The sequence below is a fragment of the Xenorhabdus sp. PB61.4 genome, from assembly GCF_963894935.1.
In the GTDB taxonomy this organism is placed as follows: Bacteria; Pseudomonadota; Gammaproteobacteria; order Enterobacterales; family Enterobacteriaceae; genus Xenorhabdus; species Xenorhabdus stockiae.
Map to the genome: position 1 here is coordinate 1 of NZ_CAWQJR010000184.1, position 57,671 is coordinate 57,671.

A 57,671-nucleotide genomic window follows, 5' to 3' on the forward strand; every position below is an offset into this window, starting at 1 on the left:
CTATAAAATCATAGTGTTGCAAAATAATAAAACAGGTATAAATTACCTCTTAATTATTCTATTTCTGGCTCTCTTTTTTTATTTTAAACGGCTAATATAGAAAGTGGTGTTGACCAAAAAATAAATTTATGTTGGAATAAAAAACCACATATATTATATATGCCAGATAAATAATCCGTGCGTTAATTGGTTAGTAGAATTTTTGCTAACTCATTTGTGATGCCTTAAATAAGGTAATATCGCTTTGCCATTCTTTTATACCGTCATCACCTGACGCTTTTACTGTTACAGGTCTAATATTTATGTATAAAAAATTTGATGAGCCGTGGGTAAAAAATCAGCAAACCATGCTGAAACGAGTAGCCTGGGTAAACATTATCGCCCAGTTTTCGTTTCCACTGGCTGGCGCATTCGCTCCCACTATCGCCATGGCTGAAACACTGACGACTTCTCAATATGCTCCTTTGATAGCAATACCGACAGAATCTTATATTCTGAAGCCAGGAGAAACTATTTACACAATTGCTAAACGCTATAGTTTCACGATTGATCAACTCAAAGAAATAAATCAGTTATACGCCTCCAATAAGCCATTTTCAGAACTTAGTGCAGGTGATGAAATTAACGTACCCAAACCTCGCCCTAATAAGTATTTACCATTCAATTATTTTTCATCAGCACAATTCGTATCAAGGCCGATTGAATCAGGACAGATGGAATCAGGGCAAGTTGAATCAGAGCGATCCCCCCAAACCGATGATACTAGCAACGCTCTGGCAAATTCCGCCACTCGCATCGGAGAAATACTGAGCAGCGATAACGTAGGTAACAGTGCAATAAATCAGTTAAGTAATCTGGCTGTAGGCAAAGCCAATCAACAACTCCAGAATTGGCTGGGGCATTATGGTACAGCGCGGGTACAGGCTAATATTGATCGACGTGGTCATCTGGATGGCAGTCAGCTCGATATGTTGCTGCCTCTGTATGATAGCGAGAGTAAAATAAATTTTACTCAGTTTGGCCTGCGCCGTATTGATAAACGCAACACCATTAATTTCGGTGTCGGGCAACGACAGTTTTTTGATAGCTGGATGTTGGGCTACAACGCTTTTCTGGATCACGATTTTACCGGAAATAATACCCGGTTTGGCCTCGGTGCAGAATATACTCGCAATTATCTGAAACTGGGTATGAACGGCTATTTACGTTTAAGTAACTGGAGAGAATCACGCTTCCTGAAAGATTATGATGAGCGTCCTGCTAATGGGTTCGATCTGAGAGCACAGGGTTATATCCCCGCTCTGCCGCAGCTTGGTGGTAAGCTGGTATATGAACAATATTTTGGTAATGAAGTCGGATTAATTAATAAAGATCACCGCGGAAAAAACCCGGCTGCGTTTACCGCAGGCATTAACTATACCCCTATCCCACTACTGACTTTTGGTATCGACCGCAAACAGGATATGTCCGGCAATGGAGATACGCAGTTCAATTTAGAAATGAATTATGAAATCGGTACTCCGTGGTCAAAACAGATTAATCCTGATGCCGTTGGTTTCAGTCATACTCTACAGGGTAGTCGCTATGATCTCGTTGATCGTAATAACCAAATCGTTCTGGAATACCGTAAACGTGAAGTTATCCGCCTGACATTAGATAGCCTGATTTCCGGTCATGCCGGTGAAATAAAACCGATTCATATTAGCGTAAACAGCAAATATGGATTGAAAACAATTCAGTGGGAAGCAGCAAACCTGCTCGCCAATGGGGGTAAAATTGAACGCCAGAGCGACAAACTCTACCTGCTGACACTACCTAAATATCACCATAGTGGTAACAATGCTTATACCATAAGCGCGATTGCTTATGATGAACACGATAATGCTTCCAAACGGGCAGAGACTCAGATTCAGGTGCTACAAGCAGAGGCAAGTGTTAATAAATCGACATTCACAGCAAGAGATCACGAGCTTTCCGCTGATGGTCATTCCAGCACCATTCTTAAATTGGTGCTAAAAGATGGTAATGGCAACCCGATTCCTGATTCTGCCGAAGATCTCAAATTCGTCAGCAGCGAATTAAGTGGAGCAGGTGAAGCACCGACGATTGGAAAAATCAAAGAAACTCAACCGGGCACCTATGAAGCATTACTCACTGCTGGCGAAAAAATAGGTGTACTGACAGTAACCGCTAAATTCAAAAAGCTGAATTTCACACCAATAGAGATCACGTTCTTCCATCCTGATAAACCCATCATTAAAGATGTCAGAATGTCAGGCCGACTGGAAATGGGCCATACTCTTAAAGCGACCTATACCTTCAATGCCAACAATGGAGAAAGTACAGACAAATCACGCTATGTGTGGGGAGATAAAGGAAATGTTGATATTACTAAAGGCTCAACAATTACTGAATCAGGTAAAATCCCCGCTTATACACTGACACTGGAAGATGCAGGCAGAGTCAAAGCTCTCGTTGTTCAGGCACAAAATGGGCTTAATATTACCGGAAACACAAAAACGATTGATACCAGTATGGGCCAGGAGCAGGGTAATTATACCTATGGCGGTACAGAAGGTGGCAAAATCAAGGGCATTGCAGATAATCTGAAAGTCACCGTCAATACTGGCAAAGCTAAAAAAGGCGAAACAATCACTCTGAGTGTGCAGACATTCAATCACGGTCAACCCGTAAGAAATGTGCCGGTAGAGATAAAATCCACTGAGGCACTGAATCGTCAGAACATTCATCAGGCAGTGACACTACAGGTCAATGATAATGCCGGTCACTATCAGGGAGTCACTGGTGATAATGGCACATTATCCCTTCCCCTCACTGATCCACATGGTCTGGGTGTCAAAACAACGTTACAAGTAGCAGGATATGGCGTTTCAGCACCGCAAACTGAGCATGTCATCTTTACCGTTGCAACCAGCCCTGATTCTCAATATGCAAATTTCTGGGGACATATGGCCGATACAGCAACAGGGGCGAATGGACGTGTCTTTAGCCGACCTCTTCTACAAGCAGAACTGAATGCTATGGGGATGAAAGGAATGACTACATACACCGAAAATGGTGAACACTGGCCGCGCCGTATTTATCAGGGATCCGTGTGGTATTGCCATAAAATACATAAAGAATTACCGACAAAAGAAGATCTGCTTAACCTGTACCAAATCCACCAGAAGAATGAAATGCATGATCTGTACGGATGGCCACAATTCCGTTCTTATCGTTCTTCAACACCAGGAATAGATGGAGACGGTAAAAATGCCCATTTTGCCGTCAATATTGATGACGGAACAGCGCATGTTATCAACGAAACAGTGACCGATTACGTTATCTGTATATAATCCTTCTGCTCATTTCCTGATTAAAAATCCGCCCTGCTCAGGGCGGATTACTTTCTTCCCGTCCAAAACTACGTTAATTCCCGCTATTCTATTGACGATGTTAAATTCAAACTTTGATAATTATAAATAAATTTATAATTATCAAATCCACTGTGAAAAAACATGTATGAATTTAACCTCGTGTTATTACTTCTCCAGCAGATGTGTATTTATCTGGTGATTGCCTGGCTGTTGAGTAAAACACCGCTGTTCATCCCTTTACTGCAAGTGAGTGTTCGCTTACCTCATAAGCTGATGTGTTATGTCATCTTTTCCATCTTCTGCGTGATGGGAACCTATTTTGGCCTGAATGTGAATGATTCTATCGCCAATACCCGCGCTATCGGTGCTGTACTCGGCGGTTTACTTGGTGGGCCGACTGTTGGGGCAATGGTCGGATTCACCGGGGGATTACATCGCTATTCTCTGGGTGGCATGACCGCATTCAGCTGTATGGTATCAACAATCATAGAAGGTGTACTTGGCGGCCTTGTCCATATTTATTTAATGAAGCGCGGCAGGATCAATAAGTTACTGAATTTATGGACTGCGGCTATTGTGACTTTTTTTGCAGAATGTGCCCAAATGGGAATTATTTTGCTGTTTACTAACCCTTTCAGTGAAGCACTCCAGTTAGTAAAAAATATTGCCGCTCCGATGATCATCGCTAACAGTATCGGCGCTGCCATGTTTATCCGTATCCTGCTGGACAGGCGGGCTATCTTTGAAAAATATACCAGCGCCTTTTCTGCTCAGGCTTTGAAAATTGCGGTGTGTACCGAAGGGATATTACTGAAGGGATTTAATGAAATTAACAGTATGCGTGTGGCAAAAGTCATCTATCAGGAACTAGAAATCGGTGCTGTAGCAATTACAGATCGGGATAAGTTACTGGCGTTTATTGGGATTGGTTCAGACCATCATCTGCCGGGCACTCCCATTGCTTCCGAGCAATCACATCGCGCAATAGCCAATAATGAGGTCGTCTATGCCGATGGCAATGAAATCCCTTATTGTTGCTCTCTAAATCCCACTTGTAAGCTGGGTTCAGCATTGGTTATTCCTCTGCGGGGTGAGAATCAGCAAGTCATCGGCACAATCAAATTGTACGAAGCCAAAAATCGCTTATTCAGTTCAATCAACCGGACGTTAGGAGAAGGGATTGCCAGCCTGCTTTCAGCCCAAATCCTTGCAGGACAGTATGAACGGAATAAACAATCTTTGCTGCAATCAGAAGTGAAGCTGCTTCACGCGCAAGTAAATCCTCACTTTTTATTTAATGCCCTGAATACATTGCAGGCCGTAATACGGCGTGATAGCCAACAGGCAGGCCAGCTCGTACAGTACCTTTCAACATTTTTCCGCAAAAATCTGAAACGTCCGGAAGACATTGCCACGCTGCAAAATGAGATAGAGCATGTGAATGCTTACTTACAGATTGAGAAAGCGCGCTTCTGTGAGCGTCTCCAGATAACTATAGATATTCCGGAATCACTGCGCTACGCCAGATTACCCGCATTTTCCCTGCAACCGATGGTCGAAAATGCAATTAAACATGGCACATCACAGTTACTGGATACAGGAAGAATTACGATTAGAGCCTACCAGCAAACTAATTTGTTATTGGTTGAAATTGAAGATAATGCAGGGCTGTATTGCCCACAAAAATTAGGGGATGGGCTTGGGATGAGTCTGGTAGATAAACGGCTGCGACTTCGCTACGGTGAGCACTATGGTGTCCGTGTTGATTGCCAGCCGGAAGAGTTTACCCGTGTCATTTTGTGTTTACCACTGGAAGAAGAAGCTGATAAGAAAGCGTAAATATGAATGTATTGATTGTTGATGATGAGCCACTGGCTCGCGAAAATCTACGCTGCCTGCTGGCAGAAGAAACGGATATTCAAATCATTGGTGAATGTGCCAATGCAGTAGAAGCAATTGGTACTATTCATCGCCTGAAACCGGATGTGGTTTTCCTTGATATTCAGATGCCCCGCATTACCGGGCTGGAAATGGTAGGTATGCTCGACCCGGAGCATCGCCCCTATATCGTTTTTCTCACTGCTTTTGATGAATATGCGATACAAGCATTTGAGGAACACGCCTTTGATTATCTGCTAAAGCCGCTGGAAAAAGAGCGGTTGAGCAAAACATTACAGCGACTGCGTTCAGGCTATCAAAAGCAGCATCTGGCAGACTTACAGCCAGAAAATGAGCAGCTGAAATATATCCCCTGCACAGGACACAGCCGGATATGGCTGATGCAACTGGATGAAGTGTTATACATCACCTCACGCATGAGTGGTGTCTATGTAATGAACACCAACGGGCAAGAAGGCTTTACGGAATTAACTCTGCGTACACTGGAAACCCGCACTCCCCTGACCCGCTGCCATCGTCAGTATCTGGTCAATATGACCCATCTGCGGGAAATTGTTTTCGGGGAAAACGGTCACGCGGAACTAGTTTTACGTAACGATGCACGCATTCCCGTCAGCCGCCGTTATTTAAAGCCGCTCAAAGAAGAACTGGGATTGAATTAATCACTTTGTCTGTACCCTATCTATACACAATGGATTTCAAAATGCAGTGCGGCGGCAAGGGAAATCCTCCTCGGGAGCATAGATAACCGTATGTTTATAAAAACGGTGACTGGGGTGGTGAGCGCAGCCAACAAAGAGGCAACTTGAAAGACGAAGTGTATAAGCCAAAATAAAATAAGGATATGTATGGTCGATCTCTACCTGAAAATTAAAACCAATCAAATGACCCTGAAAAATCTCAATAATCAAAAAGAACTGAGTATTACAGGAAACTTCAGCACTTCCCGCTTATTGGTTGGGGATTTCTATGATGCAAAGCTGCAATTGGATTCGTTGTTTAAACAACATGGTCTGATGGGATTTATTGAGAGATTTATTGGGCGCAGACATCGGCTACTTATTCATCCATTGGAACAATCCGAAGGTGGCCTTTGCTCCGTAGAAGAACGTGTATTACTGGAAATCACTTACGTTGTCTCCAGAGCAATTATCCAAAAAATGATTATCCATCAAGGTGAGTGCTTACTTTCAGATGCGGAAGTTAAAGATATTCTGGGCCGGAAATAGCCTGAAAAAAGAAAAGCCCTTTCTCCAGTAAGAAGAAAGGGCCTCTTTCTATCAATATTTCAGTGTGTTACCACTAACACAAAGCAACACTCAATGGCGTATTACACGTTACCATTGCTTGGTTGCTGGCGGCGACGCTGACCACCGTTGAAATCGTCATTGCCACGGCCACGGAAAGAACCGCGCTCACCGCCACCACGACGTTCATTGTTATTAAAGCGACGACCACCACCGTTGCCGTTGCTAAAACCGTCACGATCACGACGTGCACCGTTACCGCCGTTACCACCATTACCGCCGTTACGACCACCACCACGACGCTCACGACGTTCAAATGGCTGTGCATCACCTAGCAGCTGCATATTCAGTGGCTTGTTCAGGATACGGGTACGAGTGAAGTGTGACAGCAGGTCTCCCGGCATTCCTTTTGGCAGCTCAATGGTAGAGTGAGTTGCGAACAGTTTGATGTTACCGATGTAACGGCTGCTGATATCACCTTCGTTAGCAATCGCACCAACAATGTGGCGAACTTCAACACCATCATCACGGCCCACTTCAATACGGTACAGTTCCATATCGCCAACATCACGACGCTCACGACGAGGACGATCACCACGGTCGCCTCTGTCACCTCTGTCGCCACGATCACGCTCACCGAAGCTATTACCATTACGACGACGGTCATCACGATCATTGAATTCACGACGAGGACGACGGACAGGATCTGGTGGCAGGATCAGTGGGCGTTCACCCTGTGCCATTTTCAGCAGTGCTGCTGCCAGTGTTTCCATATCCAGTTCTTCACCGGTACCCAGCTTAGACAGCAGAGCACGGTATTGATCCAGATCGCTGCTTTCCAGTTGTTGCTGAACGTTACCAGCAAACTTCTCCAGACGGCGCTGGCTCAGCAGTTCTGCATTCGGCAGTTCTACTTCTGGAATTGTCAGCTTCATTGTGCGTTCAATGTTACGCAGCAGACGACGTTCGCGGTTTTCAACAAACAGCAGCGCGCGACCTGCACGGCCAGCACGGCCTGTACGACCGATACGGTGTACATAAGACTCCGCATCCATTGGGATGTCGTAGTTAACAACCAGGCTAATACGGTCAACGTCCAGACCACGAGCAGCAACGTCAGTCGCGATCAGAATATCCAGACGACCATTCTTCAGACGCTCCAGAGTCTGTTCACGCAGAGCCTGATTCATGTCACCGTTCAGTGCCGCAGAGTTATAGCCGTTACGCTCAAGAGTTTCTGCCACTTCCAGAGTTGCATTCTTGGTACGTACGAAAATAATCGCTGCATCAAAATCTTCTGCTTCAAGGAAACGTACCAGTGCTTCGTTTTTACGTACACCACCGTAAACAGACCAGTAGCTCTGGCTGATATCCGGACGGTTGGTTACGCTGGACTGGATACGAACTTCCTGTGGCTCCTTCATGAAACGACGAGTAATACGACGAATCGCTTCAGGCATAGTTGCTGAGAACAGAGCAGTCTGATGTTCTGCCGGGATCTGGCTCATGATGTTTTCAACATCTTCGATAAAGCCCATACGCAGCATTTCGTCAGCTTCGTCCAGTACCAGACCTTTCAGGTTGGACAGATCCAGCGTACCACGCTTCAGGTGATCCAGCAGACGACCCGGTGTACCTACAACAACTTGTGGCCCCTGACGCAAAGCACGCAGCTGAACGTCATAACGCTGTCCACCATAAAGTGCGACAACATTCACACTGCGCATGTGTTTAGAAAAATCTGAACATGCTTCAGCAACCTGTACCGCCAGTTCACGGGTCGGTGCTAACACAAGGATCTGTGGAGCTCTAAGCTCAGCATCAATATTATGCAGTAGAGGTAAGCTAAATGCCGCAGTTTTACCACTACCAGTCTGTGCCATACCCAGCACGTCACGACCATTTAACAGGTGAGGAATGCATTGCTGTTGAATTGGAGAAGGCTTCTCATAGCCCATGTCTTGCAACGCAGAAAGAATAGGTGCTGATAACCCTAAATCAGCAAAAGAGATTTCAGTCTCAGTGGTCATGTAATGGTGCCTCATTAATCGTGGCGGCCAGTCTACATAACACAGTGAAAAGAATTTCTGTCATTTTCATTTAAAATGTGAACTGGCTCAAATTATGTTATTAAACGAACAAACAAGCCCCCACCCCTTAAGATGTGGACTTAAAAATCTGTCGTGAAAATGTTCGTCAGCTATTGTTGGTTCGATTCCGATAAGTCATCTTGTCTTTGGCCTAGCAGCGCCAATTCCAACAATGCATAGCGGTGCTCAACAAAGTTATGGACATTGTTAGCTACCGTCAGCTTGAATAACGCAACCGCGCTATCCTCATCCCCCAGACTTAGGTAATGTTTACCTAAATAGAAGTCAGTTTCACTGAGATGCTCAGCGAGCGAAGTGTTATCTGTCGAATCCTGCTTCAGGCGTTCCATCAGTGTTTTTTCACTGATTTTACCTAAATAGAATTCAACGATATTCCAGCCCCATAGCCCCCGGTTCGCTTTGTCAAAACGATTTGACAAACTAGTTATTGCAACCTTGGGATCGAGTTTCTCTTCCACAAGGTACAACCACAACGAACGGAAGGGATCATTTGGATCGTCTTGATAAAACGCCTGCAGATCATCCTGCGCTAAACGATAACGGCCGCCGTAGTACAATGCGATGCCGCGATTCATTCGCGCGTAGTTGTAAGTTGGATCAAGCTCTAAAACAGAATCAAACGCTTCATAGGCAGCATCAAAATTGCCTGCCTGCGTAAAATAAATCCCTAAATAGTTAAAAACTTCAGGAATATCAGGACGGATAGACAAAGCCACTGAAAAATCATTCTGTGCCAATGCCCTCAGCCCAAGGCTATCATACAGCACACCTCTTTCATATAAAAGCTGTGCGTACTCATCTTCCTTGAGAGAACGGCTCGCAAGTATTTGTTCCATGCGTGCCAGAATAACCTCTTGTTGCAATGTCGGTTGAAGTGGAATAGCAAAAACTTCATTTTTACGCCACCCTGTGCTGCCACCACATCCCACAAGGAGAAAAATAGCTGCAACGTAACACCAGCGCAGAAAAGAATTCATTTCCTACTCCCGAAGTCAGACATTAATCAGAATGCCCTGTTGCTCCACCCACATTGTTTATTTCTGGCATCCTGCCAGAAAAATTGGCTTACCTTTTATTTTTCAGCCCACCTACCAGAGGTGAGCAGAAATATATCAGGGTAAGCCGCGCCCTTTTTACAGGACGCAGTTCATTACGTCAAACTTATTCTGCTGATGATTCCGGTAATTGTGGTGCTTCAGCAGCAGTATTAGCCACAGCTTCTTTCATGCTCAGGCGGATACGACCCTGACGATCGATTTCCAGTACCTTAACCGGAACTTCCTGACCCAGCTGCAAATAGTCAGTCACTTTCTCTACACGCTTGTCAGCGATCTGAGAAATATGTACCAGACCTTCTTTACCGCCACCGATAGCAACGAATGCACCGAAGTCAACAATACGAGTCACTTTACCAGCATAAATGCGGCCAACTTCAACCTCAGCAGTGATCTCTTCGATACGGCTGATAGCATGACGAGCTTTATCGCCGTCAGTTGCTGCGATCTTCACAGTACCATCATCTTCGATCTCGATGGTTGTACCGGTTTCTTCTGTCAGTGCACGGATAACTGAACCACCTTTACCAATCACATCTTTGATCTTGTCCGGATTGATCTTAATGGTGTGAATACGTGGTGCAAATTCAGAGATATCATTACGTGGGCTTTGGATAGCCTGTTCCATCACGCTCAGGATGTGCAAACGGGCACCTTTAGCCTGATTCAGAGCAATCTGCATGATTTCACGGGTAATACCTTCAATTTTGATATCCATCTGCAATGCGCTGATACCATCGCGGCTACCCGCAACTTTAAAGTCCATGTCGCCCAGATGATCTTCATCACCCAGAATGTCAGACAGAACCACAAAGTTTTCACCTTCTTTCACCAGACCCATAGCGATACCAGCAACTGCGGCTTTAATCGGCACGCCTGCATCCATCAGTGCCAGTGAAGCACCACAGACGGAAGCCATAGAAGAAGAACCATTGGATTCAGTAATTTCAGAAACGACACGCACGGTATACGGGAATTCATTAATGCTAGGCATTACTGCCAGAACACCACGCTTCGCCAAACGACCGTGACCAATTTCACGACGTTTTGGTGAACCAACCATACCAGTTTCACCTACAGAGTATGGAGGGAAGTTGTAGTGGAACAGGAAGCGGTCTGTACGCTCACCCATCAGTTCATCGATAACCTGTGCATCACGCTCAGTACCCAGAGTTGCTGCAACCAGCGCCTGAGTTTCACCACGGGTGAACAGAGATGAGCCATGAGTACGTGGCAAGACGCCAGTGCGAACATCCAGTGCACGAACCATATCTTTTTCACGGCCATCAATACGTGGCTCACCACGCAGAACACGGCTACGAACAACGTTTTTCTCCAGAACAGCCAGTACGTCAAGAACTTCTGACTCTTCCAGCTCCAGATCTTTTTCTGCGGCTTCTGCCAGAATGATTGCAGCTACTTCTTCTTTGATAGCATCAACCTGAGCATAACGATCTTGTTTCTCAGTGATACGGTAAGCATCACCCAGACGGCTTTCTGCCAGCTCAGCGACACGCTCATGCAGAGACTGGTTAACTGGCTCTGGTGACCAGTTCCACTTCTCTTTACCTGCTTCAGCAACCAGTGCGTTGATGTTATCAATCACAATCTGTTGTTGCTCATGACCGAATACAACCGCACCCAACATTTGTTCTTCTGTCAGCAGTTCCGCTTCGGATTCAACCATCAGTACAGCGTTATTTGTACCTGCAACAACCAAATCCAGACGGCTGTTTTTCAGTTCATCGCTGGTTGGGTTCAGTACATACTGGTCATTGATATAACCAACACGCGCTGCACCAATCGGGCCATTGAACGGAATGCCAGACAGTGCCAATACTGCGGAAGAACCGAGCATAGCAACGATATCCGGGTTAACCTGTGGGTTTACGGAAACAACGGTTGCGATGATTTGAACTTCGTTCAGGAAACCTTCTGGGAACAGAGGACGCAGTGGACGGTCGATCAGACGGGCAACGAGAGTCTCGCCTTCACCCGGACGGCCTTCACGACGGAAAAAACTTCCTGGAATACGGCCAGCCGCATAAGTACGTTCTTGATAGTTAACAGTCAGTGGGAAGAAATCCTGACCTGGTTTCACTTTTTTCTGACCAACAACGGTAACAAATACCGCGGTGTCATCCATATTAACCATAACAGCGGCTGTCGCTTGACGAGCCATCATGCCGGTTTCGATGGTCACAGTGTGCTGACCATACTGGAATTTACGAACAATCGGATTCAGCAAAATAATATTCCTTCGTTTGTGTTGCTACGTTTAAATATCAGCAACAATGGATGTTCTCTTCGCTACACCCTCACGACTAATGACAGTACTTAGCCCTTTACCTTTCAAGTAACAGCGTTAATAGTTGCGGTGTAACCTGAAATCTTTCGGAAATGTCTTTTTAAGTACTCTCATTAGCCGCGCGAGTCACTGTAACTGAAGAGGTTCAACTAGTTAAAAAATGAATCTTAAGATTTCTTAATCTCCATTTTCTAGAAGAAAAGGGGCCAGATAGGCCCCTTTCCACTGAAACTCATCGATTAGCGACGCAGTCCCAGACGCTCGATCAGCGTGGTGTAAGATGCCAGATCTTTACGCTTCAGGTAGTTCAGCAGTTTACGACGCTGTGCAACCATACGCAGCAGACCACGACGGCTGTGGTGATCTTTTTTGTGCTCTGCAAAGTGACCTTGCAGATGGTTGATTTGTGCAGTCAGCAGGGCAATCTGAACTTCGCTGGAACCACTGTCGTTAGCGCCACGGCCAAAATCAGCAATAATCTGCGCTTTTGCTTCAGTACTTAGAGACATAGTATAACTCCAAATATAGTTTAAAAATGATGAGTGCCGATCTCTAATTCAGCCACCCATATATAGGCGCATTATTCTACGCTGCAAATAGATGAAGCGCAAGATAACCCCATAAATGCTACTTTTAATGCATTTCACCATCTTCGGTGGTTTCTACAACCAGCCGACGCGGAGCTACCAGGCCATCATCATCAATAACAGCAATGCCGATGAATTTATTTTCATCACCTTCATTAACCCGCACCCATTCGCCAGATGGCAGGCTATGTTGGCTGCGAACCGGCTGGCCTTGCTTAAAATAAGCAGCAACAACAGATGACAACTGAATAACCGGAAAATGCATAACAGCGGTATCCATCGGTAATAATAATGGATCGAGCAATTCTCCTGCTTCAATCTGCTGTTCTTCAGCCTGTTCTTTTAACTCATAGAGCTGTTCCAGTGTCACCATGCGGTGATTAGGGTAATTAGCTACCTGCAAACGGCGCAGATAAATAACATGAGCACCACAGCCCAGTAATTCACCCAAATCATCAATAATGGTGCGGATATAGGTTCCTTTGGAACAATGAATTTCCAGCTCCAGCTCATCACCTTCCCAGCGAATGAACTGTAATTCATAAACAGTAATCGGGCGAGCTTCCCGCTCAACTTCAATACCCTGACGGGCATATTCATACAGCGGTTTTCCCTGATGCTTCAATGCAGAGTACATAGAAGGAACCTGCATGGTATCCCCACGGAATGTTTCCAGTGCTGCATCAAGCTGAGAGGAAGTCACCTGAACTTCACGTTCACTAATAATTTTACCGTGTGAATCGGAAGTATCAGTGCGCTGCCCCAGACGGGCAATGACCCGATAACGTTTATCTGAATCCAACAAAAACTGGGAAAATTTAGTCGCTTCACCAAGACAAATTGGCAGCATTCCCGTTGCCAGCGGGTCTAGCGCACCAGTATGGCCCGCTTTACTGGCATTAAAGACCCGCCTTACTTTCTGTAAAGCATCATTGGAGGAAATATCCTGCGGCTTATCCAGCAGCAGTACGCCGTGTATCGCACGACCCCTACGACGACGCCCCATTATTTTTCCTCGTTGTGATCCGTAGAAGCACGACGCTGTTCGTCACTTTTCACGACGTTGGTAACCAGATTTGACATGCGCATCCCTTCAATCAAAGAACTGTCGTAAGAAAACGTCAGTTCAGGAATAACACGCAAACGCATCGCCTTACCCAGCAGTGAACGAATAAAACCGGAAGCTTCATTCAATGCTTTGATACCTAGGTTAACTTTCTCTGAATCGTGTCCGTCCACTAATGCATTCAGAAAAGTTACAAATACTTTGGCATAAGCCAGATCGCGGGAAACCTCAACACCTGAAACAGTTGCCATACCGATGCGGGGATCTTTCATTTCACGCTGTAAAATGATGGCAATCTCTTTTTGCATTTCCTGAGCAACGCGCTGAGTACGACTGAATTCTCTTGCCATTGTTTTATCTCCTGACATTTTGGGGGGCATGAAGCCCCCCAAGAATGGAATGTGTATATACCCTGTTTTATTCAGGTTGTCCCTAATGGCGACAACCTGAAATTTAACGGGTCAATTGTGGTTTTTAATCGATGGAGCGTTTCACTTCAACCACTTCGAAAACTTCAATCATATCGCCAACGCGAACATCATTGTAGTTCTTCACACCGATACCACATTCCATACCATTACGGACTTCGTTGACATCATCCTTAAAGCGACGCAGGGATTCCAGCTCACCTTCGTAGATAACCACGTTGTCACGCAGTACACGGATTGGGTTATTACGCTTGATGTTACCTTCTGTCACCATACAGCCAGCAATCGCACCAAATTTAGGTGATTTGAAGACATCACGGACTTCTGCCAGGCCCATGATTTGCTGTTTGTATTCTGGCGCCAGCATACCACTCATCGCCTGTTTAATTTCATCAATCAAACTATAGATAACAGAGTAGTAACGCAGGTCTACGCTTTCGTTTTCGATGATACGGCGTGCAGAAGCATCAGCACGTACGTTGAAGCCCAGAATGATAGCATTAGAAGCTGCGGCCAGTGTTGCGTCAGTTTCAGTGATACCACCTACGCCAGAACCAATGATCTTCACTTTAACTTCGTCAGTAGACAGTTTCAGCAGTGAATCACAAATTGCTTCGCATGTACCCTGAACATCAGTTTTCAGAACGATGTTCAGTTCAGATACTTTACCTTCTTCCATGTTCGCAAACATGTTTTCCAGTTTAGATTTCTGCTGACGAGCCAGTTTCACTTCACGGAATTTACCCTGACGATACAGAGCAACTTCACGTGCTTTTTTCTCGTCACGTACAACAGTCGCTTCATCACCCGCAGACGGTACGTTGGACAGACCCAGGATTTCCACAGGAATGGATGGGCCCGCAGTCATGACTTCCTGACCAAGTTCGTTACGCATCGCACGGATACGACCATATTCAAAGCCGCACAGAACGATATCACCTTTGTTCAGCGTACCGGATTGCACCAGAATGGTAGCAACCGGGCCACGGCCTTTATCCAGGAAGGATTCGATAACTACACCGTTTGCCATGCCAGAGTGAACTGCATTCAGTTCCAGTACTTCAGCCTGTAGCAGGATAGCTTCCAGCAATTCATCAATACCAAGACCAGCTTTGGCTGATACATGCATGAACTGAGTCTCACCGCCCCATTCTTCCGGAATGATGCCGTACTGTGACAATTCGTTTTTCACACGATCCGGATCAGCTTCTGGCTTATCGATTTTGTTAACCGCAACAACAACCGGCACATTCGCAGCCTTAGCGTGCTGGATAGCTTCGATGGTCTGAGGCATCACGCCGTCATCCGCTGCAACAACCAGAACAACGATATCGGTCGCTTTAGCACCACGAGCACGCATGGAGGTAAATGCAGCATGGCCCGGGGTATCCAGGAAGGTGATCATACCTTTCTCAGTTTTCACATGGTATGCACCGATGTGCTGAGTAATACCACCTGCTTCGCCAGATGCCACTTTGGTTGAACGGATATAGTCCAGCAAAGAGGTTTTACCGTGGTCAACGTGGCCCATGATAGTTACGACAGGCGCACGTGGTTCAGCCTGCGTTTCACCAGTGTCACGATCACTCATCAGCGCTTCTTCCAGCTCGTTTTCACGACGCAGGATAACTTTGTGACCCATTTCCTCAGCAACCAGCTGAGCGGTTTCCTGATCAATAACCTGATTGATAGTCGCCATTGCGCCCATCTTCATCATGGTTTTGATAACCTGAGAACCTTTTACTGCCATTTTGTTAGCCAGTTCAGCAACTGTGATGGTTTCACCAATCACAACATCACGGTTAACGGCAACGACAGGTTTATTAAAGCTCTGTTGCAAAGCACTCGGTTTACGCTGTTTGCCTTTAGTACGGCCAACTGCACGTGCTTCTTCACGATCAGCTTTCGATTCAGAATGTTTGTTATTTTTCTTCTGGCGGGTGTTTTTACCACCGCGGCTGCGGGTACGACGATCGCCTTCAACTTTGGCGTCATTCTCATCTTCCGCATCACGGGCATGACGGGAAGTTGTTACATGGTAGTCACTGTTGCTGTTGTCATTTACATCAGCATCGTTGGACCATTTATCCTTATTCTCTTCTGCCATGCGACGTGCTTCTTCTGCTACACGTTTTGCTTCTGCTTCAACTTTACGGCGCATCTCTTCTTCAGCTTTGCGCTTTAAATTTGCTGCTTCAGCTTCACGGCGCGCTTTTTCATTTTGCGCTGCTGCCTCAGTTTGCACTGATTTAGACTTGGTTTCGGTATGTTGCTTAGTAGTCACTTTTTCTTTTTCCGCTGCCTCACGCTGAGCCTTTTCAGCCTCTTCACGTTTGGCTTTTTCTTCTGCTTCACGTTTAGCTTGCTTTTCTGCTTCGCGTTTTGCCTGTTCTTCCGCTTCACGTTGAGCTTGCTCTTCCGCGAGTTTCTTCGCTTCAGTTTCAAGCCGCGCTTTCTCTTCTGCCTCGCGCCGAGCCTGCTCTTCCGCTTCACGCTGCGCCTGTTCTTCCGCTTTAGCCTGTTCAATCGCGTCACGGTTCACATATGTGCGTTTTTTGCGGACTTCAATCGCTACCGATTTACTTTTGCCACCGGTGCTAGGGACGTTCAGTGTACTGCGCGTTTTACGCTGTAGTGTCAATTTACCTGGCTGGCCACCAGTACCGCCTTGTTCGCGGTTCAGGTGGGCCAGCAAAGCTTCTTTTTCTTTCTGGGAAACAGAGTCAGTTGCGGTTTTCTGAATGCCAGCATCAGTGAATTGCTGGATCAGGCGTTCAACCGATGTCTGGATCTCTTCTGCCAGTAATTTTACGGTTACCTCTGTCATTCTGTTCCTTCCTGCTACAGTTTATTTATGCATCATCGCCAAACCAACAGATATTTCGAGCTGCCATAATGAGTTCTCCTGCTTGCTCATCATTCAGTCCTTCGATATCAGATAAGTCGTCGATACCCTGTTCGGCAAGATCTTCCAGAGTACAGATGCCACGGGCAGCCAGATTAAACGCTAAAGCACGTTCCATGCCAGGCAAATCCAGTAAATCTTGGGCTGGCTGCTGATCACCAAGACTCTCTTTCTGAGCCAGTTCCAGCGTTGTCAAAGCCGCTTTCGCACGCTCACGGAGAACTTCAACGGTTTCTTCATCAAGACCTTCTACAGCCAGAAGTTCATTAACTGGTACATAGGCCAGTTCTTCTAGTGTAGAGAAACCTTCTTCGACCAATAAGGTGGCGAAATCTTCATCAATGTCGAGATGCTTGGTAAATGTATCAATAGAAGCGTGAGCTTCTGCCTGATGTTTTGCTTGCAGCTCTTCCGCAGTCATGACATTCAGTTCCCACTTGTCATCACCACGATGTTTTTTCAGCAATTGTGCCGCCAGACGGACGTTTTGACCATTACGGCCAATCGCCTGAGCAAGATTACTGTTTTCCACGGCAACATCCATCGTGCAGTTATCTTCATCAACAACGATAGATGCAACATCCGCCGGAGCCATTGCATTAATGACAAATTGTGCCGGGTTATCATCCCACAACACAATATCAATTCTTTCACCGCCCAGCTCGCTGGAAACCGCCTGTACCCTTGCACCACGCATGCCTACGCAGGCACCAACCGGATCAATACGCTTGTCGTTAGTTTTCACTGCGATTTTAGCGCGGGAACCCGGATCACGGGCAGCGGCTTTGATCTCAATGATCTCTTCGCCAATTTCCGGCACTTCAATACGGAACAATTCAACCAGCATTTCAGGGCGGGAACGGGTGATGAACAGTTGTGCACCACGAGCTTCCGGACGTACGTCATATAAGACACCACGTACACGGTCACCAGGACGGAAGTTTTCGCGTGGCAGCATATCTTCACGCAAGATCACCGCTTCAGCGTTATTACCCAGATCAAGCGTAATGTTTTCACGGTTTACTTTTTTAACCTGTCCGGTCACGATCTCACCCTGCTGTTCGCGGAATTGATCAACGACCATTGCACGCTCAGCTTCACGTACTTTCTGTACGATAACCTGTTTTGCGGTCTGAGTTGTGATGCGGTCAAAAGTTACCGATTCAATCTGGTCTTCAATATAACCACCCAGTTCAACTTCCGGGTCGTCAAATTTTGCCGCTTCCAGTGTGATTTCACGGGTAGGCTGGGTGACTTCTTCTACCGCAACCCAGCGGCGGAAGGTATCAAAATCACCGGATTTACGATCGATGCAGACACGAACATCGATTTCTTGCTCATATTTTTTCTTGGTGGCTGTCGCCAGTGCAATCTCTAATGCTTCGAAGATTTTTTCGCGAGGGAGAGATTTTTCATTAGAAACCGCTTCAACAACAGCCAGAATTTCTTTATTCATCCTAGTTGCCTCATCCGAACTTTAAAAGTGGGGTACCAGGTTCGCTTTCTGGATGTTGCTCAGTGCGAACACTTCGTCTTTTCCATCCACCGTAACCGTAATCATTTCACCATCAACGGCTTTGATAATACCTTGCCATTTACGACGATTTTGCATTGCCATGCGTAACATCAGGCTGATTTCTTCCCCCATGAAACGCTGGTAGTGTTCAGCCTTAAACAGTGGACGATCAAGCCCCGGAGAAGATATTTCCAGGTTGTAAAGCCCTGGGATCGGATCTTCGACGTCGAGTACTGCACTGACCTGATGGCTAACATCAGCACAATCATCAACAGTGATACCCTCCTCACTATCGATATAGACTCGCAGTGTCGATACGCGTGCGCGAATAAACTCCAGGCCCACTAATTCATAACCTAAAGCTTCAACTGGTGCTGAAATCATCGCTGTTAATTTTTGCTCTAATGTGGACAAGCCCACCCCCAAGACATAAAAAAAGGGCTATATTAGCCCAGTAGTTCTGCTGTCAAATAACAAAAAACCCCGATACGCGGGGCTTTATGCAACTGGACCCTGTTTACTGCCAGTGGTCTCAACCAACTTCTTGTAATACCTATCAAAGCTATACCTCATGAAGCAACCTGTCAAATCAGGGTTAATACCTCTATGGTCGCTAAGCTTATAACTGTTTGAAAAGGTACATAGTTGTTAAGAAGTGGTTGCGGGAGCCGGATTTGAACCGACGACCTTCGGGTTATGAGCCCGACGAGCTACCATGCTGCTCCATCCCGCGTTCGAAAACGTGGCAAATCTTACGCTGATAATACTAAAAACGCAAGTTTCTAGATTAATGGTGCCGAGGACGGGACTTGAACCCGTACGCCCGTTGTTTAGGCACTACCACCTCAAGGTAGCGTGTATACCAATTTCACCACCTCGGCACTGATTATAGGACTGTTATCTTAAGCGGCTAATAATAACTGTTTAAATAAACAACCCTACTTCAATTCTTTTACTGACTATTTCTGACAGAAAACTTTCTACCAAAAATTACTGAGGGATATCACTATTTGGTTTAGCTGGAGCTGCCGGTATTGCCGGAGTCTCTGCCTGTTTTTCAGTTTTTACAGGCTCACTAAGGTTTTCCCATTTGCCACTTGAACCAGTTCTATTCGTGGTCATATTTCCCAGAATCAGACTGATAACAAAAAACAATGTTGCAAAAACCGCTGTCATACGGGTCATAAAATTCGCAGAACCCGATGAACCAAATATTGTTGCAGACGCACCCGCACCAAAGGAAGCACCCATATCAGCACCTTTCCCCTGCTGCAACAGAACCAGAGCAATTAGCCCGATACCAACCAGCAAGAATATACCTAAAAGAGCTTCATACATATGTTGTACCCGTTTCCTCGTGGGATTTACCATAACTGTGACGTTATACTACGGTAACGTTATTCTGCATCACCCACTCAATTAGAAAAATTAACTGATTGAGCGGGTGTGAATACTAACCAAAGCATCTCAGACAAGCAAGGTTAATTTTAAATACTGACGCTGATTGAGGAAAAAATCAACAAATCAGCTCATCCCTTTCACTGAATCAGCGATACGATGGGCCAATGCAGTGACCTGTTCTTCGTCTTCCCCTTCCACCATAACGCGGATCAGAGGCTCAGTGCCTGATTTACGCAGCAGAACGCGACCTCGGCCATTTAACTCGTTTTCAACCTCTTTAACTACTTCCAGTACCTGTTCTGATTGAAGTGGGTCGTTATTGCCCGCAAAACGCACATTAACCAGTACCTGAGGCAACAACTTCATGCCACTACACAAATCATGCAGGGTCATGTCATTACGTACCATTGCGCTCAATACCTGCAAACCAGCAACAACACCATCACCTGTAGTGGTTTTATCCAGCAAAATTATATGGCCTGAATTTTCCGCGCCCAGACGCCAGCCTTTTTCCTGTAATTTTTCCAGTACATAGCGGTCACCCACTTTTGCACGTTCAAATGGAATGCCAAGCTGCTTCAATGCCAGCTCCAGTCCCATATTACTCATCAAAGTACCAACAGCTCCGCCACGCAGTTGCCCTTGGCGTAATGCTTCACGTGCAATGATGTAAAGTATCTGGTCTCCGTCCACTTTATGGCCCAGGTGATCAACCATGATAATGCGATCACCATCGCCATCAAATGCCAGACCGACATCAGCCTGTTCTTCCAGTACCCGCTTCTGTAATAGACGGACATCCGTTGCACCGCATTCTTCATTAATGTTAATGCCGTTTGGCTCGCAGCCAATGGCGATCACCTCAGCACCCAGTTCTCTGAGAACATTTGGCGCAATATGGTAAGTCGCACCATTAGCGCAATCCAGTACAATTTTCAATCCATTCAGGCTTTGTTCACTAGGGAATGTGCCTTTACAGAATTCAATATAACGGCCAGCCGCATCAACAATCCGATTAGCACGTCCTAACTCAGCGGATTCTACGCAAGTCAGTGGTTTTTCCATTTCGGCTTCGATCGCTTCTTCCACATCATCAGGAAGTTTGGTGCCATCAATGGAAAAAAATTTAATTCCGTTATCATAGTAAGGGTTATGGGAAGCAGAAATCACAATTCCGGCTTCAGCACGAAAAGTGCGTGTCAGGTATGCCACGGCAGGGGTTGGCATCGGACCGGTAAATGAGGCTGATAACCCAGCGGCTGCCAGGCCTGCTTCCAGAGCAGATTCCAGCATATAACCAGAAATACGGGTATCTTTACCAATAATAATTTTGCGAGAACCATGGCGCGCCAGTACTTTCCCCGCAGCCCAGCCAAGTTTTAAAACAAAATCAGGGGTAATCGGACTGTTGCCGACTTTGCCACGAATACCATCGGTACCAAAATATTTACGGTTACTCATAAACTTCTTTCTTCCTTTGCTGAACGTATTCGTTGTTCACAGATCGTTCTTTATTCACAAATTGCCTGTTGCTGACAGCGTATTTTTCTCTGACAAGGTTGCCTGAACAATCTGCATTGCCTGCACAGTTTCTTTTACATCATGCACACGAATAATCTGAGCGCCTTGCATTGCTGCAATGACAGCACAGGCAACACTTCCCGTGACTCTTTCCTGAGGGGGTACATGAAGTAACTGCCCAATCATTGACTTACGCGACATGCCAGCCAAGATGGGTACACCAAGATGATGGAATGCTTTCAACTGAGCCAATAATTGATAATTATGCGATAAATTCTTACCAAAACCGAAGCCCGGATCGATTATCAGGTTATTTTTTGCAATACCGGCCGTAATACAGCGCTCAATCTGAGCTTCCAGAAATGCTTTTACTTCTGCTATAACATCGAAGTAATGCGGTTCTGCCTGCATCGTTCTGGGCTGCCCCTGCATGTGCATCAAGCAAACGGGTAAACCTGTTTTGGCTGCCTCTTCCAGAGCATTCGGCTCCTGTAATGAGCGAATATCATTGATAATGTGAGCGCCGGCTTTTGCAGCTTCCTGTATTACGATAGCTTTTGAAGTATCAACCGATATCCAAACATCAAAACGCCGGGACAAAGCTTCTATTACGGGCACAACACGATCCAGTTCTTCCTGCTCACTGACCTCATCTGCACCTGGGCGTGTCGATTCCCCGCCGACATCAATAATAGTGGCACCTTCTCCAATCATGCTAACAGCATGGCGTAAGGCTGTATCTAGGGTATTGTGTGTACCACCATCTGAGAAAGAGTCAGGAGTGACATTCAAAATCCCCATAACCTGTGGATGGGAAAGATCAAGGACACTTCCTCTGGCTGTCAGTTTCATTGCTAGGGAGCCTTAATGTTAAAAACCCCAGGTTTGCCCCGGGGTTTAATCAGTACGATCTGTCAAAACCAGAGGCAACCTGTGTTACTTATAGTTGCCTTTGGTTTGAGTAGATTATGCGGTTGGGTTACCATCCGCAGGTTTCGCAGACTGCTGCTGAGACGATGTATCCTGACGGTTATTACTATTATTGCTATTACCGCCATTTCTGTTATCGCCTTCCCAGCCTGCCGGTGGACGAACGGTAGTACGGTTCATCAGGTCATCAATCTGAGGCGCATCAATGGTTTCATACTTCATTAACGCATCTTTCATCGAGTGCAGGATGTCCAGATTATCCATCAGAATCTGACGTGCACGCTGGTAGTTGCGGTCAACGAGAACCTTAACTTCCTGATCAATTAAGCGAGCAGTATCTTCCGACATGTGTTTCGCTTTAGCAACTGAACGACCAAGGAAAACCTCACCCTCTTCTTCCGCATACAGTAATGGCCCCAGTTTTTCTGAGAAGCCCCACTGCGTGACCATGTTGCGGGCAATAGATGTTGCTACTTTGATATCGTTCGATGCACCTGTAGAAACATTCTCTGGGCCGTAGATGATCTCTTCTGCGAGACGTCCGCCGTATAAAGTAGAAATCTGGCTTTCCAGTTTCTGGCGGCTGGCGCTGATTTGATCACCCTCTGGCAGGAAGAAAGTCACACCCAACGCACGACCACGTGGGATAATCGTCACTTTATGAACCGGATCATGTTCAGGAACCAGACGGCCAATAATGGCGTGCCCTGCTTCATGATAAGCGGTAGATTCTTTCTGTTCTTCCGTCATGACCATTGAGCGACGTTCTGCGCCCATCATGATCTTATCTTTGGCTTTCTCAAATTCCACCATTGAAACGACACGTTTGTTGCCACGGGCTGCAAACAGAGCGGCTTCGTTCACTAGGTTCGCCAAATCGGCTCCCGAGAATCCAGGTGTACCACGGGCAATGATGGAAGCATCAATGTCGGTATCCAGCGGGATACGACGCATGTGAACTTTCAGAATTTGTTCACGACCACGTACATCCGGCAGGCCAACAACCACCTGACGGTCAAAACGGCCCGGACGCAGCAGTGCAGGGTCCAGTACATCAGGACGGTTAGTTGCAGCGATAACGATGATGCCTTCATTACCTTCGAAGCCATCCATCTCAACCAGCATCTGGTTCAGTGTCTGTTCACGTTCATCGTGTCCACCACCCAGACCAGCACCGCGCTGACGGCCTACAGCATCGATTTCATCGATAAAAATAATACAAGGAGCGGCTTTTTTCGCCTGTTCGAACATATCACGAACACGGGAAGCACCAACACCAACAAACATTTCAACGAAGTCAGAACCAGAAATGGTAAAGAATGGTACTTTAGCCTCACCTGCAATTGCTTTCGCCAGCAGGGTTTTACCTGTACCCGGAGGCCCTACCATCAGGATGCCTTTCGGGATCTTACCACCCAGCTTCTGGAAACGACCGGGTTCACGCAGGTATTCCACCAGCTCACCCACTTCTTCTTTTGCTTCGTCACAACCAGCAACGTCTGCAAATGTCGTTTTGATCTGATCTTCCGTCAGCATACGAGCTTTGCTTTTACCGAAGGACATCGCTCCTTTACCGCCACCACCTTGCATTTGACGCATAAAGAAGATCCAAACGCCAATCAGCAGCAGCATTGGGAACCATGAAATAAAGATAGACGCTAACAGGCCCTGTTGTTCTGGTGGTTCACCAACAACTTTTACCTGTTTGTTTAGCAGTGTATCCAGCAGCTTCTCATCTGGAACTGGCATATACGTGCTGTATTTTCCACCGTTGTCTTTCTTAGTGAAATCAATGTCACGACCAGAAATACGTACTTCACTTATTTGATTCTGTGATAACTCACTGATGAAGTTAGAGTAATCCACCCTACGACCACTAGAATCGCCGGGACCAAAACTCTGGAACAATAACATCAAGACAACTGCGATGACTAACCAGAGAATCAGGTTTTTCGCCATGTCACTCAAGGGATTAACCTCTTATTACAACTGTGTTAACAAATAGCAGCAGGGTACTATACTTTCCGCCCCGTCGCTACAATGTATACTTCACGCGAACGTGCCCGCGAAGCGTCCGGTTTACGAATTTTAACCTTCGTAAAAAGGGAGCGTATTTCCCTCAGGTATTCATCAAAGCCTTCTCCCTGAAACACTTTGACAATAAAACTGCCCCCAGGGGCCAGCACATCACGACACATATCCAATGCTAATTCAATCAGATACATGGATCGAGGAATATCGACCGCGGGAGTCCCACTCATATTGGGAGCCATATCCGACATGACGACCTGGACTTTATTATCACCAACTCTCTCAAGTAATGTTTTCAATACCTGTTCATCACGAAAATCCCCTTGCAGAAAATCAACGCCGACAATGGGATCCATTGGCAAAAGATCGCAGGCAATGACCCGACCACGTCCACCAATCTGACTGACTACGTATTGAGACCACCCACCTGGAGCAGCGCCTAAATCAACAACGGTCATGCCCGGTTTAAATATTTTGTCGCTTTGCTGTATCTCATCAAGTTTAAACCAAGCGCGGGAGCGAAGCCCTTTTTTCTGCGCCTTAAGAACATATTTATCACTAAAATGTTCTTGTAACCAGCGACTTGAGCTTGCTGAGCGTTTTTTATTGGCCATTGTTCTTTCCAACTGTTACTAACAGAGAGTCTTATTTTTTTCACTCTCTTATCAAACCACACCACACACTTATGGTGATAGATAAGAGATGGCGGTAGAATAGGTCGTTTTCAATCCCAACTAAGCAAAAAAACGATGACTCTTAACAAGAAACAAGTGCAATACCTGAAAAGTCTCGCTCATTCATTAAAGCCTGTTGTCATGATCGGTAACAACGGACTGACTGAAGGCGTATTGGCCGAAATCGAACAAACCCTTTCGCATCACGAGCTTATCAAAGTCAAAGTTGCAGGCGAAGACCGTGAAATCAAAACTTTGATCGCGGAAGCTATTGTTCGTGAAACTGGTGCATATAATGTGCAAATTATTGGAAAAATGCTAGTTCTCTATCGCCCTACTGAAGAGCGTAAGATTAGTTTACCGAAATAATCTCAATATCTTTATACAAAAGTGCCATTTTATCATGACAAAAAAAGACCTCATCGGGCCTTTTCATTATCATTACCGGTATTATGACCACTTACCATTTTCCTTCCCGCACACATCGTGTGGGAAGGAAAGCTTAGCTTTTAAGCTGGATATCAAACATACTCGACGTTCAGAACTTCATATTCCACTTTACCGCCAGGTGTTTCAATCACAGCGACATCATCCACTTCTTTGCCAATTAAGCCACGGGCAATAGGTGAATTAACCGAAAGCAGATTTTCTTTGATATTCGCTTCATCGTCACCCACAATGCGGTAAGTCTGTTCTTCATCAGAATCAACATTCAGCACCGTTACCGTCGCACCAAAAATCACGCGGCCATTGTTGGTCATCTTCGTGATATCTATCACCTGCGCATTAGAAAGTTTAGCTTCAATTTCTTGAATACGGCCTTCACAAAACCCCTGTTGCTCACGGGCAGCATGATATTCGGCATTTTCTTTCAAATCACCGTGTTCACGTGCCTCAGCGATTGCAGCAATAATTTGAGGGCGACGTACATTTTTCAAATGTTCTAATTCTTCGCGCAATTTATCCGCGCCACGTACCGTCATCGGAATTTGTTTCATTTATTAAACCTCTAAATCAATCCTAAGCCCAGACAACATCTTCCTGATTTTTGCAAAAAGGTAACTTATTTTGCAATAACAGTAGATTGCAATATATTGCAACACAATGAGCACACCCTATCAGGCGGGCTTCCAGACAATAAAAGGGGCGTAAACTACAGAATAGTCTGATAGTTCACATACACATTCTACCTGCTAATCTATCATTTTAACGTAGAGTTGGTGATGGATCATCGTTTACTTTTTCCTGAATTGCGTCTTAGTATTATTAATACAAATTTTATTGAAATACACCCACATTTATATGCGAGATCTATGGCTCTTTTAAAAGTTACCAGCAAAATAGCTTGTATGCTCAGTTTGAGCCTGAGCGTTTTTAATGCAAACGCTTCTTCAATTGAGAAGAATATTGAATATTTGCCAGCAGGGGCCAATGTCTCATTTATCGCCCAAAAAATCGGTGAAAAAGCACCAATTATTGATTATCGTGGTCAGCAACTGGCATTACCCGCCAGTACTCAGAAAATAGTGACAGCATTAGCTGCCTTATTACAGCTTGGCAAAGATTTTCGTTTTGTCACAACGCTGGAAAGCAATGCCAATATTGAAGATGGCAAATTAAAGGGTAACCTTATTGCCCGCTTTGTCGGCGATCCATCACTGACGCGCACGCAACTACGCAATATGGTTGAGAAGCTGAAACAGTCGGGTATACACCAGATTAATGGCGATCTCATCATCGACATTTCTCTTTTCTCCAGCCACGATAAAGCGCCAGGATGGGTATGGAATGATATGACCCAATGTTTTAGCGCGCCTCCCGGCGCTGCCATTGTCGATAAAAACTGCTTTTCTGTCCTACTCTATAGCGCAGAACAGGCTAATGAACCAGCTATTGTTCACACGCCTTCCTATTATCCTGTCAACGTCTTCAGCGAAGTTAAAACGCTCGCTAAAGGCTCATCGGAAGCAAAATACTGTGAACTTGATGTAACCACTGGCGAATTAAACCGATATACCCTGACTGGCTGCCTGACTCAGCGCGATGAACCCTTGCCACTGGCATTTGCTGTCCAGAATGGGGCAAGTTATGCTGGAACTATTCTGAAAAATGAATTACGTCTCGCCGGAATTGAACTGAAAGGCCATCTACGGCGCCAATCATTTCCTCAGCAGCCCGAAAAAACGCTGGCAATGAATCAATCGGCACCTTTACCTGATTTGCTCAAAGTGATGCTAAAAAAATCAGATAATATGATAGCAGATACGGTTTATCGCACTCTGGGCCATTATTACTTTAATGTTCCCGGTACATGGCGTTCCGGTTCTGATGCTGTCCGCCAAATTCTAAAACAAAAAGCCGATATTGATATCGGTAATGCAGTCATCGTTGATGGTTCTGGTCTTTCACGTCACGATCTCATCACCCCTTCAACAATGATGGAAATCCTGCAATTCATCGCGCAACACAACAATGAGCTGGATATCATCTCTATGTTACCTAAAGCAGGTTTTGACGGCACGTTAGCCTATCGTCCGGGACTTCATACTGCGGGTGTGGATGGTAAGGTATTTGCCAAAACAGGTTCACTGCAAGGGGTGTATAATCTTGCGGGCTTTATGACAGCGGCCAGTGGGCAACAGATTGCTTTCGTCCAATTTATTTCATCCTACTCTGTTACTCCAGAAAATCTACGGAATCGTCGAGCGCCTCTGGTCCGTTTCGAGCATCATTTATATAAATCTCTCTATCAGAATAATTGATAAGTAGAGCATCTCAGAGATAAAAAAGGGCGCTCTAACAGCACCCTTTTTCATCATTAAAGCATCTGAAATAAGCGATTAGCGTTTATAAATAAACTCAATCCCTTCTTCATCTTCTTCGTCCCAGTCGTCATCCAGATCATCTTCCTCAGATACCTGTTGCAACTGTTCCTTATGATAGTCATCCCACATGAATTCAACTTTTTCCGGCTGAGTGCCTTCTTCAGCATTCATCTGGCGAGGCTGAACTTTAATGAAGTCCATGATATCCCAGCAGAGTTCTTTCACACCCTGACGATTCACGGCTGAAATCATGTAGTAATCGCCTTCCCAGCCCAGTTCATCCGCAATTGCTTTCGCTTTCAGCTTAGCTTCTTCTGGATCAGTCAGATCAACTTTATTGAATACCAGCCAACGTGGTTTTTCAGCCAGTTTCTCACTGTACTTATGCAGCTCGTTGATAATAATACGGGCATTTTCTACTGGATCAGATTCATCGATCGGGCACAGATCAATTAGATGCAACAGAACACGGCAACGCTCCAGATGTTTCAGGAAACGGATACCTAAGCCTGCACCTTCTGATGCGCCTTCAATCAGACCGGGAATATCAGCGACTACGAAGCTCTGCTCATTATCCATACGTACAACGCCAAGGCTTGGTACCAGTGTAGTAAATGGATAATCAGCCACTTTAGGTTTGGCTGCCGAAACCGCTCGGATGAAGGTGGATTTACCCGCATTCGGCATACCAAGCATACCGACATCAGCCAGCAGCATCAGCTCCAGCATCAGGTCACGAGTTTCTCCCGGTGTTCCCATTGTTCTTTGGCGCGGAGCACGGTTAACCGAGGATTTAAAGCGGGTGTTGCCCAGCCCGTGGAAGCCGCCTTTGGCAACCATCAGACGTTGCTCATGACGCACCATATCACCCAGAATCTCTCCTGTAGCGATATCGCGGATACGGGTTCCTACCGGAACTTTAATGGTAATGTCCTGACCACGTTTGCCGGTGCAATCACGGCTCTGACCGTTTTGCCCACGTTCAGCGCGGAAGGATTTTTCAAAACGGTAGTCAATCAGGGTATTAAGGTTTTCATCTGCCAGCAGGTAGACGTCACCGCCGTCACCGCCGTCACCGCCGTCCGGCCCACCTTTTGGAATATATTTTTCACGACGGAAGCTGACACAGCCATTGCCACCATCTCCCGCTGCAACCAGTATTCTGGCTTCATCTACAAATTTCATCACTTTTCTCCGTAGGATAGCCACTATAAAGCTGGATGGCAGATCGTACCCAGAGATGGCGTAATCCAAAATATAAAAAGCCCCGCAACACACATTGCAGGGCTTCCGATTCGATCGAAGTTCAAAAAACTTATTCAGCTACGATGCTGATAAATTTACGGTTTTGTGGACCTTTAACTTCGAATTTAACTTTTCCGTCAGCTAATGCGAACAGGGTGTGGTCACGGCCACAACCTACGTTGTTGCCTGCGTGGAATTTAGTACCACGTTGACGAACGATGATGCTGCCTGCTAATACAGACTCACCACCAAAACGTTTTACACCCAGACGTTTACTTTCGGAATCGCGACCGTTACGAGTCGAGCCGCCAGCCTTTTTGTGTGCCATTTATCTGCTCTCCTAATATCTTAAGCGATGCCAGTGATCTTAACTTCAGTGAACCACTGACGGTGGCCCTGCTGCTTACGGCTGTGTTTACGACGACGAAACTTAACAATTTTAATTTTCTCGCCACGACCGTGTGCAACTACTTCAGCTTTAACTTTAACGCCTTCGATTACTGGAGCGCCGATCTGGATATCTTCGCCATTAGCGACCATCAGAACCTGGTCAAACTCAACAGTTTCACCTGTTGCGATGTCCAGCTTTTCCAAGCGAATTGTCTGACCTTCGCTTACTCGGTGTTGTTTACCACCACTTTGGAAAACCGCGTACATATAAACTCCGCTTTCCGCGCACCCCCTAAAATTCTTTCCAGAGCGCGCTATAAAATATTCACAATAGGGCGCGAATTCTACGCAAAAACCGTTTGGAAGACAAGAGCAGAATTAGAACAGATGAGAAAAAAGCGGAGTTTTTCGATTGTCATTTATTTGAACGGTTTTTCAAGTACAATCAATAAAACGTGATATCTATTGATATACTAATTAATGAGCACAGCTCTGAATCAGAGTCCGAAGCCAAAACATGAACTTAGAATCGATAATTAAACTTACAGCTGATGATATGGCAGCGGTTAATGAAACCATTCTTAACCAATTAAATTCTGATGTTGCGCTTATCAACCAGCTTGGCTATTACATTATTAGTGGCGGTGGCAAACGCATTCGCCCAATGATTGCCGTGCTGGTCGCTAAGGCACTGGGTCATGAGGGAGAGAAACATATCAAAGTTGCTGCCCTGATAGAATTTATTCATACAGCAACCCTGCTTCATGATGATGTCGTAGATGAATCCGATATGCGTCGCGGTCGGGCAACGGCTAATGCCATGTATGGCAATGCAGCCAGCGTACTGGTCGGTGATTTTATCTATACCCGTTCGTTTCAAATGATGACTGACCTCAACTCAATGCGCGTGCTGAAACTGATGTCCGATGCCACGAATGTCATTGCAGAAGGCGAAGTGATGCAGTTGATGAATTGTAATGATCCGGATATTTCAGAAGATGATTACATGCGCGTCATTTACAGCAAAACGGCGCGCCTGTTTGAAGTGGCATCACATTCTTCCGCTATTTTGTCCAATGCAACCTCGGATCAGGAAGCAGCACTACGCGATTATGGTCGCTATCTTGGTACTGCATTCCAGTTGATCGATGATCTTTTAGATTACGATTCCGATGATAATACGCTCGGAAAAAATACCGGGGATGATCTGAATGAAGGTAAGCCGACTCTTCCGCTCTTACATGCGATGAATCACGGAACTCCTGAGCAATCAGCATTGATCCGCGAGGCGATTGAAAAAGGTAATGGCCGCCATTTGTTGGATACTGTGCTTACAACGATGAAACAGTGTGGTTCACTCAATTACACCCGCCAACGGGCCGAGGAAGAAGCTGATAAGGCAATTTCAGCGTTACAAGTACTTGATGAGTCTCCATACAAAGCGGCCCTTGTGGGACTTGCCCATATCGCTGTACAGCGACTTTCCTGAGCTTATGCAATCAGTATCTCAGACTGTTCAGTCTGAGATACTGCCTTTGTTTTCAAATTCTTGAATTCCTGTGTATTGTACAAGACTGGCTAGTCCTTTGCGTAAAATGAACTTAACCATGCGCTCCCTTTCGGGCTTGGTCAGTTGATAATAAGCTTCCACCCAAATCATAAACGGATCTTGCCGTTTGTTCCGGTAGTACTCAACCGAGCTTTCACTCACGGCCAGTACATTCAGAACATCTTCAGGCAGGCTGTTGACATGATATTCGAGCGCTTTTCCCTGCACCCCACGCTTACGACGCTGTTCCCAACCTTCACGTCTTGCCATCAGGTTTACCCCCTGAGGGGATGATGGCAGACCAGCGAGGCCAATGAGCTCCTTTGCAGAATACCATTCTTTTTTCATCTCTCTCTCCTCGCTTATTACCGGAGCAGTGAAGAGAAAACCAAATTTTATACCCTTTGTTTTTCAATTTGGCTTTTCAAAAGCTGACTCAGGTAGCTAGAATTTTTTCCAAAAAACTTCTTATACCATCTCTTAGTATCACTTCTGTAATTACCTCCTTTTCTTCATCTGTGAGTAAATTAAATGCACTTACCCAAATAGATAGAGGGTCTTGTTTCTGAACCTGATATTCAGGCGATATTTCATTAAGTTCCAGAGCTGCTAATGTTGTTTCAGGAAAACAAGAATAGTGATATTCAATTGCCCTACCCTGAACACCAGCACGCTTTTGTCTCATCCATTCTTCACGTTTCGCTCTGGCATTCACTCCTTGTGGTGATCTAGGTAACTCACCTACACCGGTCAACTCCATTGCCGTATACCACTCTTTTTTCATAATGTTTCTCTATTTTTGTAACCAAGTTCAAAAAAGAAGTTATTAAGAAAAAATTAGAAATATTTTTAGAAAAAATAATGTTATTTTATTTTCTTAATAACAGATCCATGTTCGTTATTAATTTCACTCTAACGCTTTAGTTATACCACTAATGTGGCTCTAAATTTAATAGGAAAGGATTAAAAAAATGATTTCTATGAAATCGGATTGGCATCCTGCTGATATTATTGCTGCTTTACGTAAACGTGGAACAACTCTGGCCGCTGTTTCCCGTGAATCAGGATTAAGCTCATCAACTTTGGCGAATACTCTTTCTCGCCCATGGCCCAAGGGAGAATGGATAATAGCAAATTATTTAGGTATTCATCCGTCTGAAATATGGCCCAGCCGTTATTTCGATCCCCATACCGGAGAATTATTAGAAAGGAAAGTCAGAGAGAAAAAAGAATAATTAGCTATCAATATAATTATTGAAAAGAAAAACCGCTAACTGTATTTAAGTTAGCGGTTTTAGTTATCTAATATATTTAAGTTAATTCGTATATTAATAAATTTAGAATTAATTTAATTAACCATTAATAAATTTTTCGCCTAATTCAATATCTTTTTTCAGAACGTCTAACATATTATTCAGTGCGTTTTGTTCAAACTCACTCAACTGACCAATGTCTAAACGTTCTTCAATACCATTTTTACCTAAGCGAATAGGTTGTGCGAAGAAGCGAGCGTGTTCGCCATCACCTTCTACATAGCTGCATTCGATAACATTGCTGTCACCCTGCAAAGCACGGATCAGGGAGAGGCCGAAACGGGCAGCTGCTTGTCCCATAGACAAAGTTGCAGATCCGCCACCCGCTTTTGCTTCAACAACTTCAGTACCGGCATTCTGGATACGTTTTGTCAGAGCTTCAACTTCTTCAGCAGTGAAGCTGACACCAGGGATCTGAGACAGTAATGGCAGAATAGTTACCCCAGAGTGACCACCAATAACAGGAACTTCCAGCTCTTCTGGTTTTTTGCCTTTCAGTTCAGCAATGAAGGTATTAGAGCGGATAATATCCAGCGTTGTTATACCAAACAGACGGTTTTTATCGTACACACCCTCTTTTTTCAGAACTTCAGCAGCGATTGCTACAGTCGTGTTCACAGGGTTAGTAATAATTCCGATTAATGCTTTCGGGCATGTTTTAGCGATCTGCTGAACCAGATTACGGATAATGCCTGCATTAATGTTAAATAGATCTGAACGATCCATACCAGGTTTACGCGCTACACCAGCAGAAATCAATACAACATCTGCGCCTGCCAATGCAGGAGTTGCATCTTCACCCGCAAAACCAGTGACCTTCACTGCTGTCGGGATATGGCTCAGATCGGCAGCAACGCCTGGGGTTACTGGGGCAATGTCATACAAAGAAAGTTCTGAACCTGAAGGAAGCTGGGTCTTGAGTAGAAGGGCAAGTGCCTGACCAATACCACCGGCTGCACCGAGAACTGCAACTTTCATCCTGATACTCCTTTAAAAATTAAGTGCTGTAATAAACTGAAATCTGTCTGGTTAAGAGGCTCAATTTACCATATTCAATACAGGTATGGGATAAGCCTTCTGCTTTACTCATCACTACGTATTAAAAACAATCTGTTAACAGCCAGATTATCTACCTAATAGCCTGAGGATGGAACACCAAAGTTCTTTATTTTAGACAAAATGCTTATCTGTTAATGAGATAACGGGCACTTTTTTAGGAATTATTCTTGCTATCTTATGAATTAATGAGTTAATTAATCTGTTCTTCTCTTTTACTGCTAGTGATTCCATTTTATTAACAATACATTTACCTTGTTCAATCATGTAATTATGCATCCTGTCACGGTCTTTCCGTCCCTTCCTTGCATAAAAATTCACTCTTTTGCATAATATTGACTTCATAACGGATTTAACGATGGTGAAATATGCGAATTCCTTCGAAACAGGAAGATTTGGTAAAAGCTTTCAAAGCATTACTAAAAGAAGAAAAATTCAGCTCTCAGGGCGAGATTGTTGCAGCACTTCAGGAAGAAGGCTTTGAAAACATTAACCAGTCTAAAGTTTCCAGAATGCTGACAAAATTTGGTGCAGTCAGAACCCGCAATGCAAAAATGGAAATGGTCTACTGTCTGCCAGCTGAATTAGGTGTTCCTACTGCCACCAGCCCATTAAAAAATCTGGTATTGGATGTCGATTATAATCATTCAGTCGTGGTTATTCGCACTAGCCCCGGCGCAGCTCAGTTGATTGCACGTTTACTGGATTCATTAGGTAAAGCGGAAGGGATCCTTGGCAGCATCGCAGGGGATGATACGGTTTTTTCTACCCCGACAAAGGCCGTTACAACGGCACAGCTCTATGAAGCTATACTCAATTTGTTTGATCAAGAACTGTAAATTAATAATAGGTTAAACGCTATTTAGCCACACAGAGGATCGCCCGATCATTGCGATCCTCTCACATAAACAATCAGGCCGCCTGTTCCTTCTTGTTCAACGCCGCCAGTAATTTCTCATGAATACCACCAAAACCACCGTTGCTCATAATCAAGATATGATCGCCGGGCTGAGCTGATTCAACGATCATCCTCACCAACGCATCAATATCAGAACACCAACGGGCGGGTTGAATACACTGTTCGGCAATCTCAGCAACTTGCCACGGAATATTACCGGGCTGAAACAGGAATACTTCATCTGCACGGCCCAGAGAAGGAGCTATCTCATTTTTGCTCATGCCGAGTTTCATCGTATTTGAGCGGGGTTCCAGAACAGCAAGGATACGAGCCATACCCCCTGCCTTACTTCTCAACGCTTCCAGCGTTGCCAGAATGGCTGTTGGGTGATGAGCAAAATCATCGTAAATCGAGATGCCATTCACCTCACCTACTAACTCCAGACGGCGACGGGCATTAATAAAGTCACCCAATACCTGACAAGCGTCCGCAGGTTGCACTCCAACATGGTAAGCTGCTGCAATGGCCATCAAGCCATTATGCATATTATGTTCACCTACTAATGACCAGCTAACTTCACCGACCAACTCACCATGATGGAACACCTGATAAGTGCTGCTGTCCTGAATCGTTTTTTTTGCCTGCCAGCTCCCTGTTTCACCAGTATATTCCAATTCACTCCAACATCCCATGCCGATAACCTGTTTCAGATTAATGTCATGGTCGGGGGCCAGGATCTTACCGATTCCCGGCACAACTCTGACAAGGTGATGGAACTGTTTTTGAATCGCAGCCAAATTTTCGAAAATATCAGCATGATCGAATTCAAGATTGTTCATAACGAGCGTGCGGGGGCTGTAGTGAACGAATTTTGAACGCTTGTCAAAAAAAGCGCAATCATACTCATCCGCTTCAATTACGAAAAACGGGCTTTCACCCAGTTGTGCTGAAACTTCAAAATTACCCGGTACGCCGCCGATCAAAAATCCCGGCTTATAACCACAGGCTTCCAGAATCCATGCCAGCATTCCGGCTGTTGTCGTTTTGCCATGTGTTCCTGCAACCGCCAGAACCCAACGCTCCGGCAAAACATGATCATGCAGCCACTGCGGACCGGATGTATAAGGAATACCACGATCCAAAACCGCCTCAACACAAGGATTGCCCCGCGTCATGGCATTACCGATGATCACCATATCTGGTACAGGATTGAGTTGTGAAGGATCGTATCCCTGGATCAGTTCAATACCCTGATTTTCCAACAGAGTACTCATAGGAGGATACACATTGGCGTCGGAACCGGTCACTTCGTGGCCTAACGAGCGAGCGAGGATGGCCAGCCCTCCCATGAAAGTTCCGCAAATACCAAGAATATGAATACGCATTTATTTCTATCCGATATCATGAAGTGTATCACTATTCTAACCATCAAATCATAGATTAGAAATGCAATGACCTATCAATCATTCTATTCTTTAGCTAAACTGCCCGCACTTAAGTGCAACACGTATGTGATGCACTCTTTTAAAATCATAACCAAATCAGGGCCTTCGTCATGAAAACATTAGGCGAATTCATCGTCGAAAAACAGCACGACTTTCCTCATGCTACAGGTGAATTGACCGCATTACTTTCTGCTATCAAACTGGGTGCCAAGATCATTCATCGGGACATCAATAAAGCGGGTCTCGTGGATATTCTGGGCACTAGCGGCGTTTCAAATGTTCAGGGTGAAGTTCAGATGAAGCTGGACTTGTATGCCAATGAAAAACTCAAGGCAGCACTGAAAGCTCGCGGTGAAGTAGCTGGTATCGCTTCTGAAGAAGAAGACGATATCGTCATCTTTGATGGCGACCGGGCAGAAAATGCAAAATATGTTGTTTTGATGGACCCACTGGATGGTTCTTCGAATATTGATGTAAACGTTTCCGTTGGTACTATTTTCTCCATTTACCACCGAATTACACCGATCGGACAACCGGTTACTGAAGAAGACTTTCTGCAACCGGGCCATCGTCAGGTTGCGGCTGGTTATGTCGTCTACGGCTCATCCACCATGTTGGTTTACACCACTGGCTGTGGTGTTCATACCTTCACTTATGATCCTTCTCTGGGTGTATTCTGCCTGACTCATGAAAAAGTTCAGTTCCCGGCAAAAGGCAATATGTACTCCATTAACGAAGGGAACTACATTAAATTCCCTCAGGGTGTGAAGAAATACATCAAATATTGTCAGGAGCAGGATGAAGAAACTCAACGCCCTTACACTACCCGTTATGTCGGTTCACTCGTTGCTGACTTCCATCGCAACCTGCTGAAAGGCGGTATTTACATTTACCCAAGTACAGCCAGCCATCCGACCGGTAAATTACGCTTGTTATATGAGTGCAACCCGATTGCATTCCTGGCTGAACAAGCTGGCGGTAAAGCCAGTGACGGTACAAGCCGGATACTGGATATCAAACCAAGCGAGTTGCACCAGCGCGTTCCACTGTTTGTCGGAACCAAATCGATGGTGGAAAAAGCCGAAAGTTTTATGGCTGAGTTTCCCGAAGAATAAATCGATTTATTAAATAGTTAATTGAAGAGACGAAGTTTCGTCTCTTCAATTAAGGAATATTATTTATGGTGAATACGTTCATCTAACGTATCAAGAATAAACGCATTAATTGACATCTGGTGCTCCGCAGCCGCTTGGATTAAGCGTTCTCCAAAGGACTCAGGATAGCGCAATGTGAAATTTTTTGTTTTTTCACGCTGTTGATAGGGTTCGATATTAGCGATACGGCAATCTTCCAGATATTCATCCAGTGATAGCCGCCCTTCAGCATGTAACCCAGCTATACTGTCAGCCACAAAATCACAATAACCCGATAACCCTAAAAACTTTCCCCGAAACATCCCAATTTCAGGCACATAACTAATGACAGCCTGATGTTCGGCTATTTCCATAATATTAGTGTGTTGTTTATTCATAATGGCGTGACTCCGATGCTATCCAACCATTCCCGTAAACCGACTACAGCACCTTTATCTGTATCGGGAGATGGGTGAGGACGATGAAAATTGGCGATACTGCCATTTAATATAAATTTACAACGCGAGCCTCGTCCTTCCTTGATCTCTCCACCTAATGCTTTAATAAGAGATTCAATATCTGACCACTTAATCCCAGAAGGAACAGGCATTTTAAATATTTGTTCTAACGTGCGTCGCTGCCTCGTTCGGAGCGTTGAAATCTGTTTATCCATAATCTCAATACACTACGACTTCAAATAATGAAGTCATATTAGAACCACTATAAAAAGAAATCAAATCTCTTTATTTCTCACTCTTGTCTGATTTCTTTCATTTCGTCTTTATAAAGAAATACACCTTTCATAAATTATGGTTCACTCCGCGAATCAGAAAAATGGAATTACTTTAGGCCTGTTTTGGCTATAATACCCCGCACTCCATTTTGGTTTGAAATTGAAGGAAACCTTTTATGAGCCTGAACAACGTACCGGCGGGTAAAGAACTGCCAGAAGACATCTACGTTATCATTGAGATCCCGGCAAATGCGGATCCGATTAAATATGAAGTCGACAAAGACTCCGGCGCTCTGTTTGTAGACCGTTTCATGTCAACGGCTATGTTCTATCCGTGCAACTACGGTTACATCAACAACACTCTGTCCCTTGATGGTGACCCGGTTGACGTACTGGTTCCAACTCCATACCCATTGCAGCCAGGCTCCGTTATTCGCTGCCGCCCGGTTGGTATGCTGAAAATGACCGATGAATCCGGTGAAGATGCTAAACTGGTTGCTGTTCCTCATACTAAACTGAGCAAAGAATACGATCACATCAAAGATGTGAACGATCTACCTGAACTGCTGCGCTCTCAGATTACCCATTTCTTTGAACACTACAAAGATCTGGAAAAAGGCAAGTGGGTAAAAGTTGACGGCTGGGAAAATGTTGAAGCAGCTAAAGCTGAAATCCTGACTTCTTTCGAACGTGCTGCCAAAAAATAATCCTGACGGATAACAGCCAGTTTTGATCGTAAAAAACCTCTGTGTTCTTATCGGCACAGAGGCTTTTTTTAGTTAGTCAATTAGAGTGATCCTAAAAAAACACAATACAGATCGTTATTTTTCTTCGTGACGTTTCAGCCAGTCACCACTTTCTATTCGGGTAAGACCCTCAACAGATAGCATATATAAATAAATCCATGCGCTGCCGTAGGGGGTTTTGATCAATTCCCTTTGATATTCCTGAGTGTTCTTTTTCAAATCATCCAGTTCAGTCAAAATAGATGATGTAATGCGATAAACTTCACATTCAAGAGTGCCTTCGCCGCGGACTACCGCGGGATAATGCCCCAGGTCATAAATTTCATACCCCTCAAGCCGATGCTCTCCTAAAAGTTGGGCATAGGTCATCCAGTGGTGATTGCCTTGTTTGCGCCTCAGGCTACCATAAACAATAACTCGCATCGTTAAAACTCAAACTCATAGAGCAGATCTAAAGCCTGATCAATACCAGATACTGCTTCCAGATACAATCTTGGCATCACCCGGTAACGTAGGGTCAGAGTTGCCAGTGAGTCAAAAATACCAACGCCATATTTCACCTGTAAGTCGTTGGTAATCTTACCACTCACAACAACCTGCGATTTATCACCAATTCCCTGTGTATCCAGAGCCAGATCAGAGACACCAAAGGTTTCACCTATTTTGCCTACTAATTTACCGCTCTGGGCAACGCCGAGGCCGATCAACATAGAAGTCATCTGGGAGTTGTCAGAGCCTCCCTTTTCTAAGCCTTCACCACGCAACAAGTAAGAAAGTGCTTCCTGTTGCGATTTAACCGGCTCAGAGAAAATTTCAATTTTAGGCTTATCTGCCAGCCCCATCACCCTCACACCAGCGATGACATTATTCGCTGTCGATTCAGGATTGCGGATTGCTTCAATATTCAACAGTGGTTGATCCGGTGGGCCAGAGAACATAATCAGCCCCTTGCGCACCTGCAAATCCTGCCCATAAGCACGAAATTGACCATCCGGAATATCAATTTGACCATTCAGCGCCAGACCTTGTTGATCCTGAATAACTTTCAGATTTCCTTTCAACTGAGCATTCAAGCCAAATGCATTCAAGCGAACATCATTACCTATGTGAATATTTAAGTCACTTTGAATCAAAATGGAAGACTTTTTCTTTTCTATCGGCTGAAGATTTTTATCCAACATTACTTCGTCAGAAGAAATACCTACGGCAGATTCAGGTAACTCCTGAACCGTAATCCGGGCCCATGGGATACCCACATTACCATTGAGTTTCAGTAAATGAGGTGTTGCCTCAAAAACCAAATCAGGACTTACATCTATTTTAACCATGGGTGGCACAGTAACCCGCAGTTTATCCCCATAGGCAGTGACTCTGGCAGACCAGGCATTTAAATTACGCCAGTCTGCATTCCCGTGAAGATTAAGCTGCCCCTGAGGCGTTTTAATGACCCCTTCCAAATCAGAACGAACACCATCAAAATAAACGGATAACTGACTCTGGTTAATATCAAATGGCAACCAGTGGCTATTAACCTGAAAAATATCTGCCTTCAGAAAACCATATAACAATGGATTCTTGGCACTCCCGCCAAGATTCAAGTTTGCATTCAAAGTTCCGTCAGCTTTTTCACCTTTATCCAAAATGGGCTTAATCAGATTAAGAGAAAGAAAACGGGCATCGACATTACCAGATAATTTACGCCGTCCATCCAGATCATCTATCTGAACATGACCATCTAATTGGCCATTGCCGACCAGTTTAAACAACCACGATAAATCAACCTTTCCGTTTTTCAGGCCTGCATTCAGAGTCAGCCTTTCGAAATCAACGGGTAACGTAGAACCTTCCACAACCTGTCGAAGCTGAACGCCATCACCTGCAAGCGCCATTTTTACCTGTGGTAATTGATGCCCTTCCGTCCATTTAACATTAGCATTACCGCTAAATATCCCCTTTAGCTGAGTTGTCTTATCCAGATATGGCTGGATCATGGCGAGATCAAAACGCTCCAGTACGATATCAGCCTGCCCGCTGCTACCTGCTTCTATCGGTTTCGGGATACAGAGCTGAGCATTCGGATTCAGCCAACAATGAGTACCAACGATCACTTTCTGCTGTAAATTTTGGTAATCAAACGTCACCGCTTTACTTAAACGCCACTCGCCAACAGGCGTATCAAAATAGGTATTATTGATATTACCTTTCCAGCGTTCCTGTTTGCGGTCAAAACTGCCATTCAGGGCCAAATGGCCTGATACAGGGCTGCCATCCACCCGTAATTGCAAGTCATGCTGTCTTTCTGTGCCCTTGGCGTTCAGCTCCAGATTATTGATAGCCAAATCGGCCTGTTTCAGCTGCTGAATGATGACTGATAACCGGCCTTCAATTTGATCCGTTGACCGTAAATCCCCTTTAATAACCGCGCTATCTACCGATAAATCATTCTGCCAGCGCACACCACGCGCGTTTAAGTCTGCAACGACCTGAGGTGCTTTGAGGTTGCCACGTAGTTTCAAATCCCCCATAACTACACCAGACAGCCCCGGCAACAGGCCATTTAGTTGTGGTGCATGAATATCGCCATCCAATTCCCATTTTTCATCAGTAAGACGGCCTTTAACATCCAGCGTATTACGCCCAAAGATGACGTTAAATTGGGGGATATCCCATTGCCCCGCTGCATTACCGGAAACTTTGCCATGCATTTTGATACTGTTCTGCTTTACATGACCATCAAGGGCTATTTCAGGAAGCTGAAGCTGCCAGCTCCCGCCATATAAGCTACCTCGAACCGCTACCTTGCCATCTATTCTGGCTGGCCATTCCGGCCACTGTTTTTCAGTATCAATACCATGCAGGTGCAACTGAGCATTCCAGCTAATGGCTTTACTCCAGTCAACCACACCTGTGAGATCGGCATTACCCTGTAATGCCGACAGGCGCAAACGAGTGAGCCGGAGCAGCTCCTCATTTCCCTTCGCATCCAGAACCAATAATGCCGGAGGAAGTTCATTCCCTTTAATATCAGAACGCAGGGAAAGGTCATAATCGCTGGCTTTACCATTCAGGAGTAACCTGACATCATTCAGCTGATATTCCGCTTTTTCCGTTAATGGCCACTGTAGGTGTTTACTAACCAGTGTCAGGCGCATAGGCAGGTTTGCTTTAGCTAATTCCGTCTGAACATTCAGATCCGCATTCACCGGCCCTGCAAGCTTTAATGCCAGATTAAGTTGCTGTAACAAAGCACCATCCAGTTTTGCCTGAAAATGTTGCCCTTTTACGGGTTCCAGCGTAGTACTACCCTTAACTGACAATTTAACCGGCCACTGTTCAGCAAGTTTTGCCGTTCCCTGTATTACCAGAGAACCTTCCGGTGCACTCACGCTAAAGTTTTTGATATCTACATCCTGCCCCTGATTACTGGCTTTCAGCTCCACATCATTGATGGTGATATCAGTATCTCCCGCCAAACGAAGCTGGCGGCCGTGAATATTTTCTACTGTGATATCAAGAGGAATAGGAACCGCAGGCAAGTCTGCCAAAAGTGGCTTGGCAAACAGCGTCTTTAAAATTTCACCCAATGATTGTTCAGATTCAGTTTTTGACTGGGATTTTTGTTCAGTAGGCTCAATAGGCTTTTTAGGTAGTGCAATCAAAAGATTACTGATTTGTATCGGTTTTAATGTCAGATGCTTTTCCTGCCACTGTGCTCCCGCATTAAATTCACCTAAATCAATCGCCATATCATCGACTTTGACGTGGATATTCTTTAAGGAAAGAAGATCCAACTCGATAGGATACGGCGTTTTCAATTCAGTTAATGGCTCAGAATCCGGCGATTTCTCTGACGACGGAAGTTCAGCGGTATTCACCAGAACAGAGACTCCTTCCGTTGTCAGGGCATTGGCGCAGATATGGCTGCGATGTAAACAGGAAAGCCGTAGTGAGAGGTGAAAATTATCAGCATTAACATCAATACCCGGCATCTTATATTTAATGCCTTTCAGTGTTAAATCACGCCAGCCGCCACTGACACTTGCTATCTCCAGCCCCGGAACCAAACGCGTTGCACTGTTGATCATAAAATGCAGGCCGGTTTGTGTTGTCACTAATCCCACAACCGTGATGAGCAACAGGCCAACAATCAGCAGGAAAGCAATACTAACTCTTTTTACCCACCTCATAGTTCAGCCCCTAAGCCAATGTAAAACTGAACCTCATGATTATTTTTGTCCCCTACAGGAGAAGCAAGGTCGAACTTAATCGGCCCGACGGGAGAAGCCCAGCGCACGCCAATACCTGCACCGGTTTTGAAGTTACTCCTTTTGATATCATTGACTGCTTCACCGGTATCCACAAACATAGCTCCCCACCAGTTGCCATGAACATTGTATTGATACTCCAGCGAGCCAATAACCAGTTTTGATGCACCCGTCAATTTACCATCACTGTCTTTAGGTGAAATTTTCTGATACTTGTAACCACGAATACTGCGATCACCCCCAGCGAAGAAACGCAAATCAGGTGGCACTCTCTCAAATTGATTGGTTTCTATCCAGCCAAGATCGCCGCGCACAACAAAACGATGTTTATCACGTAATGTCCTGACCCAGACGTGGTGAGCCTGTAAAACCATAAAATCGACATCTGAATGCCAGGTTGTATCAGAGATATCAATCGAATAGCGCTGGCTATCCCCCCAGTAAGGCATCGTGCCTCCACGCTGGCGGATTCGGCTGACATTAGCTCCCGGATAAAGCAACGCAGTAGTATTGGTCACATTAGCCTGTGTAAAGTGGCTGAGGCTCCAGCGCAGGTTGACACCATACCGCCAGCCGGTGGAGAGATCCCAGTTGCGGGAGAGGTTTAAAGTTGCTGTATCAGAAGTGGTATCGTTAAGTTCTTTACGTTTATAACCGGTTTGCAATTCGTAGTACTGCTCAAGCGGGTTAGCCTTAAGTGGCATTTTATAAGACGCATCAATCACCTGATCACGTCTGGAAACATTGATACTGGTGCTTAAACTATGCCCCCGGGAATTCAGCCACGGTTTTTTCCATTTTACCTGAACACGGGGACCGACATCTGTTGCATACCCTCCACCTAACTCAACATAGTTGGCAGAGCGGGGAACTAGTGAAGCATCCAGTGGTAATATTTTATCTTTACTCTCGCGACCCGTTTTAAAATCAGGTACGACAACCGCCGAATTGAACCAACCGGTATCTGCCAACCGACGGTTAAGCTCTGCCAGCTCTTCCGAAGAGTAGTAATCACCTTCTTTAAATGGCACCAGATTATTCAGGTAGTTTTCGCGGATTTGTGAACCCTGAAATTTAACAGGGCCAAAACGGTAACGCTGCCCGCTATCAAAATCAAAATCCCAGTAAGATACATGCCGTTCTTTAGAGACTTCCAGCTCACTTTTTTTCATTTCGGCATCAAAATACCCTTTCCTGAGAGCAAGGTTATTCAGCGCACTCTTAAAACTTTCATATTCACCATGATTCAGGATCGTCCCATCTTTCGGCATATTTTTTTTGATCATTGCCGCATAATCCGGATCGGTTCTGGCTCCACCTTCCAAATCAACCTTAACACCGGCAATCCGAACCGGTTCTCCTAAAGTGACTTTTGCTGTTAAAACCGGACGGGAAGGAGGCGTATTTTCCTGATAAGTGAATTCAATTGTAGGCTCATAATATCCCAGTGGCCTGAGTCCTTTTCGTATAGCTTTCTCGACACGGGCACGAAAACGTCCATCGGGAGAAACTTCATCAGTACTAATATTTGAGAGCTGCACCCTGGCATTTTTTTCCAGTTCGCCAGAAAGTCCTTCCACTTTCAATCGTAAATTTGCACTATAAACCGATGGAGTTGCGATAGACACACAAAGCACAAATATGAAAGAGTATCGTGACACGCTAACTCCTAATACATTTATTTAGGGGTAATATTCAGCAGTATAAAAATTCTGCCATAAATTAATTTTGGTAAAGCTTTATAGATACACAAGTAACTCTATAACCATAAAATAGATGATAAACAGGAGAGAATCTTGCCAAATTCAACTAACGAAAGCCAACATGTTTCTGAACAAAGTGCATTACCCGGTAGAGAATTACCATTAACTGTATCACCCTATCATTACGTTACACAGCATGCGATAGATAACATTCCTGAAAATATGGAAATTGCTTATGTAGGAATGGGATGTTTCTGGGGTGTTGAACGCCTGTTCTGGCAACAGGAAGGGGTTTATACCACTTCAGCCGGCTACAGTGGCGGCATCACGCCCAATCCGACCTATGAAGAGGTTTGTTCAGGCTTAACCGGGCATGCTGAAGTTGTCAGAATTGTGTTTGACCCGACAAAAATTACCTATAGCCAATTATTAAAACTGTTCTGGGAAAATCACGATCCGGCACAAGGAATGCGTCAGCATGGTGATATTGGTACACAATATCGTTCAGCTCTTTATACCGTTTCTCCTGAGCAATATGCTCAGGCAGTCGCAAGTTTCGAACAATATCAGCTGGCGATGGATGAGAATGGCGATCAGCGCACGATCACCACAGAGATCCGGGCAGCCGGACCATTCTATTTTGCGGAAGATTACCACCAGCAATACCTGATGAAAAACCCGGAAGGATACTGTGGGCTGGGAGGAACGGGGATCTGTTTTCCACCTACGTCCAGAAACTAGCCAGTTTAGTCAACCCAATGTTATAATTACTTGACTAAATTCATTTATCTTACGGCATATTATTAGTGCCGTAAGTTTTTATTTGTGTAATTTTTCACTCCTTTCTTCAGTGTTATTCAAATAAAAAACTACCCTGCCACTGAAGATAAGACATGGATACTTTATGTTAAACAGTTTATTAATCATACTCTTGCTTTGTGCTATCAGCGCATTTTTTTCGTTATCTGAAATTTCTCTGGCTGCTTCAAGAAGAATAAAACTAAAACTAATGGTGAACGAGGGGAATATTAATGCTGCCCGCGTTCTTAAGTTACAGGAAACTCCGGGCCGCTTTTTTACCGTCGTACAAATTGGTCTGAATGCAGTAGCAATCCTCGCTGGTGTTGTTGGAGAATCAGCATTTTCGCCTGCCATTAAGTCACTACTGACCCGTTTCATGCCCCATGACTGGGCGGAACAACTCGGCTTTATCTGCTCTTTTATTATCGTAACCAGCCTTTTCATTCTACTTGCTGATTTAACCCCCAAACGTCTTGGAATGATTAAGCCTGAAGCCGTTGCTATCCGGATTGTGAATCCAATGCGTTTTTGTCTGGCAATATCCCGGCCTTTAGTCTGGCTGTTCAATGGGCTTGCCGACTGCATATTCAAGATTTTTAAAATCCCGATGGCCCGTAATGAAGATATTACCTCTGATGATATTTATGCTGTGGTTGAAGCTGGAGCTGTCGCCGGTGTATTACGTAAGCAAGAGCATGAGTTAATTGAAAATGTTTTCGAGCTGGAATCCCGTACAGTTCCGTCTGCCATGACCTCCCGCGAAAGTGTGGTTTATTTTGATAAGAATGAAGACGAAAACAGTATCAAAGAAAAGATTTCTACTCATCCACACTCGAAATTCCTTGTTTGCGACGGCGATATTGATCACGTCATGGGCTACGTTGATTCCAAAGATTTACTGAACCGTGTCCTGAGTGGGCAAAGTCTCAACCTGAAAAATGGTGTTCAAATCCGCAATGCACTGATGATCCCTGATACCCTTTCGCTATCTGACACACTGGAAAGTTTCAAGGCTGCCGGAGATGACTTTGCCATCATTCTGAATGAATACGCACTGGTAATGGGTGTGATAACGCTGAATGATGTTATGACGACTTTAATGGGGGATTTAATCGGTCAGGGTCAGGAAGAACAGATTGTTGTCCGTGATGAAAATTCCTGGTTAGTCGAAGGCGGCACGCCCATAGAAGATGTGTTACGAGTTCTGGATATTGAAGATTTCCCGGACTCCAGCAATTATGAAACGATTGCTGGTTTTATGATGTTCCGCCTGCGGAAAATTCCGAAGCGTACTGATTATGTGAAGTTCAGCGGATATAAATTCGAAGTGGTAGATATTGATAATTATAAAATCGACCAATTACTGGTAACCAAAATTGTTGATACTCCACCCCCTTCCAGTAGCCCAACAGAACCGGCAATATCTGAATAAATCCCAATAAGAAACACCAACAAAAAACGGCCGAAAGGCCGTTCATTCAGTTCCCAAAACTATTTTATTTTGGAACTACCCCATTTCGGCTTGTAGAAGCAACACCTGCTGGTTAACTTCACTCATGACATTGAAATGGCGTTTATCTTTTATTTTGGGAGGCAGAATTTTCCCATAATTAAATTCAAAGGCACCCATGTCTTTGATATATAACCTTCCACGGAATAGGGTTTTTACGTAGAGAGCAATTTTTAGTGGATTATAGCGCTGAAAGATTTTCATCTCTTTTTTACTCCTCCATGCTTCTTACGATACTATTTTTCTGTACTGCGCAATTAGTGAATCAAAAGGTACATCACGGCTGTGTACGTTCTATAGACTCTGCATCTGGAAATTCGTTCCCGAATACTGAAGATTCAACCGCTGTTTTGGCGTAACATAATGAAAAAATAGAGCATTATGTTATCCTTGTTGAAGGTTTACTTATATTTTATTTTAAATGTTACCAAATTGTTTTATTTTATGAGAGCAGACCAGTTAACAGTCGCTATGCTGGGTATGATACTCCCTGATAACATGTCACATCATGCTAAGTAAGGAATAAATATGCTAAGAAACATAGTGTTAGCTTTAATATTGAGTTTAACTTCAATTGCTGCATTTGCTCATAACATTACTGTCGGGCAACCTGTGCCTGCCGTAATTATAGCAGACAAAGGTGAACTCCTTCTCAACAACGGTAAGTTTAGCTATCAGCAATGGAGCAGTGCAGAACTGCCGGGGAAAGTCAGAACTATCCAGCATATTGCCGGACGCAGCTCTGCCAAAGAGATGAATGACCCTCTTATTCAGGCCCTAAAAGCCGCTGATCTCCCGAAAGATAAATATCAGACAACCAGCGTTGTAAACACTGATGATGCTATCTTCGGCACCAGTGCTTTCGTCCGTAGCAGCCTTGAAGACAGTAAGAAAGAATTCCCGTGGTCACAATTTATTGTCGATAGTGATGGTGTTGCCAAACAAGCATGGGGTCTGGAACCTAAAAGTTCAGCAATTATTGTGTTGGATAAAAACGGTATCGTACAGTTTGTCAAAGATGGCAAGTTGAACAATGAAGATATCAAGCACGTCCTTGCTTTGATCAAAGAAGAACTGAAAAATTAATCGGTTATATTAAAAATATCCGATGATATTGGCTGGTGATAATGGTTTCGTCAGGAACCATTATCACTTTACCCCATTAAAAAATCGTCACCCTAAACCCCGGGTTTAAAAACGATTCACGCGGCGTATAGTCCAGAGTTTTTCCTGCCCAGTCAGTAACATGCCCACCTGCAGCAAGTGCAACAGCATGGCCTGCGGCAGTATCCCAGATATTTGTCGGCCCGAAGCGAGGATAAAGCTGGGCTTTCCCTTCAGCTACCATACAAAATTTAAGTGATGATCCGACTGACAGTGTTTGGTGAGCCCCTAACTGGGTAAGATAATCCCTCAGCTCATCATCCATATGAGAACGACTAACCACGACAGTGGGTGGTGTTGCAGAAACAACTTTGATTGGGAATTTCTGCCCGTTAGTTTCCTTCCATGCATGCCGCTCATGCCCTGAATAAAGGACGTCACGTACTGGGACATACACAACCCCCATGACAGGAACACCCTCTTCAATCAGTGCGATATTGACCGTAAATTCACCATTCCGATTAATGAATTCTTTCGTGCCATCCAATGGGTCAACCAGCCAGTAACGACGCCAGTTTTTTCTCTCATCCCATGTCGGTGGGTCTTCCTCTGATATCAATGGAATATCAGGTGAAATACGTGTCAGCCCTGCTTTGATAATCTTATGAGCGGCAATATCCGCAGCAGTAACGGGTGAATCATCGGTTTTATGCTTTATTTGCATCGGTTGCTCATCATGATAAACGGACATGATGGCTGCGCCTGCTTCCCGTGCAAGTTGGCAGATCTGTTGTAACATATACACCTCTGCATTTTCTAAAATAAAATAGCCGGTTATCCAGCTATTTTATTGTTCAGAATTACAGGATCTCAAGTAATTCTACTTCAAAGATCAGAGTGCTGTAAGGAGGAATGGAAGCACCTGCACCGCGCTCACCGTAAGCCAGGTTGTGAGGAATATAGAGTTCCCACTTGGAGCCAACAGGCATCAGCGTCAGAGCTTCAATCCAGCCTGGGATCACGCCACTGACAGGAAATTCTGCTGGCGTTCCACGCTGTACAGAACTGTCAAATACAGTGCCATCGATCAGACGGCCGGTGTAGTGAACACGAACACGGTCACTGCGAGCCGGGATTGCACCATCACCCTGAGTCAGAACAGAGAACTGCAAACCAGACTCAGTGCTGCTCACACCTTCACGCTGTACGTTTTCTGCCAGGAACTTTTTGCCTTCTTCTGCCATCGCCTGCTGACGCTCACGACGAACACCATCGGCACGCTCATGTACTTCACGCAGAGCACGATGCAGTTCTTCTACAGGAAGCGCCGGAGCACGGCTTTCCAGTGCATCACACAGACCTGCCAGTAAAGCTTCTGGCTCCAGCCCTTGCAAACCGGATTCCTGCAATTGTTGTCCAACCTGCAAACCAATACCGTAGCTTGCACGTGCTTCAATAGATTCAAAAGAAGGTTTTGTCATGAAATTACCTTTATTGGATAAATAAAGGCTCAAGCATAACAGCCCTGCCTGAATGGGTAAACGCACTAAGGAATTAAAAATAGTGGATTTTACTTTTGTAAAATATCTTTTGATTTATAACCAACAAAAAACGCTGGCATTGCCAGCGTTTTTTGTTCACATGTTCTTGTAGCTAATCAGAGATTAAGCTTCTGGAACAATGCTAACGTTCAACTGTGCGAATACATCGCTGTGTACCTGGAAGTGAACTTCGTGCTCACCAACAGTACGCAGAACGCCGTTAGGCAGTCGAACTTCGCTCTTAGATACAGCAACACCAGCAGCAGTAACTGCATCAGCGATGTCACGAGTACCGATAGAACCGAACAGTTTACCTTCGTCACCCGCTTTAGAAGCGATAGTCACAGCGCCCAGTGCTTTGATTTGCTCTGCACGAGCTTGTGCTGCTGCCAGAACGTCAGCCAGTTTAGCTTCCAGTTCAGCGCGGCGAGCTTCGAAAAATTCGATGTTTTTCTTAGTTGCAGGAACAGCTTTGCCCTGTGGAACTAAGAAGTTACGGGCATAACCCGCTTTAACGTTAACTTGATCACCCAGGCTACCCAGGTTCGCTACTTTATCAAGCAGAATAACTTGCATTACCTTATCCTCTCAAAGTCGTGAATGGACTGTGCCTATTACTGATGACGATCAGTATAAGGCAACAAAGACAGGTAGCGTGCACGCTTGATAGCACGAGCGAGCTGACGCTGATATTTTGCACGAGTGCCGGTGATGCGGCTAGGTACAATTTTACCACTTTCAGTGATGTAGTTTTTCAGCGTAGCAATGTCTTTATAATCAATCTCTTGTACGCCTTCCGCTGTGAAACGGCAGAACTTGCGACGACGGAAATAACGTGCCATTTGGCTAGTCTCCAGAATCTATCAATTCAATCTGCTCGGCATGAAGAACCAGTTTGCTAAGACCATTGCGCCCATGATGGGAGTTAATGAATCCTGAAACGGTTATTCGACTACCGACCGTTATACTGTGAGTATATTCTTGTAACAATTGTCCGCTGGCAATAACGGGCATTCTGCACCATGACTGCCTGCTGAATCCGGCTTCCTGCTGCTGTGAACGATGTTCGAGCACAAACTGACAATGTGGAATACCGGATGGACTGACTTTTCGTATCGGTGTCTTGCACACTGTGCCGGAAAGCACCAAACGATTAGCTGTCACAGAGATTACTCTTCAGAATCCCCAGCTTCATCAACATCATCAACCAGGCCTTCTTCCAGGACCAGGTCACGGCTGCGACGTTCGTCTTTAGCCTTAACCATTGGTGATGGTTCAGTTACTGCGTGTTTAGTACGCATAACCATGCTGCGGATAACGGCATCGTTGAAGCGGAAGTTAGTTTCCAGCTCATCAATCGCTTCTTGTGGAGCTTCAACGTTCAACAGAACGTAGTGAGCTTTGTGCAGTTTGTTGATTGGATAAGCCAGTTGACGGCGGCCCCAGTCTTCCAGACGATGAATCTGACCTTGTGCGTTAGTGATAGTTGCACTGTAACGCTCGATCATGCCCGGAACCTGTTCGCTCTGGTCAGGATGGACCATAAAAACGATTTCGTAATGACGCATTATCATTGCTCCTTACGGATTATTCAGCCTCCTGTCAGGGTCAGCCGTGGCCCATGGAGGCAAGGAACGTGTTAAGTACGGCTGAAAAATCGACGCGTCACTATACCTGCGTAGTAGAAAAAACTCAAGTAATACCCGTCGTCTTTCAAGCTGCCTCTTTGTTGGCTGCGCTCACTCACCCCAGTCACCGTTTTTATAAACAGACGATTGTCTATGCTCCTGGGGATGAGTTCCCTTGCTGCCGCGACGCATCTCGAAACCCATAGGGTATATTTTTAAGCGCTTCTCTGACGCATGATTTCAAACAGGCAAACACCCGTTGCAACTGAGACATTCAGAGAAGAAACAGAACCTGCCATCGGAATACTGACCAGCTCATCACAATGATCGCGAGTCAGACGGCGCATGCCTTCACCTTCAGCACCCATGACCAGTGCCATCGGGCCGGTCAGCTTGCTTTGATATAGAGAGTGAGTGGCTTCTCCCGCTGTACCCACAATCCAGACATTGTGTTCCTGCAATAAACGCAAAGTACGGGCGAGGTTAGTAACGCGGATCAGAGGTACGCTTTCTGCAGCACCACAGGCAACTTTTTTCGCAGTTGCATTCAGCTGTGCCGAACGGTCTCGGGGAACGATAACGGCATGAACTCCTGCGGCATCCGCAGTACGCAGGCAGGCTCCCAGATTATGTGGGTCAGTCACACCATCCAGTACCAGCAGGAAAGGACGCTCACACTGAGCCAGTAAATCAGGCAGGTCATTCTCCTGATATTGGCGTCCGGGTTTAACCCTTGCGATGATACCCTGATGTACCGCATTTTCTGTCTGTGTATCCAACCATTGGCGGTTAGCCAGTTGAACAGAAATGCCGATACTTTCCAGTTCCTGCAACAGCGGGGTCAAACGGCGATCTTCGCGCCCTTTCAGGACATAAACTTCCATGAAGCGCTGTGGATCGCGCTCCAATAAGGCTTTAACGGCATGAATACCGTAGATAATTTCACTCATGACGGGATGATACCTAAAAAATGGAGGGCGGCGAAAACCGCCCTATTATCTCTATTTTTTGCTAGTTAACTATCAACTGTTTTCCGCGTTTTTTTCGCGCGTTTAGCTTTCAGCTTTGCCGTGATCTTTTTGGTTTTGTCTGAAATTTTCTTCTTTTTGCCTGCTTTTCCTGACTGGCTGTCTGACGTTTTATCTGACTTATTTCCTGAACTGGCTTTTTCCGTTTTTTTCTTCTTACGGAAACTGTTATCTGGCTCAAAATTATCTGATTTTTTATAATCACGACCTTTTTTGGCACCTTTACTGCGCTCAAATGCGCCTTTCTTCGCTTTATCCCGTGCTGTTTTGCCTTTATTACGGGCTTTACGGGTCGTAGAAAGCAAAGCAAAGTCAATCTTACGTTCATCCATGTGAACCGCTTCTACACGGATTTCTACTTCATCGCCAAGCCGATAAGTCTGCCCGGAAGATTCACCGATGAGACGCTGACCAACATTGTCATGACGATAATAGTCATTATCCAGTGTGGAAACATGTACCAAACCATCAATGAACAGGTCATGCAACCTGACAAAGAAACCGAAGCCCGTCACACTGGTAATCAGGCCGGTGAAAACATTACCCACCTGATCCTGCATGAAATCACATTTCAGCCAGTCAGCCACATCTCGTGTCGCTTCATCAGCACGGCGCTCAGTCATTGAGCAGTGATCGCCCAATTGCAGCATCTGCGCCATATCGTTGTGCCAGCCACCGGTTGGTGTCCAGTGCTGTTCAGCAGTACCGTTTTCCTGTGCCAGCAGATACTTAATTGCCCGGTGCAAGACTAAATCAGGATAGCGACGAATCGGCGATGTAAAATGTGCATAAGCGCGCAGGGCCAGACCAAAATGACCGCGATTTTCCGGATCATAAATGGCCTGTTTCATAGAACGCAACAACATCGTTTGCAACAATTCATGGTCGGGACGTTCAGAGACCAGTTTCATCAGTTCAGCGAAATCTTTCGGCTCTGGCGTCATGCCTCCCGGCAGTTCCAGTCCCAGTTCATTAAAGACCGAACGCAAATTCAGAATACTTTCTTCTCGTGGTCGATCATGAATACGATACAGAGCAGGTTCACGATGTTTTTCGACAAAACGCGCAGCTGCAATATTTGCCAGAATCATACACTCTTCGATCAACTTATGAGCATCGTTACGCACAACCGGTTCAATGCGCTCAATTCGCCTTTCTGCATTGAAGATAAATTTCGCTTCTTCAGATTCAAACGAAATGGCTCCCCGCTCATCACGGGATACATCCAACGCCTGATAAAGTTCATGCAAATGCTCAATATGCTTCACTAGTGGCTTGTAATGTTCCCGCAGTTCTTGATCGCCCTGTAGGATTTTCCCTACTTTGGTATAAGTCAAACGGGCGTGAGAATTCATCACCGCTTCGTAAAATTTGTATGAAGACAACCTTCCCTGAGCGGAAATCGTCATTTCACACACCATACACAAGCGATCAACCTCTGGATTTAGCGAACATAACCCGTTTGATAACACTTCCGGCAACATCGGTACAACCTGCGACGGGAAATAAACGGAGTTACCACGGCTACATGCTTCGGTATCCAAAGGAGTTTGTGGGCGAACATAGTAACTGACATCAGCAATGGCAACCCATAAACGCCAGCCACCACCGCGTTTTCTTTCACAATATACTGCGTCATCGAAATCACGGGCATCTTCACCATCGATAGTGACTAACGGCAGTGCTCGTAAATCAACCCGGCCTTCTTTCGCTGATTCCGGGACATTTTCATCCAGACCAGCTAACTGTTTTTCCACCATCGGTGGCCAGTTATAAGGGATTTCATGGGTTCGAAGGGCAATATCAACCGCCATGCTCGTTCCCATCGTTTCACCGAGCACTTCAACAATTTTTCCGATGGCTTTAGTACGGCGGGTCGGGCGATTCGTCAGTTCCACAACAACGACATTCCCCATCCTTGCTCCGCAAATTTCTTCTTTCGGGATCAGGATATCGAAACACAAACGGCTGTCATCAGGAACCACAAAACCCATACCGGCATCGATAAAATACCGCCCAACTATCTGGCTGGTCTTTGGCTCCAATACCCGGACGATACGTACTTCAATACGGCCTTTACGATCCGGACGTAAAGGTTGAGCCAAAACAACATCACCGTGGATTGCCATCTTCATCTGTTCTGCTGACAGATAAAAATCCTCTTTGTGGCCTTCCACCCGTAAGAATCCATAACCATCACGATGCCCAATGACAGTTCCTTTTAATAGATCCAATCTTTCCGGTAACGCATAACACTGACGACGAGTGAAAACTAACTGTCCATCACGTTCCATTGCGCGCAAACGGCGACGCAATGCTTCCTGCGCCTCTGCGCTGGTTAACTTAAGTTCTTGTGCTATTTCCTGACGACTTACCGGAGTGGTGTGTTTAGAAAGGATATCCAAGATATATTCCCGACTTGGGATAGGAGATTCGTATTTTGCAGCCTCTCGTTCCTGAAAAGGATCTTTTGACATCGCTATTCCTCTGTTGTCATCAGTAAGCTGTTTATCCCCGCGCTTTATTTCCTGCTTCATTTCGTCAGCAACAATTGATAAAGGGGACGATTGTCTTCAACCATATCGGCCAAAGAATATTGATTTAATTCTTCCAAAAAGTTTTCCACTGCCTGATTCAATACTGATTTTAGACGACAGGCTGGAGTAATATGGCAGCTGTCGCAGTTAACTAATCCAAGTGGCTCCAGTAAACGCACCACATCACCAATTTTAATTTCACTGGCGGGTTTTCCCAGACTAATGCCGCCGTTTTTTCCTCTGACAGCATTCACTAATCCCAGATTACTCAGTTGATTAATGATTTTTACCATATGATTACGTGATACACCGTAAGCTTCTGTTACTTCAGTAATATTTGTCATCTGGCCTTCAGGTAAAGAAGCCATATAAATCAGGGCACGCAAGCCGTAATCGGTAAAACTAGTTAACTGCACACTTACCTCTGGGTGGCTGGATATAACGGGGATTATTGGAAACCAAACAAGTAAAGATTATTGGTCTATCATCATTAACTGGTCACATTATGTGGGTATTTTAAAAATTAAGCAAAGCAAGCTGTCACCAGAAAAATGATAGAGGTACGGCTGTCTGTGTCCCAAAAATGCAAAAACCGGGCATAAAGCCCGGTTATAGATACTTAGTGATTAAAAATAATCAATTAAGCATCAAATGGATCGCGCAGGATCATCGTTTCAGAGCGATCAGGGCCTGTAGAAATAATATCAACAGGAACACCAGACAGTTCTTCTACACGCTTAATGTAGTTCAGAGCAGCTTCTGGCAACTGGCTGTGCTCTTTCACACCGAAAGTGCTTTCATCCCAGCCCGGCAGGGTTTCATATACCGCTTCCAGACCTTCCCAGTTCTCTGCTGCCAGTGGTGTAGTGTCGATGACAGTACCATCAGCCTGACGATAACCTACACAGATCTTAACTTCTTTCAGGCCATCCAGTACGTCCAGTTTGGTCATACAGAAGCCGGACAGGGAGTTGATTTGAATAGCGCGGCGGATAGCAACGATATCCAGCCAGCCAGTACGACGGCTACGGCCTGTGGTAGCACCGAATTCCTGACCTTTCTGGCGCAGATACTCACCGGTTTCATCAAACAGTTCTGTTGGGAATGGACCTGCACCAACACGGGTGGAGTAAGCTTTGACAATACCCAGTACATAATCAACGTAACGCGGACCCAGACCTGAACCCGTTGCAACACCACCAGCGGTGGTATTAGAGGAGGTTACATAAGGATAAGTACCGTGGTCGATGTCCAGTAATGTACCCTGAGCACCTTCAAACATTACCAGCTCACCTTTCTGAGTTGCTTTGTAAAGCAGGTCAGAAACGTCAACTACCATGCCAGTCAGGATATCCGCAATCGCCAGAATATCATCCAGAGTTTTCTGGAAATCAACGGCAGGTTCGTTGTAATAGTTAACCAGCTGGAAGTTATGATAATCGATGATTTCTTTCAGTTTAGCTGCGAAAGTTTCTTTATCGAACAAATCACCCACACGCAAACCACGGCGAGCCACTTTGTCTTCGTATGCAGGGCCGATACCACGACCGGTTGTACCGATTGCCTTCGCACCACGCGCTTTTTCACGAGCATTGTCCAATGCAACATGATAAGGCAGGATCAGTGGACAAGCTTCAGAAATAAGCAAGCGCTCACGTACAGGAATCCCACGTGATTCAAGCTGTTTCATTTCTTTCATCAAAGCATCTGGTGCTAAAACGACCCCATTAGCGATAATGCTAATGACATTTTCACGCAGGATCCCAGATGGGATTAAGTGGAGAACGGTTTTTTCACCGTTAATGACTAATGTATGGCCCGCATTATGGCCCCCCTGATAACGGACAACATATTTAGCCCGTTCAGTCAGCAAGTCGACGATTTTACCCTTGCCCTCGTCACCCCATTGGGTGCCCAATACGACAACGTTCTTACCCATTTCAAAAGTTCACTCGGTTGCTTAAAAATGGATTCTACCATCTCATTTAGCACCTTTCAGTATTTTTTCTCACTTCTGTTATTTCGTTTCGTCATATTAACGGGCTGATAAGTAAGCATTGGTAATGACGGAATAACTCATAAGAGCTACAAAAGAAGCAATTTGAAAGAGTGAGGGGATAAAAAATGACGTAAAAAGCCACTGTAAGTTTTCTTACAGTGGCTCAGAGATGACTTTTATTTCTGCTAATTCAGGTAAATATCAGACCCTTTATCTGTAATCAAGTTACCTATCAGAAACGATCAGTCATTAGCACGACTATGAGTGCGCTGTTTAGATGGATCTTTCATGTAGCGGAAGAAGTCTGTATCAGGGCTGAGAACCATGATATTCCCTTCATTCCTGAAGCTATTCTCGTACGCACGCAGGCTACGGATAAAGGCATAAAAATCAGGATCTTTATTGAAAGCATCGGCAAACAGTTTTGTTGCTTCCGCATCACCTTCACCGCGTAAAATCAAAGCCTCGCTATATGCGGCTGCTTTGATTTCAGTCGCCGACTTATCAGCCGCTGCACGAACCTTCTCAGCTTCTTCCAGCCCCTGTGAACGGTGACGACGTGCTACCGCTTCACGTTCTGCACGCATACGCTGGTAGATTGCTCCTGAAACTTCATCCGGCAGGTTGATCTGCTTGATACGGACATCCACAACCTCAATCCCCAGTGCAGCCATACTGTTCGGATTGAAAGCAGGCTGTGCGCCTGTTTCTTTCTTCACACGGGCAGCAGCAGAAGCGATTGCATCGTCTGCGGAAGAGTCTTCATCACTCGTTCCCAGGTTCAGAGCATTACGTACATCCGTCGTCAGACGACCACGGGAGTCGGTCACGATACCACGAACATCCAGACGACCAATTTCAGAACGCAGACGGTCACTGAATTTACGTTTTAACAGAACTTCTGCCTGAGAAATCGAACCATTACCGGTAGCCAGATAATAGCTGCTGAAATCTTTAATGCGCCATTTCAGATAGGAGTCAACAATCAAGTCTTTATTTTCACTGGTCAGGAAACGGTCTGCCTTGATATCCATTGTCTGGATACGGGCATCAAGCGTTTTGACAGTTTCAATAAATGGGATCTTGAAATGTGGGCCCGGCTGATAAACCACTGGCTTATTTTCAGCATCACGTACTACTTTGCCAAAACGCAGGACGATCCCACG

Annotated in this window: 53 protein-coding genes and 2 tRNA genes (1 of these 55 running past the window's edge); 14 read left to right on the top strand and 41 right to left on the bottom strand. The window is 45.2% G+C overall.

Annotated features, from left to right (window positions below; translation table 11 throughout):
* Positions 1-302 precede the first annotated feature (302 nt).
* The 4 genes from AACX68_RS15130 to AACX68_RS15145 all read left to right on the top strand — a co-directional run bounded on the left by AACX68_RS15130 (position 303) and on the right by AACX68_RS15145 (position 6,505).
* A complete protein-coding gene (locus tag AACX68_RS15130; RefSeq protein WP_228858072.1) occupies positions 303-3,356 on the top strand; it encodes an inverse autotransporter beta domain-containing protein in 3,054 nt (1,017 codons plus the stop codon).
* 162 nt (positions 3,357-3,518) lie between these two features.
* A complete protein-coding gene (locus tag AACX68_RS15135; RefSeq protein WP_228858073.1) occupies positions 3,519-5,216 on the top strand; it encodes a sensor histidine kinase in 1,698 nt (565 codons plus the stop codon).
* Positions 5,217-5,218: 2 nt separating this feature from the next.
* Positions 5,219-5,938, top strand: a complete 720-nt coding sequence (btsR, locus tag AACX68_RS15140; protein ID WP_228858074.1) for a two-component system response regulator BtsR — start codon at positions 5,219-5,221, stop codon at positions 5,936-5,938.
* 186 nt (positions 5,939-6,124) lie between these two features.
* Positions 6,125-6,505: a hypothetical protein gene (locus tag AACX68_RS15145; RefSeq protein ID WP_228858075.1), complete on the top strand. Its 381-nt coding sequence runs from the start codon at positions 6,125-6,127 to the stop codon at positions 6,503-6,505.
* A gap of 101 nt (positions 6,506-6,606) precedes the next feature.
* On the opposite strand, the gene AACX68_RS15150 is transcribed toward AACX68_RS15145, so the two are convergent.
* From AACX68_RS15150 to rlmE, 16 genes are all read right to left on the bottom strand, one after another.
* The gene (locus AACX68_RS15150) at positions 6,607-8,553 is read right to left on the bottom strand and encodes a DEAD/DEAH family ATP-dependent RNA helicase (protein WP_228858076.1); all 1,947 of its coding nucleotides are present in this window, start codon (positions 8,551-8,553) and stop codon (positions 6,607-6,609) included.
* Between the two features lie 170 nt (positions 8,554-8,723).
* On the bottom strand, positions 8,724-9,611 hold the full coding sequence (gene nlpI / locus AACX68_RS15155) for a lipoprotein NlpI (RefSeq protein WP_228858077.1): 888 nt from the start codon (positions 9,609-9,611) through the stop codon (positions 8,724-8,726).
* Between the two features lie 184 nt (positions 9,612-9,795).
* Complete coding sequence (gene pnp / locus AACX68_RS15160) at positions 9,796-11,937, bottom strand: polyribonucleotide nucleotidyltransferase (RefSeq protein WP_228858078.1); 2,142 nt, start codon at positions 11,935-11,937, stop codon at positions 9,796-9,798.
* Between the two features lie 299 nt (positions 11,938-12,236).
* Positions 12,237-12,506 (bottom strand): 30S ribosomal protein S15, encoded by a 270-nt coding sequence (gene rpsO / locus AACX68_RS15165; RefSeq protein ID WP_099109405.1) that lies wholly within the window; start codon positions 12,504-12,506, stop codon positions 12,237-12,239.
* Between the two features lie 124 nt (positions 12,507-12,630).
* Positions 12,631-13,590: a tRNA pseudouridine(55) synthase TruB gene (truB, locus tag AACX68_RS15170; protein WP_228858079.1), complete on the bottom strand. Its 960-nt coding sequence runs from the start codon at positions 13,588-13,590 to the stop codon at positions 12,631-12,633.
* Entirely contained in the window at positions 13,590-14,000 is a 411-nt protein-coding gene (gene rbfA / locus AACX68_RS15175; RefSeq protein ID WP_099109403.1) for a 30S ribosome-binding factor RbfA, read from the bottom strand. The genes truB and rbfA overlap by 1 nt, the downstream gene beginning before the upstream one ends.
* 124 nt (positions 14,001-14,124) lie before the next feature.
* The gene (gene infB / locus AACX68_RS15180; protein WP_099109402.1) at positions 14,125-16,905 is read right to left on the bottom strand and encodes a translation initiation factor IF-2; all 2,781 of its coding nucleotides are present in this window, start codon (positions 16,903-16,905) and stop codon (positions 14,125-14,127) included.
* Positions 16,906-16,930: 25 nt separating this feature from the next.
* A complete protein-coding gene (nusA, locus tag AACX68_RS15185) occupies positions 16,931-18,439 on the bottom strand; it encodes a transcription termination factor NusA (RefSeq protein WP_228858080.1) in 1,509 nt (502 codons plus the stop codon).
* A 21-nt stretch (positions 18,440-18,460) separates the two neighbouring features.
* Entirely contained in the window at positions 18,461-18,913 is a 453-nt protein-coding gene (rimP, locus tag AACX68_RS15190) for a ribosome maturation factor RimP (protein WP_141554488.1), read from the bottom strand.
* A 242-nt stretch (positions 18,914-19,155) separates the two neighbouring features.
* Positions 19,156-19,232 (bottom strand) — tRNA-Met (locus AACX68_RS15195).
* Between the two features lie 58 nt (positions 19,233-19,290).
* A tRNA-Leu gene (locus tag AACX68_RS15200) sits at positions 19,291-19,380 on the bottom strand.
* A gap of 109 nt (positions 19,381-19,489) precedes the next feature.
* Entirely contained in the window at positions 19,490-19,837 is a 348-nt protein-coding gene (gene secG, locus AACX68_RS15205) for a preprotein translocase subunit SecG (RefSeq protein WP_099120017.1), read from the bottom strand.
* A 186-nt stretch (positions 19,838-20,023) separates the two neighbouring features.
* Positions 20,024-21,361: a phosphoglucosamine mutase gene (gene glmM, locus AACX68_RS15210; protein ID WP_228858081.1), complete on the bottom strand. Its 1,338-nt coding sequence runs from the start codon at positions 21,359-21,361 to the stop codon at positions 20,024-20,026.
* A gap of 54 nt (positions 21,362-21,415) precedes the next feature.
* Entirely contained in the window at positions 21,416-22,273 is an 858-nt protein-coding gene (folP, locus tag AACX68_RS15215) for a dihydropteroate synthase (RefSeq protein WP_228858082.1), read from the bottom strand.
* A 114-nt stretch (positions 22,274-22,387) separates the two neighbouring features.
* Entirely contained in the window at positions 22,388-24,319 is a 1,932-nt protein-coding gene (gene ftsH / locus AACX68_RS15220; RefSeq protein ID WP_169926585.1) for an ATP-dependent zinc metalloprotease FtsH, read from the bottom strand.
* 47 nt (positions 24,320-24,366) lie between these two features.
* Positions 24,367-24,996 (bottom strand): 23S rRNA (uridine(2552)-2'-O)-methyltransferase RlmE, encoded by a 630-nt coding sequence (gene rlmE / locus AACX68_RS15225; RefSeq protein ID WP_099120015.1) that lies wholly within the window; start codon positions 24,994-24,996, stop codon positions 24,367-24,369.
* Positions 24,997-25,131: 135 nt separating this feature from the next.
* Between rlmE and yhbY the strand changes: the two genes are divergently transcribed.
* Positions 25,132-25,425, top strand: a complete 294-nt coding sequence (gene yhbY / locus AACX68_RS15230; protein ID WP_228858083.1) for a ribosome assembly RNA-binding protein YhbY — start codon at positions 25,132-25,134, stop codon at positions 25,423-25,425.
* Positions 25,426-25,577: 152 nt separating this feature from the next.
* On the opposite strand, the gene greA is transcribed toward yhbY, so the two are convergent.
* On the bottom strand, positions 25,578-26,054 hold the full coding sequence (greA, locus tag AACX68_RS15235) for a transcription elongation factor GreA (RefSeq protein ID WP_099109394.1): 477 nt from the start codon (positions 26,052-26,054) through the stop codon (positions 25,578-25,580).
* Positions 26,055-26,369: 315 nt separating this feature from the next.
* Between greA and dacB the strand changes: the two genes are divergently transcribed.
* The gene (dacB, locus tag AACX68_RS15240; protein ID WP_228858084.1) at positions 26,370-27,818 is read left to right on the top strand and encodes a serine-type D-Ala-D-Ala carboxypeptidase; all 1,449 of its coding nucleotides are present in this window, start codon (positions 26,370-26,372) and stop codon (positions 27,816-27,818) included.
* Positions 27,819-27,896: 78 nt separating this feature from the next.
* Here the strand turns inward: dacB and cgtA are convergent, their stop codons facing one another.
* From cgtA to rplU, 3 genes are all read right to left on the bottom strand, one after another.
* Positions 27,897-29,066, bottom strand: a complete 1,170-nt coding sequence (gene cgtA / locus AACX68_RS15245) for an Obg family GTPase CgtA (RefSeq protein ID WP_228858085.1) — start codon at positions 29,064-29,066, stop codon at positions 27,897-27,899.
* Between the two features lie 130 nt (positions 29,067-29,196).
* A complete protein-coding gene (rpmA, locus tag AACX68_RS15250; protein WP_086955134.1) occupies positions 29,197-29,454 on the bottom strand; it encodes a 50S ribosomal protein L27 in 258 nt (85 codons plus the stop codon).
* Between the two features lie 20 nt (positions 29,455-29,474).
* Positions 29,475-29,783 (bottom strand): 50S ribosomal protein L21, encoded by a 309-nt coding sequence (gene rplU / locus AACX68_RS15255; protein ID WP_099120012.1) that lies wholly within the window; start codon positions 29,781-29,783, stop codon positions 29,475-29,477.
* Positions 29,784-30,033: 250 nt separating this feature from the next.
* Between rplU and ispB the strand changes: the two genes are divergently transcribed.
* Positions 30,034-31,005, top strand: a complete 972-nt coding sequence (ispB, locus tag AACX68_RS15260; RefSeq protein ID WP_228858086.1) for an octaprenyl diphosphate synthase — start codon at positions 30,034-30,036, stop codon at positions 31,003-31,005.
* Between the two features lie 27 nt (positions 31,006-31,032).
* On the opposite strand, the gene AACX68_RS15265 is transcribed toward ispB, so the two are convergent.
* Both AACX68_RS15265 and AACX68_RS15270 read right to left on the bottom strand, forming a co-directional pair.
* Positions 31,033-31,413: a DNA-binding protein gene (locus tag AACX68_RS15265; RefSeq protein WP_228858087.1), complete on the bottom strand. Its 381-nt coding sequence runs from the start codon at positions 31,411-31,413 to the stop codon at positions 31,033-31,035.
* A gap of 88 nt (positions 31,414-31,501) precedes the next feature.
* The gene (locus AACX68_RS15270) at positions 31,502-31,849 is read right to left on the bottom strand and encodes a DNA-binding protein (protein ID WP_099109388.1); all 348 of its coding nucleotides are present in this window, start codon (positions 31,847-31,849) and stop codon (positions 31,502-31,504) included.
* A gap of 187 nt (positions 31,850-32,036) precedes the next feature.
* Between AACX68_RS15270 and AACX68_RS15275 the strand changes: the two genes are divergently transcribed.
* Positions 32,037-32,300: a helix-turn-helix domain-containing protein gene (locus AACX68_RS15275; protein WP_099120009.1), complete on the top strand. Its 264-nt coding sequence runs from the start codon at positions 32,037-32,039 to the stop codon at positions 32,298-32,300.
* Positions 32,301-32,417: 117 nt separating this feature from the next.
* Here AACX68_RS15275 and mdh read toward each other — a convergent pair whose 3' ends face one another.
* Complete coding sequence (gene mdh / locus AACX68_RS15280; protein WP_228858088.1) at positions 32,418-33,356, bottom strand: malate dehydrogenase; 939 nt, start codon at positions 33,354-33,356, stop codon at positions 32,418-32,420.
* A 446-nt stretch (positions 33,357-33,802) separates the two neighbouring features.
* On the opposite strand from mdh, the gene argR reads away from it, so the two are divergent.
* Complete coding sequence (gene argR, locus AACX68_RS15285; RefSeq protein ID WP_099109385.1) at positions 33,803-34,273, top strand: transcriptional regulator ArgR; 471 nt, start codon at positions 33,803-33,805, stop codon at positions 34,271-34,273.
* Positions 34,274-34,346: 73 nt separating this feature from the next.
* Here the strand turns inward: argR and mpl are convergent, their stop codons facing one another.
* On the bottom strand, positions 34,347-35,717 hold the full coding sequence (gene mpl, locus AACX68_RS15290; RefSeq protein ID WP_228858089.1) for a UDP-N-acetylmuramate:L-alanyl-gamma-D-glutamyl-meso-diaminopimelate ligase: 1,371 nt from the start codon (positions 35,715-35,717) through the stop codon (positions 34,347-34,349).
* A gap of 170 nt (positions 35,718-35,887) precedes the next feature.
* Here mpl and fbp point away from each other — a divergent pair, with 170 nt between their 5' ends.
* Positions 35,888-36,892, top strand: a complete 1,005-nt coding sequence (fbp, locus tag AACX68_RS15295; RefSeq protein WP_099120004.1) for a class 1 fructose-bisphosphatase — start codon at positions 35,888-35,890, stop codon at positions 36,890-36,892.
* Between the two features lie 59 nt (positions 36,893-36,951).
* Here fbp and AACX68_RS15300 read toward each other — a convergent pair whose 3' ends face one another.
* Both AACX68_RS15300 and AACX68_RS15305 read right to left on the bottom strand, forming a co-directional pair.
* Complete coding sequence (locus AACX68_RS15300) at positions 36,952-37,308, bottom strand: type II toxin-antitoxin system HicB family antitoxin (RefSeq protein WP_099120003.1); 357 nt, start codon at positions 37,306-37,308, stop codon at positions 36,952-36,954.
* Entirely contained in the window at positions 37,305-37,583 is a 279-nt protein-coding gene (locus AACX68_RS15305) for a type II toxin-antitoxin system HicA family toxin (protein ID WP_228858090.1), read from the bottom strand. The genes AACX68_RS15300 and AACX68_RS15305 overlap by 4 nt, the downstream gene beginning before the upstream one ends.
* A 236-nt stretch (positions 37,584-37,819) precedes the next feature.
* On the opposite strand from AACX68_RS15305, the gene ppa reads away from it, so the two are divergent.
* A complete protein-coding gene (gene ppa, locus AACX68_RS15310; RefSeq protein WP_099109382.1) occupies positions 37,820-38,350 on the top strand; it encodes an inorganic diphosphatase in 531 nt (176 codons plus the stop codon).
* Positions 38,351-38,464: 114 nt separating this feature from the next.
* Here ppa and AACX68_RS15315 read toward each other — a convergent pair whose 3' ends face one another.
* The 3 genes from AACX68_RS15315 to tamA are packed head-to-tail and all read right to left on the bottom strand — an operon-like array spanning position 38,465 to position 44,315.
* The gene (locus AACX68_RS15315; RefSeq protein WP_099109381.1) at positions 38,465-38,812 is read right to left on the bottom strand and encodes a gamma-glutamylcyclotransferase family protein; all 348 of its coding nucleotides are present in this window, start codon (positions 38,810-38,812) and stop codon (positions 38,465-38,467) included.
* Positions 38,813-38,814: 2 nt separating this feature from the next.
* Positions 38,815-42,576, bottom strand: coding sequence for an autotransporter assembly complex protein TamB (gene tamB, locus AACX68_RS15320; RefSeq protein WP_228858091.1), 3,762 nt, complete (start codon positions 42,574-42,576; stop codon positions 38,815-38,817).
* Positions 42,573-44,315: an autotransporter assembly complex protein TamA gene (gene tamA / locus AACX68_RS15325; RefSeq protein ID WP_099124189.1), complete on the bottom strand. Its 1,743-nt coding sequence runs from the start codon at positions 44,313-44,315 to the stop codon at positions 42,573-42,575. The genes tamB and tamA overlap by 4 nt, the downstream gene beginning before the upstream one ends.
* A gap of 135 nt (positions 44,316-44,450) precedes the next feature.
* Between tamA and msrA the strand changes: the two genes are divergently transcribed.
* Both msrA and AACX68_RS15335 read left to right on the top strand, forming a co-directional pair.
* Entirely contained in the window at positions 44,451-45,098 is a 648-nt protein-coding gene (gene msrA, locus AACX68_RS15330) for a peptide-methionine (S)-S-oxide reductase MsrA (RefSeq protein WP_228858092.1), read from the top strand.
* A gap of 163 nt (positions 45,099-45,261) precedes the next feature.
* Positions 45,262-46,590, top strand: a complete 1,329-nt coding sequence (locus AACX68_RS15335) for a hemolysin family protein (RefSeq protein WP_228858093.1) — start codon at positions 45,262-45,264, stop codon at positions 46,588-46,590.
* A gap of 75 nt (positions 46,591-46,665) precedes the next feature.
* On the opposite strand, the gene AACX68_RS15340 is transcribed toward AACX68_RS15335, so the two are convergent.
* Complete coding sequence (locus AACX68_RS15340) at positions 46,666-46,872, bottom strand: DUF1107 domain-containing protein (protein WP_099109376.1); 207 nt, start codon at positions 46,870-46,872, stop codon at positions 46,666-46,668.
* Between the two features lie 324 nt (positions 46,873-47,196).
* On the opposite strand from AACX68_RS15340, the gene AACX68_RS15345 reads away from it, so the two are divergent.
* Positions 47,197-47,754 carry a YtfJ family protein gene (locus AACX68_RS15345; RefSeq protein WP_228858094.1) on the top strand — a complete coding sequence of 186 codons (558 nt, stop codon included), beginning with the start codon at positions 47,197-47,199 and terminating at the stop codon, positions 47,752-47,754.
* A gap of 76 nt (positions 47,755-47,830) precedes the next feature.
* Here AACX68_RS15345 and cysQ read toward each other — a convergent pair whose 3' ends face one another.
* The 11 genes from cysQ to hflC form a co-directional block, all read right to left on the bottom strand.
* Positions 47,831-48,571 carry a 3'(2'),5'-bisphosphate nucleotidase CysQ gene (gene cysQ, locus AACX68_RS15350; protein ID WP_228858095.1) on the bottom strand — a complete coding sequence of 247 codons (741 nt, stop codon included), beginning with the start codon at positions 48,569-48,571 and terminating at the stop codon, positions 47,831-47,833.
* Between the two features lie 61 nt (positions 48,572-48,632).
* Complete coding sequence (locus AACX68_RS15355) at positions 48,633-49,253, bottom strand: peptidylprolyl isomerase (protein WP_099109373.1); 621 nt, start codon at positions 49,251-49,253, stop codon at positions 48,633-48,635.
* A gap of 183 nt (positions 49,254-49,436) precedes the next feature.
* Positions 49,437-49,889 (bottom strand): 50S ribosomal protein L9, encoded by a 453-nt coding sequence (gene rplI / locus AACX68_RS15360; protein WP_228858096.1) that lies wholly within the window; start codon positions 49,887-49,889, stop codon positions 49,437-49,439.
* Positions 49,890-49,927: 38 nt separating this feature from the next.
* On the bottom strand, positions 49,928-50,155 hold the full coding sequence (gene rpsR / locus AACX68_RS15365) for a 30S ribosomal protein S18 (protein ID WP_000135199.1): 228 nt from the start codon (positions 50,153-50,155) through the stop codon (positions 49,928-49,930).
* 4 nt (positions 50,156-50,159) lie between these two features.
* Entirely contained in the window at positions 50,160-50,477 is a 318-nt protein-coding gene (gene priB / locus AACX68_RS15370; protein WP_099109369.1) for a primosomal replication protein N, read from the bottom strand.
* A gap of 5 nt (positions 50,478-50,482) precedes the next feature.
* Entirely contained in the window at positions 50,483-50,881 is a 399-nt protein-coding gene (gene rpsF, locus AACX68_RS15375) for a 30S ribosomal protein S6 (protein WP_086955108.1), read from the bottom strand.
* Positions 50,882-51,156: 275 nt separating this feature from the next.
* On the bottom strand, positions 51,157-51,891 hold the full coding sequence (gene rlmB / locus AACX68_RS15380; RefSeq protein WP_099109367.1) for a 23S rRNA (guanosine(2251)-2'-O)-methyltransferase RlmB: 735 nt from the start codon (positions 51,889-51,891) through the stop codon (positions 51,157-51,159).
* 65 nt (positions 51,892-51,956) lie between these two features.
* Positions 51,957-54,446: a ribonuclease R gene (gene rnr, locus AACX68_RS15385; RefSeq protein WP_228858110.1), complete on the bottom strand. Its 2,490-nt coding sequence runs from the start codon at positions 54,444-54,446 to the stop codon at positions 51,957-51,959.
* Between the two features lie 56 nt (positions 54,447-54,502).
* Positions 54,503-54,922 (bottom strand): nitric oxide-sensing transcriptional repressor NsrR, encoded by a 420-nt coding sequence (gene nsrR, locus AACX68_RS15390; RefSeq protein WP_228858097.1) that lies wholly within the window; start codon positions 54,920-54,922, stop codon positions 54,503-54,505.
* A 224-nt stretch (positions 54,923-55,146) separates the two neighbouring features.
* Positions 55,147-56,445: an adenylosuccinate synthase gene (locus AACX68_RS15395; RefSeq protein ID WP_099109364.1), complete on the bottom strand. Its 1,299-nt coding sequence runs from the start codon at positions 56,443-56,445 to the stop codon at positions 55,147-55,149.
* Between the two features lie 302 nt (positions 56,446-56,747).
* On the bottom strand, positions 56,748-57,671 hold the 3' portion of the coding sequence (hflC, locus tag AACX68_RS15400) for a protease modulator HflC (RefSeq protein ID WP_228858098.1). 81 nt of this gene lie beyond the right edge of the window; only the last 924 of its 1,005 coding nucleotides appear in the window; the start codon falls outside the window, past its right edge; it ends in the stop codon at positions 56,748-56,750.

Excerpts from the sequence above, each read along its gene's own strand:
- glmM (WP_228858081.1), bottom strand. The coding sequence starts at position 21,361 with ATGAGTAACCGTAAATATTTTGGTACCGATGGTATTCGTGGCAAAGTC.
- cgtA (WP_228858085.1), bottom strand. The coding sequence starts at position 29,066 with ATGAAATTTGTAGATGAAGCCAGAATACTGGTTGCAGCGGGAGATGGT.
- rplI (WP_228858096.1), bottom strand. The coding sequence starts at position 49,889 with ATGCAAGTTATTCTGCTTGATAAAGTAGCGAACCTGGGTAGCCTGGGT.
- argR (WP_099109385.1), top strand. The coding sequence starts at position 33,803 with ATGCGAATTCCTTCGAAACAGGAAGATTTGGTAAAAGCTTTCAAAGCA.
- greA (WP_099109394.1), bottom strand. The coding sequence starts at position 26,054 with ATGAAACAAATTCCGATGACGGTACGTGGCGCGGATAAATTGCGCGAA.
- tamB (WP_228858091.1), bottom strand. The coding sequence starts at position 42,576 with ATGAGGTGGGTAAAAAGAGTTAGTATTGCTTTCCTGCTGATTGTTGGC.
- ispB (WP_228858086.1), top strand. The coding sequence starts at position 30,034 with ATGAACTTAGAATCGATAATTAAACTTACAGCTGATGATATGGCAGCG.
- AACX68_RS15340 (WP_099109376.1), bottom strand. The coding sequence starts at position 46,872 with ATGAAAATCTTTCAGCGCTATAATCCACTAAAAATTGCTCTCTACGTA.
- dacB (WP_228858084.1), top strand. The coding sequence starts at position 26,370 with ATGGCTCTTTTAAAAGTTACCAGCAAAATAGCTTGTATGCTCAGTTTG.
- rpmA (WP_086955134.1), bottom strand. The coding sequence starts at position 29,454 with ATGGCACACAAAAAGGCTGGCGGCTCGACTCGTAACGGTCGCGATTCC.
- rlmB (WP_099109367.1), bottom strand. The coding sequence starts at position 51,891 with ATGAGTGAAATTATCTACGGTATTCATGCCGTTAAAGCCTTATTGGAG.
- rpsO (WP_099109405.1), bottom strand. The coding sequence starts at position 12,506 with ATGTCTCTAAGTACTGAAGCAAAAGCGCAGATTATTGCTGATTTTGGC.
- AACX68_RS15335 (WP_228858093.1), top strand. The coding sequence starts at position 45,262 with ATGTTAAACAGTTTATTAATCATACTCTTGCTTTGTGCTATCAGCGCA.
- AACX68_RS15150 (WP_228858076.1), bottom strand. The coding sequence starts at position 8,553 with ATGACCACTGAGACTGAAATCTCTTTTGCTGATTTAGGGTTATCAGCA.
- fbp (WP_099120004.1), top strand. The coding sequence starts at position 35,888 with ATGAAAACATTAGGCGAATTCATCGTCGAAAAACAGCACGACTTTCCT.
- secG (WP_099120017.1), bottom strand. The coding sequence starts at position 19,837 with ATGTATGAAGCTCTTTTAGGTATATTCTTGCTGGTTGGTATCGGGCTA.
- nusA (WP_228858080.1), bottom strand. The coding sequence starts at position 18,439 with ATGAATAAAGAAATTCTGGCTGTTGTTGAAGCGGTTTCTAATGAAAAA.
- AACX68_RS15275 (WP_099120009.1), top strand. The coding sequence starts at position 32,037 with ATGATTTCTATGAAATCGGATTGGCATCCTGCTGATATTATTGCTGCT.
- AACX68_RS15265 (WP_228858087.1), bottom strand. The coding sequence starts at position 31,413 with ATGAAAAAAGAATGGTATTCTGCAAAGGAGCTCATTGGCCTCGCTGGT.
- AACX68_RS15315 (WP_099109381.1), bottom strand. The coding sequence starts at position 38,812 with ATGCGAGTTATTGTTTATGGTAGCCTGAGGCGCAAACAAGGCAATCAC.
- ppa (WP_099109382.1), top strand. The coding sequence starts at position 37,820 with ATGAGCCTGAACAACGTACCGGCGGGTAAAGAACTGCCAGAAGACATC.
- AACX68_RS15355 (WP_099109373.1), bottom strand. The coding sequence starts at position 49,253 with ATGACAAAACCTTCTTTTGAATCTATTGAAGCACGTGCAAGCTACGGT.
- infB (WP_099109402.1), bottom strand. The coding sequence starts at position 16,905 with ATGACAGAGGTAACCGTAAAATTACTGGCAGAAGAGATCCAGACATCG.
- folP (WP_228858082.1), bottom strand. The coding sequence starts at position 22,273 with ATGAAACTGACAGCCAGAGGAAGTGTCCTTGATCTTTCCCATCCACAG.
- nlpI (WP_228858077.1), bottom strand. The coding sequence starts at position 9,611 with ATGAATTCTTTTCTGCGCTGGTGTTACGTTGCAGCTATTTTTCTCCTT.
- AACX68_RS15300 (WP_099120003.1), bottom strand. The coding sequence starts at position 37,308 with ATGAATAAACAACACACTAATATTATGGAAATAGCCGAACATCAGGCT.
- rlmE (WP_099120015.1), bottom strand. The coding sequence starts at position 24,996 with ATGGCCAATAAAAAACGCTCAGCAAGCTCAAGTCGCTGGTTACAAGAA.
- AACX68_RS15135 (WP_228858073.1), top strand. The coding sequence starts at position 3,519 with ATGTATGAATTTAACCTCGTGTTATTACTTCTCCAGCAGATGTGTATT.
- yhbY (WP_228858083.1), top strand. The coding sequence starts at position 25,132 with ATGACTCTTAACAAGAAACAAGTGCAATACCTGAAAAGTCTCGCTCAT.
- rpsF (WP_086955108.1), bottom strand. The coding sequence starts at position 50,881 with ATGCGTCATTACGAAATCGTTTTTATGGTCCATCCTGACCAGAGCGAA.
- AACX68_RS15305 (WP_228858090.1), bottom strand. The coding sequence starts at position 37,583 with ATGGATAAACAGATTTCAACGCTCCGAACGAGGCAGCGACGCACGTTA.
- AACX68_RS15345 (WP_228858094.1), top strand. The coding sequence starts at position 47,197 with ATGCTAAGAAACATAGTGTTAGCTTTAATATTGAGTTTAACTTCAATT.
- mdh (WP_228858088.1), bottom strand. The coding sequence starts at position 33,356 with ATGAAAGTTGCAGTTCTCGGTGCAGCCGGTGGTATTGGTCAGGCACTT.
- AACX68_RS15145 (WP_228858075.1), top strand. The coding sequence starts at position 6,125 with ATGGTCGATCTCTACCTGAAAATTAAAACCAATCAAATGACCCTGAAA.
- cysQ (WP_228858095.1), bottom strand. The coding sequence starts at position 48,571 with ATGTTACAACAGATCTGCCAACTTGCACGGGAAGCAGGCGCAGCCATC.
- mpl (WP_228858089.1), bottom strand. The coding sequence starts at position 35,717 with ATGCGTATTCATATTCTTGGTATTTGCGGAACTTTCATGGGAGGGCTG.
- truB (WP_228858079.1), bottom strand. The coding sequence starts at position 13,590 with ATGGGGCGTCGTCGTAGGGGTCGTGCGATACACGGCGTACTGCTGCTG.
- AACX68_RS15395 (WP_099109364.1), bottom strand. The coding sequence starts at position 56,445 with ATGGGTAAGAACGTTGTCGTATTGGGCACCCAATGGGGTGACGAGGGC.
- rbfA (WP_099109403.1), bottom strand. The coding sequence starts at position 14,000 with ATGGCAAGAGAATTCAGTCGTACTCAGCGCGTTGCTCAGGAAATGCAA.
- btsR (WP_228858074.1), top strand. The coding sequence starts at position 5,219 with ATGAATGTATTGATTGTTGATGATGAGCCACTGGCTCGCGAAAATCTA.
- rpsR (WP_000135199.1), bottom strand. The coding sequence starts at position 50,155 with ATGGCACGTTATTTCCGTCGTCGCAAGTTCTGCCGTTTCACAGCGGAA.
- AACX68_RS15270 (WP_099109388.1), bottom strand. The coding sequence starts at position 31,849 with ATGAAAAAAGAGTGGTATACGGCAATGGAGTTGACCGGTGTAGGTGAG.
- rnr (WP_228858110.1), bottom strand. The coding sequence starts at position 54,446 with ATGTCAAAAGATCCTTTTCAGGAACGAGAGGCTGCAAAATACGAATCT.
- AACX68_RS15130 (WP_228858072.1), top strand. The coding sequence starts at position 303 with ATGTATAAAAAATTTGATGAGCCGTGGGTAAAAAATCAGCAAACCATG.
- rplU (WP_099120012.1), bottom strand. The coding sequence starts at position 29,783 with ATGTACGCGGTTTTCCAAAGTGGTGGTAAACAACACCGAGTAAGCGAA.